This window comes from Paenibacillus sp. DS2015 (genome assembly GCF_050433705.1).
Taxonomy (GTDB): domain Bacteria; phylum Bacillota; class Bacilli; order Paenibacillales; family Paenibacillaceae; genus Paenibacillus_AQ.
Map to the genome: position 1 here is coordinate 57,672 of NZ_JBNPWS010000015.1, position 57,671 is coordinate 115,342.

54 protein-coding genes (3 of these 54 running past the window's edge) are annotated in these 57,671 nt (G+C 41.4%); 38 read left to right on the forward strand and 16 right to left on the reverse strand.

The features are described from left to right. Position 1 carries a 1-nt sliver of a HAMP domain-containing sensor histidine kinase gene (locus J2T13_RS14285; protein WP_429372347.1) on the reverse strand. It extends 1,037 nt beyond the left edge of the window, so only 1 of the gene's 1,038 nt is visible here; only part of the start codon is in view: it crosses the left edge, with 1 base visible at position 1; its stop codon lies off the left edge, out of view. Next, on the reverse strand, positions 1-675 hold the 5' portion of the coding sequence (locus J2T13_RS14290) for a response regulator transcription factor (RefSeq protein ID WP_429372349.1). The gene continues 3 nt to the left of window position 1, outside the view; 675 of the gene's 678 nt are visible here — the first part of the coding sequence; its start codon is at positions 673-675; its stop codon lies off the left edge, out of view. The genes J2T13_RS14285 and J2T13_RS14290 overlap by 4 nt, the downstream gene beginning before the upstream one ends. 186 nt (positions 676-861) lie before the next feature. Here J2T13_RS14290 and J2T13_RS14295 point away from each other — a divergent pair, with 186 nt between their 5' ends. The 13 genes from J2T13_RS14295 (at position 862) to J2T13_RS14355 (ending at position 16,470) form a co-directional block, all read left to right on the forward strand. Continuing rightward, entirely contained in the window at positions 862-3,243 is a 2,382-nt protein-coding gene (locus J2T13_RS14295; protein ID WP_429372351.1) for an ATP-binding cassette domain-containing protein, read from the forward strand. A 213-nt stretch (positions 3,244-3,456) separates the two neighbouring features. Continuing rightward, the gene (locus tag J2T13_RS14300; protein WP_429372353.1) at positions 3,457-4,131 is read left to right on the forward strand and encodes a response regulator transcription factor; all 675 of its coding nucleotides are present in this window, start codon (positions 3,457-3,459) and stop codon (positions 4,129-4,131) included. Beyond that, positions 4,119-5,324 carry an ATP-binding protein gene (locus J2T13_RS14305; protein WP_429372355.1) on the forward strand — a complete coding sequence of 402 codons (1,206 nt, stop codon included), beginning with the start codon at positions 4,119-4,121 and terminating at the stop codon, positions 5,322-5,324. Before J2T13_RS14300 ends, J2T13_RS14305 begins: the two co-directional genes overlap by 13 nt. 52 nt (positions 5,325-5,376) lie before the next feature. Beyond that, positions 5,377-6,279 (forward strand): ABC transporter ATP-binding protein, encoded by a 903-nt coding sequence (locus J2T13_RS14310; protein ID WP_429372357.1) that lies wholly within the window; start codon positions 5,377-5,379, stop codon positions 6,277-6,279. Further along, positions 6,279-7,571: a hypothetical protein gene (locus J2T13_RS14315; protein WP_429372359.1), complete on the forward strand. Its 1,293-nt coding sequence runs from the start codon at positions 6,279-6,281 to the stop codon at positions 7,569-7,571. Before J2T13_RS14310 ends, J2T13_RS14315 begins: the two co-directional genes overlap by 1 nt. Continuing rightward, positions 7,513-8,160: a hypothetical protein gene (locus tag J2T13_RS14320; RefSeq protein WP_429372361.1), complete on the forward strand. Its 648-nt coding sequence runs from the start codon at positions 7,513-7,515 to the stop codon at positions 8,158-8,160. Before J2T13_RS14315 ends, J2T13_RS14320 begins: the two co-directional genes overlap by 59 nt. Before the next feature lie 309 nt (positions 8,161-8,469). Continuing rightward, positions 8,470-8,895 carry a MerR family transcriptional regulator gene (locus tag J2T13_RS14325; RefSeq protein WP_429372363.1) on the forward strand — a complete coding sequence of 142 codons (426 nt, stop codon included), beginning with the start codon at positions 8,470-8,472 and terminating at the stop codon, positions 8,893-8,895. Positions 8,896-8,904: 9 nt separating this feature from the next. Then, positions 8,905-10,332, forward strand: coding sequence for an MDR family MFS transporter (locus J2T13_RS14330; RefSeq protein WP_429372365.1), 1,428 nt, complete (start codon positions 8,905-8,907; stop codon positions 10,330-10,332). A 227-nt stretch (positions 10,333-10,559) separates the two neighbouring features. After that, on the forward strand, positions 10,560-10,874 hold the full coding sequence (locus J2T13_RS14335; RefSeq protein ID WP_429372367.1) for a hypothetical protein: 315 nt from the start codon (positions 10,560-10,562) through the stop codon (positions 10,872-10,874). Positions 10,875-11,545: 671 nt separating this feature from the next. Beyond that, on the forward strand, positions 11,546-12,832 hold the full coding sequence (locus tag J2T13_RS14340; RefSeq protein ID WP_429372472.1) for a DEAD/DEAH box helicase: 1,287 nt from the start codon (positions 11,546-11,548) through the stop codon (positions 12,830-12,832). Positions 12,833-13,109: 277 nt separating this feature from the next. Beyond that, positions 13,110-13,634 (forward strand): DUF4241 domain-containing protein, encoded by a 525-nt coding sequence (locus tag J2T13_RS14345; RefSeq protein ID WP_429372369.1) that lies wholly within the window; start codon positions 13,110-13,112, stop codon positions 13,632-13,634. A gap of 218 nt (positions 13,635-13,852) precedes the next feature. Then, positions 13,853-15,208 carry an arsenic transporter gene (locus J2T13_RS14350; RefSeq protein ID WP_429372371.1) on the forward strand — a complete coding sequence of 452 codons (1,356 nt, stop codon included), beginning with the start codon at positions 13,853-13,855 and terminating at the stop codon, positions 15,206-15,208. A 350-nt stretch (positions 15,209-15,558) separates the two neighbouring features. Further along, positions 15,559-16,470, forward strand: a complete 912-nt coding sequence (locus J2T13_RS14355; protein ID WP_429372474.1) for a VanW family protein — start codon at positions 15,559-15,561, stop codon at positions 16,468-16,470. 20 nt (positions 16,471-16,490) lie between these two features. Here the strand turns inward: J2T13_RS14355 and J2T13_RS14360 are convergent, their stop codons facing one another. Together J2T13_RS14360 and J2T13_RS14365 are read right to left on the reverse strand one after the other, a co-directional pair. Beyond that, the gene (locus J2T13_RS14360) at positions 16,491-17,327 is read right to left on the reverse strand and encodes a patatin-like phospholipase family protein (RefSeq protein WP_429372373.1); all 837 of its coding nucleotides are present in this window, start codon (positions 17,325-17,327) and stop codon (positions 16,491-16,493) included. Between the two features lie 238 nt (positions 17,328-17,565). Continuing rightward, on the reverse strand, positions 17,566-18,303 hold the full coding sequence (locus tag J2T13_RS14365) for a spermidine synthase (protein ID WP_429372375.1): 738 nt from the start codon (positions 18,301-18,303) through the stop codon (positions 17,566-17,568). 259 nt (positions 18,304-18,562) lie between these two features. Between J2T13_RS14365 and J2T13_RS14370 the strand changes: the two genes are divergently transcribed. From J2T13_RS14370 to J2T13_RS14380, 3 genes are all read left to right on the forward strand, one after another. Further along, the gene (locus J2T13_RS14370; RefSeq protein WP_429372376.1) at positions 18,563-20,317 is read left to right on the forward strand and encodes an ABC transporter ATP-binding protein; all 1,755 of its coding nucleotides are present in this window, start codon (positions 18,563-18,565) and stop codon (positions 20,315-20,317) included. Further along, positions 20,298-22,142: an ABC transporter ATP-binding protein gene (locus tag J2T13_RS14375; protein ID WP_429372378.1), complete on the forward strand. Its 1,845-nt coding sequence runs from the start codon at positions 20,298-20,300 to the stop codon at positions 22,140-22,142. The genes J2T13_RS14370 and J2T13_RS14375 overlap by 20 nt, the downstream gene beginning before the upstream one ends. Before the next feature lie 568 nt (positions 22,143-22,710). Continuing rightward, a complete protein-coding gene (locus J2T13_RS14380; protein WP_429372380.1) occupies positions 22,711-22,968 on the forward strand; it encodes a family 43 glycosylhydrolase in 258 nt (85 codons plus the stop codon). A gap of 257 nt (positions 22,969-23,225) precedes the next feature. Here the strand turns inward: J2T13_RS14380 and J2T13_RS14385 are convergent, their stop codons facing one another. Further along, complete coding sequence (locus J2T13_RS14385) at positions 23,226-24,074, reverse strand: helix-turn-helix transcriptional regulator (RefSeq protein WP_429372382.1); 849 nt, start codon at positions 24,072-24,074, stop codon at positions 23,226-23,228. Positions 24,075-24,206: 132 nt separating this feature from the next. Here J2T13_RS14385 and fabF point away from each other — a divergent pair, with 132 nt between their 5' ends. Next, positions 24,207-25,448, forward strand: a complete 1,242-nt coding sequence (fabF, locus tag J2T13_RS14390; protein ID WP_429372384.1) for a beta-ketoacyl-ACP synthase II — start codon at positions 24,207-24,209, stop codon at positions 25,446-25,448. A 348-nt stretch (positions 25,449-25,796) separates the two neighbouring features. Beyond that, positions 25,797-26,693 carry a hypothetical protein gene (locus tag J2T13_RS14395; protein WP_429372386.1) on the forward strand — a complete coding sequence of 299 codons (897 nt, stop codon included), beginning with the start codon at positions 25,797-25,799 and terminating at the stop codon, positions 26,691-26,693. A 250-nt stretch (positions 26,694-26,943) separates the two neighbouring features. Here the strand turns inward: J2T13_RS14395 and J2T13_RS14400 are convergent, their stop codons facing one another. Beyond that, positions 26,944-28,650: a methyl-accepting chemotaxis protein gene (locus J2T13_RS14400; protein WP_429372388.1), complete on the reverse strand. Its 1,707-nt coding sequence runs from the start codon at positions 28,648-28,650 to the stop codon at positions 26,944-26,946. 259 nt (positions 28,651-28,909) lie between these two features. Then, a complete protein-coding gene (locus tag J2T13_RS14405) occupies positions 28,910-30,136 on the reverse strand; it encodes a purple acid phosphatase family protein (RefSeq protein ID WP_429372390.1) in 1,227 nt (408 codons plus the stop codon). A 235-nt stretch (positions 30,137-30,371) separates the two neighbouring features. On the opposite strand from J2T13_RS14405, the gene J2T13_RS14410 reads away from it, so the two are divergent. The 8 genes from J2T13_RS14410 (at position 30,372) to sda (ending at position 36,419) form a co-directional block, all read left to right on the forward strand. Beyond that, complete coding sequence (locus tag J2T13_RS14410; protein WP_429372392.1) at positions 30,372-31,085, forward strand: polyphosphate polymerase domain-containing protein; 714 nt, start codon at positions 30,372-30,374, stop codon at positions 31,083-31,085. Positions 31,086-31,087: 2 nt separating this feature from the next. Further along, positions 31,088-31,804: a DUF4956 domain-containing protein gene (locus J2T13_RS14415; protein ID WP_429372394.1), complete on the forward strand. Its 717-nt coding sequence runs from the start codon at positions 31,088-31,090 to the stop codon at positions 31,802-31,804. A gap of 15 nt (positions 31,805-31,819) precedes the next feature. Then, positions 31,820-33,616 (forward strand): CotH kinase family protein, encoded by a 1,797-nt coding sequence (locus J2T13_RS14420; protein WP_429372396.1) that lies wholly within the window; start codon positions 31,820-31,822, stop codon positions 33,614-33,616. A gap of 246 nt (positions 33,617-33,862) precedes the next feature. Next, positions 33,863-34,345 carry an NADAR family protein gene (locus J2T13_RS14425; RefSeq protein WP_429372397.1) on the forward strand — a complete coding sequence of 161 codons (483 nt, stop codon included), beginning with the start codon at positions 33,863-33,865 and terminating at the stop codon, positions 34,343-34,345. 93 nt (positions 34,346-34,438) lie between these two features. Next, positions 34,439-35,110, forward strand: coding sequence for a hypothetical protein (locus tag J2T13_RS14430; RefSeq protein ID WP_429372399.1), 672 nt, complete (start codon positions 34,439-34,441; stop codon positions 35,108-35,110). Then, positions 35,088-35,615: an accessory gene regulator ArgB-like protein gene (locus J2T13_RS14435; RefSeq protein WP_429372401.1), complete on the forward strand. Its 528-nt coding sequence runs from the start codon at positions 35,088-35,090 to the stop codon at positions 35,613-35,615. The genes J2T13_RS14430 and J2T13_RS14435 overlap by 23 nt, the downstream gene beginning before the upstream one ends. Positions 35,616-35,752: 137 nt before the next feature. Continuing rightward, complete coding sequence (locus J2T13_RS14440) at positions 35,753-36,088, forward strand: LytTR family DNA-binding domain-containing protein (RefSeq protein WP_429372403.1); 336 nt, start codon at positions 35,753-35,755, stop codon at positions 36,086-36,088. 163 nt (positions 36,089-36,251) lie between these two features. Then, positions 36,252-36,419, forward strand: coding sequence for a sporulation histidine kinase inhibitor Sda (sda, locus tag J2T13_RS14445; RefSeq protein WP_429372405.1), 168 nt, complete (start codon positions 36,252-36,254; stop codon positions 36,417-36,419). Here the strand turns inward: sda and J2T13_RS14450 are convergent, their stop codons facing one another. The 4 genes from J2T13_RS14450 to J2T13_RS14465 form a co-directional block, all read right to left on the reverse strand. Continuing rightward, positions 36,420-37,673 (reverse strand): L-lactate MFS transporter, encoded by a 1,254-nt coding sequence (locus tag J2T13_RS14450; RefSeq protein ID WP_429372407.1) that lies wholly within the window; start codon positions 37,671-37,673, stop codon positions 36,420-36,422. A 113-nt stretch (positions 37,674-37,786) separates the two neighbouring features. Beyond that, positions 37,787-38,524 carry a LytR/AlgR family response regulator transcription factor gene (locus J2T13_RS14455; protein WP_429372409.1) on the reverse strand — a complete coding sequence of 246 codons (738 nt, stop codon included), beginning with the start codon at positions 38,522-38,524 and terminating at the stop codon, positions 37,787-37,789. After that, a complete protein-coding gene (locus J2T13_RS14460; RefSeq protein WP_429372411.1) occupies positions 38,521-40,248 on the reverse strand; it encodes a LytS/YhcK type 5TM receptor domain-containing protein in 1,728 nt (575 codons plus the stop codon). Before J2T13_RS14460 ends, J2T13_RS14455 begins: the two co-directional genes overlap by 4 nt. A gap of 150 nt (positions 40,249-40,398) precedes the next feature. Further along, on the reverse strand, positions 40,399-41,049 hold the full coding sequence (locus J2T13_RS14465; protein WP_429372413.1) for a peptidylprolyl isomerase: 651 nt from the start codon (positions 41,047-41,049) through the stop codon (positions 40,399-40,401). 169 nt (positions 41,050-41,218) lie between these two features. Here J2T13_RS14465 and J2T13_RS14470 point away from each other — a divergent pair, with 169 nt between their 5' ends. The 3 genes from J2T13_RS14470 (at position 41,219) to J2T13_RS14480 (ending at position 43,891) form a co-directional block, all read left to right on the forward strand. After that, a complete protein-coding gene (locus tag J2T13_RS14470) occupies positions 41,219-42,148 on the forward strand; it encodes a hypothetical protein (RefSeq protein ID WP_429372415.1) in 930 nt (309 codons plus the stop codon). A 27-nt stretch (positions 42,149-42,175) separates the two neighbouring features. Next, on the forward strand, positions 42,176-42,541 hold the full coding sequence (locus J2T13_RS14475) for a zinc ribbon domain-containing protein (RefSeq protein WP_429372417.1): 366 nt from the start codon (positions 42,176-42,178) through the stop codon (positions 42,539-42,541). Positions 42,542-42,706: 165 nt separating this feature from the next. Further along, positions 42,707-43,891 (forward strand): oxalate decarboxylase family bicupin, encoded by a 1,185-nt coding sequence (locus J2T13_RS14480; RefSeq protein WP_429372419.1) that lies wholly within the window; start codon positions 42,707-42,709, stop codon positions 43,889-43,891. Positions 43,892-43,996: 105 nt separating this feature from the next. Here the strand turns inward: J2T13_RS14480 and J2T13_RS14485 are convergent, their stop codons facing one another. Continuing rightward, positions 43,997-45,277 (reverse strand): ArsB/NhaD family transporter, encoded by a 1,281-nt coding sequence (locus tag J2T13_RS14485; RefSeq protein WP_429372421.1) that lies wholly within the window; start codon positions 45,275-45,277, stop codon positions 43,997-43,999. A 117-nt stretch (positions 45,278-45,394) separates the two neighbouring features. Between J2T13_RS14485 and J2T13_RS14490 the strand changes: the two genes are divergently transcribed. After that, positions 45,395-47,164, forward strand: a complete 1,770-nt coding sequence (locus J2T13_RS14490; protein ID WP_429372423.1) for a glycoside hydrolase family 13 protein — start codon at positions 45,395-45,397, stop codon at positions 47,162-47,164. An 11-nt stretch (positions 47,165-47,175) separates the two neighbouring features. On the opposite strand, the gene J2T13_RS14495 is transcribed toward J2T13_RS14490, so the two are convergent. After that, entirely contained in the window at positions 47,176-47,433 is a 258-nt protein-coding gene (locus J2T13_RS14495) for an aspartyl-phosphate phosphatase Spo0E family protein (RefSeq protein WP_429372425.1), read from the reverse strand. Positions 47,434-47,557: 124 nt separating this feature from the next. On the opposite strand from J2T13_RS14495, the gene J2T13_RS14500 reads away from it, so the two are divergent. Further along, positions 47,558-48,193, forward strand: a complete 636-nt coding sequence (locus J2T13_RS14500) for a pentapeptide repeat-containing protein (RefSeq protein WP_429372427.1) — start codon at positions 47,558-47,560, stop codon at positions 48,191-48,193. Positions 48,194-48,296: 103 nt separating this feature from the next. Here the strand turns inward: J2T13_RS14500 and J2T13_RS14505 are convergent, their stop codons facing one another. Together J2T13_RS14505 and J2T13_RS14510 are read right to left on the reverse strand one after the other, a co-directional pair. After that, a complete protein-coding gene (locus J2T13_RS14505; RefSeq protein WP_429372429.1) occupies positions 48,297-48,425 on the reverse strand; it encodes a hypothetical protein in 129 nt (42 codons plus the stop codon). After that, positions 48,422-49,792 (reverse strand): transcriptional regulator, encoded by a 1,371-nt coding sequence (locus J2T13_RS14510; protein WP_429372431.1) that lies wholly within the window; start codon positions 49,790-49,792, stop codon positions 48,422-48,424. Before J2T13_RS14510 ends, J2T13_RS14505 begins: the two co-directional genes overlap by 4 nt. 256 nt (positions 49,793-50,048) lie before the next feature. Here J2T13_RS14510 and J2T13_RS14515 point away from each other — a divergent pair, with 256 nt between their 5' ends. The 4 genes from J2T13_RS14515 (at position 50,049) to J2T13_RS14530 (ending at position 54,786) form a co-directional block, all read left to right on the forward strand. Next, the gene (locus J2T13_RS14515; protein WP_429372433.1) at positions 50,049-50,792 is read left to right on the forward strand and encodes a GTP pyrophosphokinase; all 744 of its coding nucleotides are present in this window, start codon (positions 50,049-50,051) and stop codon (positions 50,790-50,792) included. A gap of 162 nt (positions 50,793-50,954) precedes the next feature. Then, positions 50,955-51,560, forward strand: a complete 606-nt coding sequence (locus J2T13_RS14520) for a nucleotidyltransferase family protein (protein ID WP_429372435.1) — start codon at positions 50,955-50,957, stop codon at positions 51,558-51,560. A 579-nt stretch (positions 51,561-52,139) separates the two neighbouring features. Further along, entirely contained in the window at positions 52,140-54,107 is a 1,968-nt protein-coding gene (locus tag J2T13_RS14525; protein WP_429372437.1) for an endonuclease MutS2, read from the forward strand. A gap of 253 nt (positions 54,108-54,360) precedes the next feature. Continuing rightward, positions 54,361-54,786 carry a TipAS antibiotic-recognition domain-containing protein gene (locus J2T13_RS14530; protein ID WP_429372438.1) on the forward strand — a complete coding sequence of 142 codons (426 nt, stop codon included), beginning with the start codon at positions 54,361-54,363 and terminating at the stop codon, positions 54,784-54,786. Positions 54,787-54,983: 197 nt separating this feature from the next. Here the strand turns inward: J2T13_RS14530 and J2T13_RS14535 are convergent, their stop codons facing one another. Further along, positions 54,984-55,463 (reverse strand): GAF domain-containing protein, encoded by a 480-nt coding sequence (locus tag J2T13_RS14535; RefSeq protein ID WP_429372440.1) that lies wholly within the window; start codon positions 55,461-55,463, stop codon positions 54,984-54,986. A gap of 193 nt (positions 55,464-55,656) precedes the next feature. Here J2T13_RS14535 and J2T13_RS14540 point away from each other — a divergent pair, with 193 nt between their 5' ends. The 3 genes from J2T13_RS14540 to J2T13_RS14550 form a co-directional block, all read left to right on the forward strand. Further along, entirely contained in the window at positions 55,657-55,965 is a 309-nt protein-coding gene (locus J2T13_RS14540) for a hypothetical protein (RefSeq protein WP_429372442.1), read from the forward strand. Positions 55,966-56,118: 153 nt separating this feature from the next. Continuing rightward, complete coding sequence (locus tag J2T13_RS14545) at positions 56,119-56,973, forward strand: hypothetical protein (protein WP_429372444.1); 855 nt, start codon at positions 56,119-56,121, stop codon at positions 56,971-56,973. 385 nt (positions 56,974-57,358) lie between these two features. Next, positions 57,359-57,671, forward strand: the 5' portion of a protein-coding gene (locus J2T13_RS14550; protein ID WP_429372446.1) for a VOC family protein. The gene runs 551 nt beyond the window's last position; 313 of the gene's 864 nt are visible here — the first part of the coding sequence; its start codon is at positions 57,359-57,361; the stop codon falls past the right edge of the window.

Here is a 57,671-nt window from a genome sequence, read left to right on the forward strand (position 1 = left end):
TGACAATCTCACAGCCTTATAACCAAGACCTCTGACGGTGATGATCTCGAAATCGGTACATGCCTTGAAGCGTTCCCGTAAGCGGTTGATATGCACAACGACTGTATGTTCATCGGATTCAGAATCCATCCCCCAGATCTCATCCATCAGCTGATGCTTGGTGAAGATCTTATTCGGATAAGATATGAGTTTGTATAGCAAATAGAATTCTTTCTGCGGAAGAATAATACTGTCTTCATGCTGTAAAAAAACCGTTAAGGAATCATAATCTAATAGGGTAGTCCCACATTCAATCTTGCGTTCGTTAATGATCTTAGCACGGCGAAGTAACGCTCCAACACGCAGTACCATCTCATTAACATCAATCGGCTTCACCATGTAATCGTCGATTCCAACGAGAAAGCCTCGTTGCTTGTCGGTAAAGCTTTCCTTCGCCGTAACTATTAAGATCGGAAGATTATAGTTGGTTTCTCTAAGGGTTCTAGTAAGCTCGTAGCCGTCCATATGGGGCATCATAATATCAGAGATGATCAGATCTACATATTCTTTATCTAATATAGCAAGTGCATCTTGTCCATCTTCCGCAGCGAGCGCGTGGTAACCATTTCTGGTAAGAACGGTGCAGAATAGCTGGCGCAATTTATTGTCATCCTCGACAACAAGGATATTAAGCATAACGTGACCTCCCTTTTGAACAACCTCTATAAGTATAACGCATGAATATAAAATAAATATAAACCGTGAAAATGTATCCATTCGGTGACGTTATGGTTCCGTTTATGTTGAGTTTATATAGGATTGATATACTGAGTTTAAGTTAGCAAAGATAGAATCGTGTATTGGAAGGGGAGAGTCATTCATATGTTGCAATTAAAAGATATCACCAAGAGTTATAAGACTGGGGATTTCACCCAAGTGGCATTGGACAAAGTAAGCCTTAATTTCAGGGAGAGTGAATTTGTAGCGATCCTTGGACAGAGTGGGTCGGGTAAGACGACGCTATTAAATGTGGTCGGTGGACTCGATCAGTATGATAACGGGGAGCTTATCATCAATGGGCAATCCACCAAGCATTTTCAAGATAGCGACTGGGATGCTTATCGTAATAATAGTGTAGGCTTTATATTTCAAAGTTATAATCTGATTTCGCATTTAAGCATCGTGGACAACGTAGAGATGGGTATGACACTTAGCGGAGTGCCCTCAGCTGAGAAATATAAAAAGGCCATTGAAGTGCTAGAGAAGGTCGGATTGAAAGACCATGTACACAAGAAGCCGAATCAGTTGTCAGGAGGACAAATGCAGCGTGTAGCGATTGCTCGCGCACTTGCGAATAATCCAGATATTATTCTGGCAGATGAACCGACAGGCGCTTTGGATTCCGAGACCAGTGAACAGATTATGGAGTTGATCAAGACCATTGCGGAAGACAAACTTGTCATTATGGTGACGCATAATCCCGAGTTGGCAGAGCAATATGCGGATCGCGTGATCAAGTTCTCTGACGGTAAAGCAGTATCTGACAGCAATCCTCTTGCCACTCAAAAGGCTACATCCAACTATACGTTGAAGAAGACGAGCATGAGCTTCTTAACGGCATTGAAGTTGTCGGGCAAGAACATTGCGACTAAGAAATGGAGAACGGGACTGACCGCTTTTGCATCAAGTATTGGTATTATCGGCATTGCGTTAGTCCTATCCTTATCGAATGGCTTTGACAAGCAGATCAATTCTTATGAAGCAGGAGCCATGTCGAATTTCCCGATTACGATTAACCAGACTGCCATGAACGTTGACATATCGGAGCATGCTTCTGCTGGCAAAACAGACCTGACCTCTTTTCCGACAGAGAAGAAGCTGATTCCATATGATCCTAGCGAAAATTCAGTTATGCACACCAATGTGCTGACAACCGAATATTTAGACTATGTGAAGAAGATCGATCCTACGCTACTTGATGGAATATCCTATACGCGTACGGTGAATATGAATATGTTGAAGTCAGACGGTGACAAGGCGACAACGCTGAATACGGGGAATATTAGCTTCACATCTTATCCAAGTAAATCTGGGGAAGCGTCCGGGAGTTACTTAGAGCAGTACTATGATGTGCTCGAGGGAAGTTTCCCGTCATCGAAGACGGATCTTGTATTGATTGTGGATGAATATAATCGTCTGAACAATGCTTCACTTGATGCGCTTGGTATTAACTACGATGTAGATAGCATTGACTTAAGCGATCTGGTGGGTTCCGAGTTAAAACTCATTCTGAACGATGATTATTACCACAACAACGGTGAACAGTTCACGCTGAATGGCACAGCATCTAATTTGATGGAGATGTACAATAGCGACCATGCGATAACCTTAAATATTGTCGGCGTGATTCGTGGTCAGGAAGATTCGAAGATGTCTACGCTGCCTGCTGGACTCGCGTATTCAGATGAGCTTACAACTTACTTCATTGATGATGCGAAGAATTCAGAAATTGTACTAGCACAACAGGAAGCCGATATTAACGTTCTAACCGGTCAAACATTATCTCAAGATACAGGTAACAAAGAAATTGCTGCGATGACATCGGCCATGGAAGGTGGAATGTCCGCACCAATGATGGGCGTAGGCGGCTCTGTTGCTCCGACGAAGAATGAGATGCTTGCCTCCTTAGGCGCAACCGAGATTCCAACATCGATCTCGCTGTATCCGATTGATTTCGGAACAAAGGAATCGATCAATACTTATCTAGATGCGTGGAATACAGACCTGGAAGCCAAGGATAGAGTAGAATACACGGATATGGCGGCCATCGTCACCAGTATTTCGGGAAGTATTATGGATGGTATTACCCTGGTACTGATTGCATTTGCGGCTATATCCCTCGTGGTATCGCTCATCATGATTGCGATTATCACTTACATTTCCGTCATGGAAAGAACGAAGGAGATTGGTGTTCTTCGGGCCTTAGGTGCAAGGAAGAAGGATATCACACGGGTCTTTAATGCAGAGACCTTCATTATTGGTACGATCTCAGGGTTGCTTGGCATTGCTATAACGTATCTGTTGAATATCCCAATTAATATGATTCTGTACAATTTGACGGACCTATCCAACGTTGCGCAGCTTAACCCGGTTCATGCTATATTGCTTGTTATTATTAGTCTAGTTCTTACTATGATCGGCGGATTCATTCCTGCTAAGATGGCAGCGAAGAAAGATCCAGTTACCGCTTTACGAAGCGAGTAGGTAGATTATATATACACAATCAAGACCGTCAGTTAGGGAGTAATCCTTAGCTGACGGTCTTGTTCATCTTCATTTACTTCTAAACCTCCGCTATACGATATCCTAGAATAGTCAGAGATCCTTAATTTGAGTAACTACATCATTAACTCCAATAAATGAAAGTTGATAAAAAGTTGAAATTTGTATACTATCGTCACATGTGAGGTGGTTACATTGCAGACAAAAATACTTATTGTTGACGATGAAGCGGATATTGTTAATCTGCTCCGGGATTATTTTGAGATCAATGGTTATTTGGTTCTAACCGCACAGAATGGAACGAGAGCATTAGAACAAGCAGGGAAGGACCCTGATATTATTCTACTAGACATCAATATGCCAGCCATGGACGGGCTTGAGGTCTGCAAGAGAATCAGAAGTCATGTATCCTGTCCTATTCTGTTCTTGACAGCAAAGGTTGCAGACGTAGATAAGATCAACGGATTCCGTATGGGTGGCGACGATTATATCGTGAAACCTTTTTCAATAGATGAGCTTGGCGCAAGAGTGGCTGCGCATTTACGTCGTGAGACAAGAAACCATACCAAGTCTAAAGTGAACTTTGTAGGTGATTTGGTGATTGATTACGGGGAACGTACGGTGTCTTACAATAACGAGCCGATATCATTTGCCAAAAAAGAATTTGATATGATTGAATTTCTCTCCATGAATAGCGGACAGGTATTTGATAAAGAACGTATTTATGAGTGTTTATGGGGGTTCGACAGCAAGGGAGACAGCGCGGTTGTCGCCGAACATATCCGGAGAATCCGTGCTAAGTTCGCCATGATCAACGGGTTGAGTTATATTGAGACCGTCTGGGGAGTGGGATATAAATGGATAGGATGAAGAGCATGTGGAATAACCTGTCGATTCAAAAGACACTCATTGTATACACGATAGGATTTATGTTGTTGGCGACGATGTTAAGTAGTGTTTCGCTTAATGGAATAGATGAATGGAAGAGCACAATCAATGGGAAATACGCCTCATTCGAAGAGAGTGACTTTACGGATGCTAAAGGAAGAACGGTAAAGCTCTCATTGGGGACTGGAATAGATGAAGCAGAAGTTTCTTCCAAAGATAAAATACTATTGAAAGGCATAGATTTAACTTACACCTTGACGATTCCCTTATTCTTCGGTGGTTGCATTATTCTTGCGGCTTTTTTGTTCTATCGCTATAAGTTGAAGAAGCCGATTGAACTTATCAATCAATCCGCGGCCAAGATCGCGAATAATGATCTGGATTTCTCGCTAAAGGTTGAGTCGACGGACGAAATGGGGCAGTTGTGTACTTCACTTGAAATGATGCGGAGTTCACTCGAGAACAATTACCGTGATATGTGGCGCATGATGGAGGAACGAAGACGTCTGAATGCTGTATTTACGCATGATTTAAGAACGCCGCTTACGGTTCTTCGAGGATATTCGGATTTCCTATGCAATTATGTTCCTCAAAATAAGGTGAGCGAGGAGAAGTTACTGTCCACAGTATCCGCTATATCGAAGCATACAGAACGGATTGAAAGTTATGTTGCGACGATGACGGACGTGCAGAAATTAGAAGATATTTCGATAGCCATTACCCAAGCCAATGCTCGTGATCTAGTTGCTCAGATCACATCCATAGCACAGATGTTGGGCGAACAATCCATGATTAGAGTAGATGTTGTGAACCGAATCGAAGTCGATTATATCGGTGCGGACACTAGAGTGATATTACGAGTGATAGATAATCTGTTATCCAATGCTCTTCGATATGCCAAAGATCACATAGAGATTACTTTGCAAATCGTGGGGTGTGATCTGATTGTGGAGGTATCTGATGATGGGAGTGGCTTTTCACCAGAGGATCTGCAGCAAGGGACAAAGGCATTCTACAGGAATCATACAGATGAAAGTATTCACTTCGGGTTGGGACTCTATATATGCAAGACATTGTGTGAGAAGCATTGTGGAGAATTACGAATATCCAATGAGGAACAAGGCGGAGCGAAGACACTCGCAAGATTCCACCTACAAAAGTTGATAGAAAATTGAAAAGTGGACTTTATACTTTCCTTAAGAGCCAAACGAGGAGGGTATTTTTTTTATGGATAACATGCAAATAGAGATTAAAGGCCTGAATAAGTTTTATGGAAAAAAACATGCGCTGAACAATATTAATCTAACGATGGGTCAGGGGATGTTCGGGCTTCTTGGACGGAATGGTGCAGGGAAAACGACGTTGATGAAGACGCTCGCTACCTTACTGAATAAGAAAGATGGAGATATCACCATATGTGGCGTTCCTATTGAGAATTCCAAGGAAATCCGCCGTATCACAGGTTATCTGCCGCAAGAATTCTCAATGTATCCCCATATGGGGGTGTATGAGGCAATGGATTATCTTGGGGTGTTATCGGGACTTAGCCTCCGAACACGGAAGGAGAGAATTCCGGAGCTTCTTGTGAAGGTGAATTTAGGCGATCATCATCGAACAAAGGTAAAGGCTCTATCGGGTGGGATGAAAAGAAGGCTAGGGATCGCGCAAGCTATATTACACGAGCCGAAGGTGCTGATCGTGGATGAACCAACAGCAGGTCTTGATCCAGAGGAGCGGATACGGTTTCGTAATCTGCTGTGTGAGCTTGCGGAGGAAAGAATTGTTATCCTGTCCACGCATATTGTGGGTGATATTGAAGCGACCTGTGAAAGAATAGCGGTTCTGGACAATGGGAAATTGTTATACCAAGGAACCGTCAGACAACTTACCCAAACCGCCGAAGGCAAGGTCTATAGTGCTGAAATAGCTAGAGCGGAGCTAGCGGCATTGAAAGAGAAATATATCGTGACAGGTATGTTAACGATGGGTGAGCGGGTTAATGTTCGGTTGATTGCGAATGAACAGCCCACGCTTAACGCAACCCTTTGTGAACCCAACATCGAGGACGCCTATATGCTTCATATGGTTGAAAATGGTGTGGCTACGCATCAGCTAGGAGGGATCTCCTGATGTTCTTGAAGGAATGCAAAAAAACGGTTAAGAGCATCACCTATGTAATCTTTGTCGTTATTCTAGTCTTATTTGCTTACACGCAAATGGGGACAAGTTTTGATCCAATCGAACCCCCACAGAAGGGACTCGAAAGTTATGGTGTGAAGCAGGAAGATAATCAAGAGATCATCATTCCGAATGCAGTTGATTCTTTGTATGGTGAATATATTGCCAATTCATTTACGGCTTATCCCATAGGATTCTATAAAAATGTGAAATTAAGTGATAAAGAGCAAGGTGAGATGGCTAATATTCTATCCGAATTAACTGGAATATCGTTAGATGAGTTAAGGGTGGCCCCGAGCAGGGATGAAGCAGAGATGACAATTAGTGAAAAAAGCACGGTCGTAAATGACAACGGTGAGATGACATTTATTGTTCCGTCTATAGGGGAAGAGACAGGAATCCCGAAAACGTCCATTGACCCTAAGTTAACGTATGAGCGTTTCCACGAACTGATGAAGCAAGCAGATAGTCTCATTGGTAGTGGTTCACAATACAGTGATATGTATGTGATTCAATTCGGTAAAGTGCCAATGACCTATGAAGATGCCATGGATGATTACAACGCGATTGTGGAGACAGATCAAATAACGGGGGCCTTGGCCCGGGTATTCTGCGATTATTTAGGTATTGTTCTTGCTATATTTCCGGTCTTTGTAGCCGTTTTTTTAGGTCTGAAGGATCGCCGAGCGACAATGCAGGAATTAATGTTTACGAGACAAGTATCCTCCTTTAGATTGATGTTTACTCGTTATTTTGCCATGGTGGCGGTCATGTTCTTACCAGTTCTACTGCTGGCATTGTATGCAACAGTTCGCACGGCAGATCAATATAGTGGGGTTGATATAGATCTCTTTGCTTTTATTAAATATTCCTGTGGATCACTGCTACCCTCCATTATGGTATCAACGGCAGTGGGTGTCTTCTTGACGGTGTTAACGGAAACTATGGTTGCTATAGCCGTACAGGGACTGTGGTGGTTTATTGGGCTTAACATGGGACTACAACATATCGATGGGGGTTATGGAACGGATCTTATCATTCGTCATAATAAGATCGGAAATACAGGAATCTACTTGGACAACTTTAATACACTGGTGATCAATCGCATTAGTTATACACTTCTGGCTATTGCCCTTATCGTCATATCCGTGGGGATCTATGAACTGAAAAGAAGGGGGAAGTTGGATGTTCTCGGTAGTCTTAAGAAAATATTCATTCATCGCAAAGTCGAATCTCAAGCATAACTTTCTTGTTCATGTAACAGTCGCATTACTAATTCTATGTCTAACACCCTTTATCTTCGGAATAAGCAATCTGGACGCTGCTGCATCTGCGGCTCCGCTTGAGATGTTTGTTGCACTGATCGGTATCGTTCTATTAACTCCTGTTTTTATGCCAGAACAGCAAAAGGATATACGAGAGCTTATTGAAACGAAATATACCTCCCAGACGGGAATTTATTTCGTTCGAGCGTTCACTGCAGTGGTCACCATGTTGGTCATGATTCTCTGCTTTGTTGTCTTTATGCGTTTTAATGGTAGCACCTTTCCTTTAATCAAATACCTGATAGGTACTTTTTCCGGCGCTGTGTTCCTTGGCGCTATGGGGATGTTTTTCTCTGGAATCAGTGACAATATAGCAGTTGGTTATATGATTCCACTTTTTTACTACGTTTTTAATATGTCGACAGGTAGTAAGTACGTAGGGAATTTATACCTCTTCTCGATGTCTTCCAAGGGCAGCTTCGAGGAGAAATATTGGCTTATGGGTACTGCTATATTTCTTGTCTTGATCGCTTTGTTAATCAAAAAGAGGATCAGAAAGGTAAGATGAAGGATAACGTTCAACCAAGCTCATAATGCTGATTCGTTAGGGAGGAACTGAATGGGTCCTATGGGGCATACATGGTTATCAATCATCAAAAGCTAATTAACGTTACTTGAGAACCAAGGTCCAGCATCTACAAGATGGGCTTTGGTTCTTTGTACTGAGTCAACTTAATGTGGAAATGCTAGGTTCTTCTAAGGGAGCGTTGCAACGGTCCCTTCTTTTGAAATAAACCATAAAATACCTAATGCTTAACGTTGACGTCAACTGTAGCTATGAATATAATTGAAAAGAAGAAAGTAGGGGTGCGGCGATTTGAAGATATTAAAGATTGAGGATGTAGCGAACCAGACCGGTCTGACGAAACGGGCCATTCGCTATTACGAGGATATCGGGCTTATTGAGGCTCCGGAGAGAACGGCGGGCGGCATACGCATATATTCGAATGAAAATGTGGAGAGAATTAAGAAGATACTGCTCGTAAAGGAAGCGCTTGGCTTTTCACTCGCAGAGCTACAGCAGTTTCTTGAATATCGTACGACGCTTGATCAACAGCGAAGCGAATTCCGGTCATCTGCTGATCGGGAAGAAAGAAGAGTGAAGCTTGAGGATATTCTATCAAGCCTAAGAAACGAAAAAACGATGATCGATGAGAAGATCCGGCGGATGGAGGATTTCAAAGAGGAGCTGAACAGCATAGAGAAACGTGTGCTGGACGGTTTAGAGAAACTAAAGGAGTAGGAGCACAGTATGGAGACATCAAGAGTACAAAGATCAACCTTCTGGACGATCCTAATTGCTGTGTTTTTCGGTAACTTTATGGCATCGCTCAGTACAACAACGATTAATGTGGCTTTACCTGTGTTTATGAAGGATTTTGATGCTAGCCTGAATACGGTGCAGTGGATGTTGTCCGGGTTTATGATGGCTACAGGTATTATTGCGCCGATTATAGGTTTTATGGGGGATAAATGGAGTAATAAGCGGTTGTATGTGTTTGCTTTAGCTGGCTTTACCATTGTCTCTGCACTATGTTCATTTGCGTGGAGCATTGAATCTCTAATTGCTTTTCGAATCTTGCAGGGGTTGTTCAGTGGAATTATAATGCCTACCACGATGACGATCATATATCAGACGATTTCGAAGGAGAAGCAAGCGGTTGCCATCAGCTACTGGAGTATATCGGCAATGCTGGCTCCTGCGCTTGGTCCAACCATTGGCGGATGGTTAACCGAGTTATTCGGATGGAAATCGTTGTTTCTAATGAACATCCCGATCGGGCTTATAGCGGTTATTGTCGCGATACGTTTCATTCCAAGTTATAAGCTGAGCCGCAGTAGCACACTAGATTGGATCGGCTTTGGAGCTGTGCTGATAGGGACCAGCTCATTGCTCGTTGCATTTAGCGAAGCTCATAGCTGGGGGTGGGCTGGCTGGAAGACGCTTGGACTTGTTGCTTTTGGACTGATTATGCTTGCTTACTTTGTGATGAGAACACTGCGTATAAGTAATCCGCTTCTGAATTTACGAGTATTAACCATACCCCGATTTACTTATGGGTTGATTATTAACTGTGCCGTTACCATATCTCTATATGCCGCTACGTTATTGGTACCAATCTATATGCAAAATATTCAGGGCGCATCTAGTTTTACAACGGGACTAGTTATGTTCCCAGGTACGCTGGTCATGGTGTTGGTTTCTCTAGCTGTAGGGCGGCTTTACAATAAAGTGGGTCCTGCGCGGCTCATATTTACAGGGTTAATTCTGATGGGAGTGGCCACTTGGGCACTTACCCATGTTGGCTTGACATCGAGTATATTATTCGTTACGGCCTGGCTTGTCATTCGTTATGCAGGGATAGGATTCTGCAACATGCCGGTAACCAATGCAGCCATGTCTGCCGTACCTAGAGAAAGTTCGGGTCATGCATCGGCTGTAATGAACTGGATTAGACAGGGCACCGCCGCGTTATCGATCAGTTTGTTTAGTTCGATTCTGTCATCTCAGACTTTAGCACATCTGGAAATAGACGAGGTGACGCCAAAAGTTGCGCTGTCGCTCAGTATTCAAGATGTATTCTTGATTGGAACGATTATTATCATTGTGACGATGCCACTTACGTTGTTGCTCCGTAAGCGTAAAACTAAGGAGCTAGAGACAGGTTTAGTAAGTTAATAGCACTAATGATTAGGATGCTAAATGATCAGGAAGCTGTCCCGAAAGGTCTAAGACCTTTTGGGACAGCTTTATTTTTCGTCGTGTGCAAGGGATTTATATAATTTGGTTCAGGGCGGGCACGGGTAGGGTTATAACAATATATATTTACTATGATGTAATTAAATGAGAACATAGTATGCGCATGGGCAGAGGGCTCATGTATTTCAATTAGGGGGGAATCAAGGTTGAGACAATTCATAGGTGCGTTCTTATTGTTAGTTCTCGTTGTTGTAGGGGGATGCATGCCTGCTTCGAAGATTTCAACAGATCAAGTGAAGGCATTCATAAATGATGTGAAGAACTCAAAGGCCTTTGTGAAGGAACTGGATGTTCAGTTTAGACCCACACAAATTGAAATCATTTATATAGTACATGAGAACATAGATAAGACGGATCGGATGGATCTGTTAAATAATACGAAAAAGTTAGTAAATAGTGAAAAATTTGATGAGGAGGTCATTCAAGAAGATTATTTGCAGAAATATAAGTCCGAAGGATAGCCTGATATTGCGATCCTCTTTGATGCAAATGATGATGGGGAATACGATTATCAATATACCTCTATTTATGATGAAGGCGAGTTGAATAAGGTGGACGGATCATCCTATGCTGAGTGGTATTATCACAAGGATATGGGTGCAAAGGGTGAAATTGTGGATAACTAAAAATAATATGAGCCGTTTTTCACTTTTGTGGATAATTAATACGATGTTATACGAATTTTCATACACTTGTACACCGGTTATCCCCTGTATCAACAGTAGGGGGCAAATATTCGGGGTAGGGTAGTAACGCGAACAGCCTCCCAATCAATTTCATAATCGCCGATGCATCTAAATCGATTTGCGTAATTATGAAATTGATTCTTGATACTCTATTCCTTATATTTCCGCTGAAACGGGTGCCGTCTTTGAAAAAGGACGGCATTGCCGTTTCTACTTGCGTAAATATAAGATCGGTGATAAGTGGGTATGTTGTATAATAGAACATTTCGAATATCAATCCATGAAGCAGGTCAAATCTCACTACTTTTTTTTATTCAATGGTGTTATAATAATGTGTTATGACGTAAAGGAACGGATTGTGGAGACGTTACAAGAAGCGTTACAAAGATATTTTAAAGTTTGTAATTAACAATATATGTATTGAGAATGAAGGAGATACAATGACATTGACATTTAATGACTTGAATATTATACCTGAGATACTAAAGGCTTTGAGCAAAGAGAACTATACTACACCAACACCTATACAAGAACAGGCGATCCCAGCTGTGTTAGCGGGCAAAGATTTTCTTGGGTGCGCTCAGACAGGAACAGGGAAGACAGCCGCTTTTGCTGTACCGATGATCCAATTGTTAAGCGAAGAGAAAAGTAAACCGAACGCGGGGCGCCGGATTCGTTCATTGATTCTAACACCAACAAGAGAACTGGCTCTTCAGATCGCTGAGAACATTAAATCATATAGTCAATTTACCGATGTGAGTTGTACAGCCATCGTGGGTGGCGTATCGCAAAAGGTTCAGGAACGGGCGCTAAATAATGGTACGGATATTATTATTGCGACTCCAGGCAGACTCATCGATCTAATAAACCAGAAGCGTATTGATTTACAACACGTCAAAATATTAGTTCTCGATGAAGCCGACAGAATGTTGGATATGGGCTTTATTCATGATGTGAAGAGAATTATTGCAAAAATGCCAAGCAAAAAACAAACGCTGTTCTTCTCGGCAACGATGCCACCTGAAATTTCCAAAATGGTTAAATCGTTACTGGTTAATCCTGTGAAAGTAGAAATTACGCCTGTGTCCTCTACGGTGGATAGAATTAAGCAATCGGTTTATTTGCTAGCTACGGGAAACAAGCAGGATCAATTGAACCATCTTTTAGAAGATAAAGCAATTGTTACGGCACTGGTGTTCACCCGTACCAAACGTGGCGCTGATCGTGTTGTGCGTGATCTGACCAAAGTGAACGTCTCAGCTCAGGCTATTCATGGTAACAAGTCTCAAACAGACCGTCAGAAGGCATTGAGCAATTTCAAGAGTGGGGTAACACGCGTGTTAGTTGCGACGGATATCGCAGCAAGAGGAATTGATATTGAGGAACTTTCTCATGTGATCAACTTCAACCTTCCGAATATTCCAGAAACCTACGTTCATCGAATTGGCCGTACGGGTAGAGCAGGACTAAGTGGGACCGCTATTTCCTTCTGCGAAGTAGATGAACTACCGTTCCTTAAGGATATTGAGAAATTGATCGGAAAGAGCATTCCTGAAGTGAAAGACCATTCCTATCCGATGCCGCGAGGTTCACATGCTGTAAAGGTGGAACGCTCCTCGAAACCATCAAATTTTGCGAAACCTAAGCCTGCGAATAAATCTAAAGTAAACCCAGCGCGCAAGCCTAAGGCTGAGTGGTTTAAAAAGGAAAAGGGAAGTAGAACAAGTAGATAACCGGATAGCGGAACAGACGGATAATGATGAATGTCTTGTTCTGCACTGTCTGACTATTATTATATAGAAGAAACGGCTGCGCCGTCCTTAATCAGGATGACGCAGCCGTTTCTTCTTTTTATACGAATCATTCGTTAATTCGTAAGCAGTTTATGAACATCAGCTTCGACAGCTAATAATCTATCGTTCAACACGCTAATCTGATGCTCATGGCGATCAGTGCGCTCTGTGATCCGACAATGTGAAGTCATTTAAAACTGTTATCGGAGGAATGATTATGATGATTCAATTAGGAAATTTTGAAGTGGCTTCTGGAAGTTTGCTTATATCTGATCCTTGTTATGAGCTTAATAGGGAAAGCATGAATATGGGCGTGTTAGATAAAGTGTTTAATGGAATATGGGTCAGTCAAGTAGAGAAGACGGAAGTTAGGGATTGGGGCGAAGTGTGTTCTAAATTAATGGCTTACCATAGTTCCGTTGCTGAGCAAGAGGAATATTTAGAATGGGTGAAATGTCCATTTTTTATTGGAGTGAATAGTGAACAAGCAGGAATCTTTGACCTCAATAAATATAGAATTCCTGATTCTGAACCCAAGGAGCGGGACTCGGAGAGAGACAGTGATTGGTATTTATCTTGTTGTGACATGACCGAGGTGGGTCATGAAGCTGGAGTGATAGATGGGGGTGTAGTTTCGCGTACCGGTATGGGAAAAGGGACCTATGGCGCATATATGGCCACCAATCATCAAAAGCAAATTATCGGGGTAAAGATTGTATTTATTAAGACTGCAGAATTCTAAGAGATTCGAAGTAGTTAACGTTACTTGAGAACCAAGGTCCATCATCTACAAGATGGGCTTTGGTTCTTTTTTTATTCTCTATTAAGTTTTAATAGATTTTACTATATAACCAGTTCCTACCTTCATAGAGCTGAATATATATATATAGATTGAACTAAAGTTTTCGCAAGAGGGGAGCTGTTCTATTTAAAATAAATGGGCTTGAGGGGGAGAACAATATGAGCTTTGGAATTGGAATGACTATCTTTGTTTTTGTTATGACCATGCTAGCGATTTTTTGGAGACCAGGTGGTATAAATGAAGCTTGGCCAGCATCCATCGGGGCAGGGGTAATATTGCTGACAGGCATGGTATCACTTGGAGACCTTGAGGATATCATCAGTAAGATTGGTGGATCCTCTGTTACAATAATGGCAACCCTTGTGATGGCTGTTATATTAGAAAGTTTCGGTTTTTTTAACTGGGCAGCTGCCCGACTTGCTATATTATCTAAAGGTTCAGGTTACCGTCTATATTGGTATATTCAATTACTATGTTTCTTCATGACTATTCTCTTTAATAACGATGGTAGCATATTAATTACGACGCCCATATTAATATTACTTCTATCAAGTCTTCGTCTCAAACAAGAAGAAATGATTCCCTATCTATTAAGTGGCGCCTTGATCGCAACGGCTTCTAGTGCACCTATCGGCGTAAGTAATATTGTAAATTTAATCGCCTTGGAAATTGTCCATATGACGCTCTATATGTATACCGTCATGATGTTCGTACCCGCAATCATAGGTTTGTTATTCATGTCTTGGTTAATGTTTATGATAGTGAAGAAGAAACTGCCCCGAAGATTGCCAGATTTAACAGAGGATATAGAGGAGAGCTTCTTCAACAAACATGTCCGCGCATTTCATGGAAAAATTTCTATCGAGACAAATAGTAAACGTACTAAGTCGATGTTGAGATTATTATTGTTTGTCTTTGTTATGCGGAGTCTCCTCTTTGTAGCTTCCTATTTCGCAATTCCAATGGAATGGGTTGCCGTATTTGGCTCATTAGTGTTGCTTTTCTGGAGATGGTACCATTTGGGCGCGACACCTTTGGATATTATTAAAAAGGTGCCTTGGCATATCTTCATATTTGCCTTCTCGATGTATGTCATTATTTACGGATTACACAATGCCGGACTAACGGCGATGTTAGTAGAAATATGTGAACCCATAGTAACCCAAGGATTGTTGCAAGCGAGTTTTATGATGGGGTTACTGGTCTCCATTCTATCTAACCTCTTTAATAATCATCCTGCTTTAATGATCGGAACCATTACTTTAACAGAAATGGGATTAGATTCGATGACATTAAAGATGATCTATCTTTCCAATATTATTGGTAGTGATATCGGATCCTTGCTATTACCTATTGGAACGCTGGCCTCTCTTCTGTGGATAAATATCTTACGACAACATGAGATTGAGGTTAAATGGAAGGACTATTTAAGAGTTACAATGATTGTAATCCCAATCACAACTATAGTGACCTTGATTCTATTATATTATTGGGTGCAAATGTTCTTCACTTAACTTTGTGTATCAACAGAATCGATTGGGTCGATCGCGATCCCATCGATTTTCTGTCGAATTACTGTATTCATCATTCGAATTTGTTGTTCTACACTGGATTCGTCAGGTGCTTTCACAATAAGGCGTGGTTATCCTTGACCTGCTATTTCTTATTCTGTTCCAAAAGGGAATATCTTTATGTATCAGCTCGTCAGATTTGATTCATACTATGACCGATGCTGACACATAGAATGAGCGAAAGACGAACCCTCATATTCTTGGTTTTTACTTGAACCTATAGAGTTTGGGGAGTGTAATCTTTAGTTTAATCTATATACATAAGGGGGAGTAGTACGTTGAAGTTTCATTTGATGATGTGTGTATTATTAATATTTCAACAATTCCACCCCATGGAGCCTTTGGTTATTGAGGATCAAGGAGAAGTAATAACTGAAATAGAGCATTCGGATTATACGATACCCATTCCCGGGGTACCCCTCGTTAAGGATGATCAATTAGATGTACTAATGGACAAGCTGGACCAGCAAGTATATCGGGCGCCTAGGAATGCGTTCATTGATGGAGGAGGTAGAATTATACCTGGACAAGTAGGGAGCAAGCTAAACCGAATCCAATTTAAGGAGCAGGTCTATCGTTATATTTTCGAGGGTAACTTCTCTAGATTGGACGTGCCTTTGCGGAATGTTCATCCAAGGGTGGATAGCGAGCTATTGGAAGCTATTATGGCTAAGAAGATTGGTAACTATTTTACATATTACAATTCAAATAACAAAAACCGTTCACACAATATCGGGTTGGCAGCCAAAGCTATCAATAATACGGTTGTTTTTCCTGAAGAGACATTTTCGTTCAATGCGATTGTTGGGAAGCGGACAAAGGAGAAGGGCTATTTACGTGCTCCAATTATTGTAAGGGGAGAAGCATCAGAAGACATTGGCGGAGGGATTTGTCAGATCTCATCCACACTGTACAATGCTGTCGATCGTGCTGGGTTGCAGATTATCGAGCGCTATTCCCATAGTAAGAATGTTCCTTATGTACCCCCAGGCCGCGATGCAACCGTAAGCTGGTATGGACCTGATTTTTCTTTTAAAAATAAATATAATCAACCGGTTCTTATACGAGCTTTCGCGCATGGGGGTCAGGTAAGTATTACGATATGTTCCTCAGATATGATCGATAATCAACCACGTGAAGTGCCTAGTGCATCTAAAAAAATACCAGAGGAAATCGTAAGCGACCTGAATGCCAATTCGATGTGAAAATAGTTAAAGTCTGAAAATTAATGAAATAACTTATGAATGTTATGCATACGGTTCATGGCCATGTCATAGCCTTGTTGGCAGCTATCTCGGAGTATATTGACATCCTTCTCCATGCTGTTGAGAGACTGCTCAGGACGAAGGATGATCGCCTTCCCCTCTTTCTCTAATTGTTCACAGAATGCCACAGTTTCATTATATTTATCGTGTCTTGTTAACAAGACTTCCTCGAGCTTCGGATATTTACGCTTCAATAGTTTACCGATCATCATATTCTGTTTACTGAATGCCTTCGTATAACCTTTCGGCTGGGTCAGAACGATGAGATGTTTGTCGTTACCGTCTGCAATGGCTTTACGAATGGGGATTGGATCGCTCAAACCTCCATCATAATATTTGGATCCATTCATTTCGATTGCAGGGAAGAATAGGGGGAGAGCACATGTCGCACGAAGCATAGTCCAATGTTCATCAATATCCATGCCATTAATGTATTCGGTTGTTCCTGAATGAGCGTTAGTGACACCCACGACCAGCTGGCCAGTATAGCTGTTGAAAGTTTCTGTATGAAAGGGAATTAGCGTCCTCGGGATTTCTCCAAATACAAAATCTAACCCAAAAAAGCTACGACAGCGCAGATAATTACGCAAACCAACATAACGGTTATCATGGCGGTATTTTTCCAAAATATCTAGATTTCTTCGCTTTTGTTTAGAGATATAAGAAAATCCATTGCTGATTCCTGCAGATACTCCAATGCAATAGGGGAACATCACTTCCTCATCTAGCAGTGCATCCATCACACCTGCGCTGAATATAGGACGAAGGGTTCCTCCCTCCAGAATAAGACTTGGCATGTATGATCCCCTCCAAAAATATAATTACATAATTTATCATTCTATTATGTTAATATGAACATATCACAACCTTTATTTTATCGAGTTTATTGCCTGAAATCAATAAGTTGTGAGATTTTTGTTGAATATCAATCCCCTAAGATTATAGGAATCGCTTTATATTAGTTCCCTGTATGAAGTAATAATATGTAAAAAATGTAACATTGATCTTATAGGGTGATGGCGTGGATTACGACTCTCAATCCACGATCATATGCCCTTCGGTGAGTTCGAACTCAATGAAGCCTACCATATGACGTGCTTGGTAATGGATTGGCTTATGGCTGGACATGATAATGATATTTAGGATGTCGTTGCCACCGTCTGAAGGTAAGAGAAATAATTTAGTATAAGTGTATTCTTTACTAACGGTTGTATAGATGGCCTTAATGAGCTTATCATGCTGACCTCTTCCCATCAGATTCATGAGAATGGCTCCATCAGAGTTGAGTTTTTCGCAGGTCATCTTAAAGAATTCTTTGGATATGAACTGCCGCGGAGTTCCCTTAGCGGTAAAGGCGTCTAGAATAATATAATCGTAGGTATGTGGTTCTTCGTTCGAGAGAATGTGGCGTCCATCCCCAATAATCACATTATCTTTACTGTAGCCAAAATACTGCTTGCTCAACTCCACTACTCTGTTATCGAGCTCCGCGATCTTAAATCGCTTATCTGCAAAATGACCAGCAATCGTCCCAATGCCATGTCCGATAATAAATGCATCTTCGAATAATGGGTCGTTAAACGCCATTAAGTGAATAATGGCCCGCGGATATTCAAACACGATGCGTTCCGGAAGATTCAAATCCAGCGCACCTTGGATCGCCGCATGCGAAAACTGTAGGACGCGAAAATTTCCCTTCTCGCCATATAATTCATCAGTGTCATAAACGGTTATTTCATGATTATTACTGAACTCTTTAAACAATAAATGCACATCAACGATCTCCTTTGAAGGTTAAGTTGTTAGTCTACAACTGAAATTATATACTAATATAACAATGATTGATGAGGTTCCACGATGAGGGGGAATCGGTTTACACTTTATTGTAGTATATCACTAGGTATAGTAGGTTATAGGAATTGGATCTAAGGATTGCGTTATAATAGGACCTATAGATTCAGAGTTAGTCTTCGTCTTTTGCTTAAACATTAATCATTAATCACTAATCATCTTGTCTACTAGGAGGAATGTTATGGGCATCATCTTTTCATTTTTGAAAAAGTATAGGGTTGCTTCAATTGTAGCTTTAAGCATGATGCTCATTGAACTGACTGTGGAATTACTCCAACCTTTTCTCATCTCCAAAATTATTGATGATGGAATCGTTAAACAGGATTTATCTGTCGTATGGTTGTGGGGTGGCGTGTTGGTGGGAAGCGCAATCTTCGCATTTATTGCTGGAATCTTAAGTTCATTCTTTGCTTCCCATGCGAGTCAGGGGTTGGGTTATGATCTTCGAGATCAATTATACAAGAAGGTACAGTCGTTCTCTTATTCTGTATTTAATCGATTCTCGACTTCTTCCTTAATCACTCGTCTGACAGGTGATATTTCACAGCTTCAGGATACCGTGTTTATGAGTCTACGGTTCATGACACGCGTACCTCTCGTGGTAATCGGAAGTGTGATTATGGCATTAATCGTGAATGTGAAGCTGGGATTGTTATTGACAATTACCGTTCCTATATTGCTGTTATTTGTTTTCTGGATGATGAAGAAGGCATCCGTGTTATTTCGGACGGTTCAGAATCGGCTTGATCATGTCAATGGCGTTATTCAGGAGAATTTAACGGGCATAAGATTAATCCGTGTCTTCGTACGTATGAGTCATGAAACGAGTAGATTTGCCAAATCTAGTGGAGAATTGATGAAAGGTACGATATCGGCGTTGCGACTAACGGAGAGTACCATGCCGTTTATTCTCTTCATGATGAATGCGGGGATCATTGCTATATTATGGTTTGGACGTAAGGATATCGCTACCGGAGGCGCAACAGTGGGCGAAGTCGTTGCGGTCGTCAATTATTCGTTACGAACGATTGGAGCTATGTCCGCGTTGTCATGGCTTGTCGTTACCTTCTCTAGAGCTTCTGCATCAGCTCAGCGGATCAAGGAGGTATTATCTACGGAGAATGCTACATATGAATTTATGTCTGATCCTAATGACAACAATAAAGTGAACCAGGCAGATCTGGAAGGCCGGGTGGAATTTGATGGCATTAGCTTTCAATATCCGGGTAGTGGAATTTCTGTATTGCAGGATATCTCATTTGAAGTAGGTGCAGGCGAGACCATTGCGATTATGGGAGCAACAGGAGCGGGTAAAACTTCGCTTGTTCAATTGATACCGAGTCTTTATGAGCAGGATAAGGGGGTTGTTCGGATCGATGGCGTCGATACACGGAAGCTTGATGTCTCGTGGTTACGTGGAGCTATTGGCTATGTACCACAGGAAGTGGTGCTCTTTACGGGCTCGGTCCGTGACAACATCGCTTGGGGTCTTGAAGATGCTAGTCTAGAGCAGATCAAGCAAGCTGCGAAGCGGGCTCAAATTCACGACACGATTGCACAGTTGCCGAATGGGTACGATACCATGCTTGGACAACGAGGGGTCAATTTATCTGGGGGCCAGAAGCAACGACTATCCATTGCAAGGGCTCTTGTCAGAAGCCCTAAGATTCTAATCTTAGATGACAGCACGAGTGCACTCGATGTGAGAACAGAAGCTGCATTACTTGAAGCACTAAAAAGCTTGTCCTGTACTACATTTCTAATAACGCAGAAAATCAGCTCTACGACTTCGGCTGATTTAATTCTATTACTTGATGAAGGTAGGCTGATTGAGCGAGGGAAACATGAGGACTTAATGGTAAGTTCTTCTCTATATCGCCGCATCTATGAATCTCAGTATGGGGAGGAGGCACAGCATGTTCAAAGCATTCATTGAGCCATTTCAGCATCCCGCACCGAAGCTTGATCAGGAGATGGATAACGGAGGGACTTCTGGGCGTAAGCCAAAGGCCAAAGCTAAAAATTGGTCAGGCACATTGCAAAGGATCTGGAGCTATCTTGCTCGTCGTAAAATAAAACTTAGCCTTGTTCTATTCATGGTTGTGCTTAGCTCTGCTCTTTCGCTTATGGGTCCATATCTGATAGGTATGGCTGTTGATGATTATCTGGGGGGAGCTGGGGGACAGACTTGGGTTCATTTCCTCATTGGATTGAGCACCGTATACGCGCTTTATTCACTTACCTCTTGGCTCCACAATGTTTGGATGATCGAGATCGCACAGGAGACCATCTATCGCATGCGGTTCGACTTATTCGCACATCTGCACAGACTCCCGATTCCATTCTTCGGTAAACGGCAACAGGGTGAGATTATGAGCCGATTGACGAATGATATTGAGAATGTCAGTTCAACGTTGAATAGCTCAGCCATTCAAATATTCTCTAGTGTATTGACACTTATAGGTACGGTTGCCGTGATGTTATGGCTTAGCCCTTTGTTAACATTGCTTACCTTTATCATTGTACCTCTAATGGTGGTGGGAATGCGCTGGATTACAAAGCGTACAGGTCCGCTCTATAAAGAGAGACAACGTAACTTAGGAGAATTGAACGGATATATTGAAGAGACATTGTCAGGTCAACGGATTATCAAGGCATTTTCCCAAGAGGAACGTGTCATTCGTGAATTAGCGGAGCGTAACGAGCGAATTAGACAATCTGGCTTCTGGGCGCAGACGATCTCTGGGTTCATTCCGAAGCTCATGAACGGACTGAACAATCTGAGTTTTGCAATTGTAGCGGGTGTGGGCGGGATTCTAGCCATTAAAGGCTCCATCACTGTCGGGGTTATTATTGTATTCGTTGAATATGCAAGACAATTCACGAGACCTCTTAATGACCTAGCTAACCAGTGGAATACTCTATTGTCTGCCATTGCAGGGGCGGAGCGTGTATTTGAGGTGTTGGACGAGGAGGTCGAGTCCAAGGATGAGGGGGCAGCGATAACCTTAGATACTCTAGAGGGCGCTGTTCGCTTCTCGGATGTTTCCTTCTCATATGATGAAGATGGGGTGGGAGAAACACTGTCCGGAATGAATTTCGAGGCCAAGCCTGGTGAAATGATCGCATTGGTGGGTCCAACGGGTGCAGGCAAAACGACATTGATTCAATTATTATCCCGATTTTACGATCCTAGTAGTGGGACTATTACCGTTGATGGGCGTGACATTACGACGATTCGACGGGAAAGTCTACGTTCACAAATGGCATTCGTTCTGCAGGACTCCTTCTTGTTCCAAGGAACCATCCGTGAGAATATTCGCTTCGGTAGGCTTGATGCAACAGACGAAGAGGTAGAAGAGGCCGCGAAGCATGCGAATGCCCATACATTCATTACGCGAATGACAGATGGATATGATAAAGTGCTTCGTGTGGATGGGAGTGGGATTAGTCAAGGGCAGAAGCAACTACTTGCTATTGCACGAGCCATTCTCGCTGATCCCTCGATACTTGTGCTTGATGAGGCAACGAGCAGTATTGATACCGTAACCGAGATTAAGATACAGGAAGGATTACAGCGACTCATGGAAGGTCGGACCAGCTTCGTGATCGCTCATCGGTTGAATACGATTCGGCAAGCAGATCGAATATTGGTGCTGAAAGAGGGACAATTACTCGAACAAGGATCACACGAAGAGCTGTTGGCACAAGGCGGATTTTATAGTGATCTATTTCATGGGGAATGGAAGCAAGAAGCTTAGCTTAGCGGCTGAAAACCAAAACCAGCGCTTGAGGAGTTAAGCAATTACTTAAGAAGATGGGGCCAGTCAAACGTCATCCTTATTTCCTGAAGTCTACATGCTTAAATGTTGATTTCATTTAACGGGAAATTCTCCTGTTAATGAAGGTGTGGACCTAGCAATTCTCTATCTAGCTGGAATTTCTCATGTTAATTCTACCGATTCTCCTTCGCTATAGCCTCATAGCGCCGAACTAGATGGAGGTATTCCAGTTAAATCATCTCTCAGCTAGTGTACTCGTCACATTAGCAGGAGAATTTCCTGTAATTTCACTTTCTGAAAACTCAAGCACTGATTTCAAGGTTGAGCCAGTCTTTCATTTGGAAATTTAAAACGGCTACTCTGGTATACATCGGAGTAGCCGTTTTTTTATTAAGAAAGGAGAAACGTCATTCTTATTTCCTAAATCATAGAATGCTGCCCTTTTCAGAAAGAAGTCGTTTATTCCTGATTAGTCTAGGAATTCACTACATCAAATAACACTCTAGCCACAAGATCATGATCGCAATTACCGAAGTTACGGCCATAAATGGTAAGACCGCCAGAATTGCCGGTATTTCAGAGTAATGCGACAATTGGGCAATATGGTCCAGGACATACCAGCTTTACGCGTTCTCTCGACGATAGTGAGGACATCATAGTGTATCATGCTAGAAATTATACCGAAATCGAAGGTGATCTTCTCTATGATCCGAATCGGCATACTCGGGCCCAAGTATTCACTTGGAACTTGAACGGAATGCCGAATTTCGGCTTTCCGGTACCGGATGACAGCCGAGAAGGTTAGAAGAGTGGAGTAGAAGTAGCAGTAGCAGTAGGAGCAGTAGCAGTAAAAGTAGACGTAGAAATAGAAGTAGCAGTAGCAGTAGCTGTACAAAGAGGTATGACTACTTAAGAAGACCGTGCATGGCTTATAGCCGATACGGTCTTCTTGAGTTTTCCTTCATCATGAATCATGAATTATGAATTATGAATTGTGATTGGAAATCGGCTCAGATGAAGCATGTCAATCTAAGTGAGTCCATTAATATATAGCTTTGTGTATTATCCGCCACTAGATTCCAATAGTTGTCTTAACTTAGATTCCGTTGTGGAATCTGGGGCAGGGGTATAAATGCTACAGCGTAAATCATCACTCCCATGAACCTGCAATGATGTTAAATGAAATAGCATTTTCCCAGCCTTGGCATGTCGGAATTCTAGCAGAACATCCGGTGCAGAACTCACATCGCTTTGTTCCCATAGATCATCGAACTGGGGATGTATCCCTCTCATCTCTTCGAGAAAGTTATTGTACCAGGGGTCCTCGACATACTGTCCATAATAAGCGCGGAATATAGCGAGATAACCCTTAACAAACTGTTCCCAATTGACGGCTAATCTCTGGAACTCTTTCCGAACAAATAATAAGCGAATCATATTGCGTTGCTCATATGGAATCTGTTCAAAGTCCATAAAGACATGAGATGCGGCTTGGTTCCAACCGACAATATGACACCGCCGATCAGAAATAAGGGTTGGACAGTGCTTAAGTTCTAAGAGGATCCTATTCAGTGAAGGACTGACCTGAGGTACGGCTTGTTCTTCGATCAGGGTAGTCCCAGGTCCTGTCTCTAATGCTAATGCATAGAGATATTTACGTTCATCCACGCTTAATTGTAGTGCTGTAGATATACAATCGAGAACGGAGGTAGATACTTTAATATTTCGACCTTGCTCTAGCCAAGTGTACCAAGTGGAGCTGACACCAGCTAACTGTGCGACCTCTTCTCTCCGAAGGCCTGGTGTTCTTCTACGTGTACCTACGGGTAGACCGACAGATTGAGGTTGGATTTTAGCTCGGTGTGTTTTCAGAAATGCAGATAATGCTTGAAGTCTCGTCTGATGATTCATTGTATCCCAACCTTTAATGTAGATAGGTTATGTTATTGTAGTACTAATTATACTATGATAAACAACAACTTGTAATAGGATAAATTTCATGGCAAGATACGTTCATAAGCCATTGTGAATGGAGGAAATAACATGGAGCAGGTAGTGATTACAGGTATGGGTGTGATCTCGCCCCTAGGTAATAATGTAGATACGTTATGGAAGCGTCTGGTTCAAGGAGAGTCAGGAATTTCTATTATTGATACATTTGATACATCTAACCACAAGACGAAAATTGCGGGAATCATTCGGGACTTCGATGCTGAGGCAAGATTTGGCCGTAAAGAAGCCAGACGTATGGATCGTTTCAGCCAGTTTGCTGTGGCTGCTGCGGAGCAAGCGGTAGAAGACTCAGGACTGATTCTTGAAGATATGGATAGAGAACGTTTAGGTGTCTATGTCGGCTCTGGTATTGGAGGTATACAAGTTCTACTTGAGCAGGCTAAGCTATTGCAAGAGCGAGGTCCTGCTCGTGTCAGTCCCACTTTAGTACCGATGATGATATCTAATATGGCGGCGGCATTGATTAGCATAAAGTTCGGGGCGTTAGGTCCAACAATGTCTCCAGTCACAGCTTGTTCAATCGGGAATACAGCGATAGGGGAAGCTGCACGTCTTATCCGCTATGGGGGAGCCGACGTGATTATTGCTGGAGGTACGGAAGCCGCTATCACGGAAGTATCTTTGGCTAGTTTTGGGAATGCAACGGCTTTATCTACTCGAAATGACGAACCAACGCGAGCAAGTAGACCCTTTGATGCGGGACGGGATGGCTTCGTTATGGGCGAAGGGGCAGGGATTCTTGTTCTTGAGTCATTGTCACATGCGCTACGTAGAAATGCCAGAATATATGCTGAAGTTATTGGGTATGGGGCAACTTCAGATGCCTATCATATGGTAGCTACACATCCAGAAGGAGAAGGTGCTTACCGAGCTATGCGATTGGCACTACAAGAAGCGAACATCCAACCAGAAGAAGTGGATGTTATTAGTGCACATGCGACAAGTACGGAGATTGGTGACCAGTCGGAAACACGGGCAATCAAAAAAATGTTCAAAGAGGCAGCATATCGTATTCCTATTACAGCCAATAAATCAATGATCGGTCATATGTTAGGAGCATCGGGTGGGGTAGAAGCTATCGCTCTGGTTAAAAGCTTGGGGACGGGGATCATTCCACCTACCATCAATTTAGAGCAGCCTGATCCAAAGTGCGATCTGGACTACGTACCGAATACAGAACGCCAAGCTAAATTGAATATAGGAATGTCTAATTCTTTCGGTTTTGGTGGACATAATGCTGTGATTGTTCTGAAAAATTATATACATGAATGACTTCATTATAGGTGCTGGAGGCAATCCACGAGGGTTGTATCGATATGAACCGCTATGTTTCCCATCGTTGCGGCTTTGAAATCGGAAGCTGAATATTAATAACAATGTTGAAATAGAACGTGCTGTCTCCAGGGGATATAGCACGTTCTATTTGTCTAGAGCTCAACCATCTTGTCTTTGGGAAACCCTAGGTTGAATGGATAAAACAACATTATTAATACATGTAATATAAACGTGATTTAAAGCGATTACAAAATCGTTTATATATAATGTACAATGAGGTTGGGGATTAATTGTTTTCTACTATATTTTAACTATGATGAGCATCAGGAGGGGAGAAGCATAAATTTGAATGAGAAGCTGAAGCAAGCATACGAACTTTTGGATTTGCCTGAAAATATTACACGTGAGGATTTAGAAAAGAGGTTCGATCTGCTCCTGAAACGGCAACGTTCCAGTTCTGCTGTAGGCAAAGTAACTTCTAATGAGGAGGAATTCCGGGCCTTTAAATTTATTCTTGATACATGGGATCAACAAGAAATTAAGGAAGAAGAGGATCGGAGGCTCGCGAAATGGGGCAGACTAGCAAGCCCGGCGCGTACCATAGAGAACTTTTTTCGATTATACAAAATGCATACGATAATATCCATCATTGTGCTGATTGTGCTTGTTTTTGGAGGGAATTCTCTGTATAAATATATGCAAGAACGGGAATATCAAGCCTCCTTGCCGCCGATAGATGCAAAGATCGTGTTTCTGGGCAATTATGAATCACAGGACCCCGAAGGGGAAAATGACGAGCTTAACAAAGCGATTCTGACACAGTATCCTGCTTGGAAACGGGTGGAGACTAGTATTATATATCTTCCGACTACAGGAAGCGGTACAACTACATTGGATATGACTTATCTGCAACGAGCCGTAGCGGTGCTGGCTTCTGAAACTCCGGATATTCTCATTATGGATGAAGCTGCTCTCCTCTGGGTCGGACAGCAAGAAGGACTTCAAGATCTGGATTTGGTTGTGTCAGCAAGGAAAATCCCTCAAGATGATACACGCCTGAAAAGGGTTGAGGAGGGGCATAGCCAACATGAAGTCGTTGGTATAGACATTACGGATACGCAGTTCGCCGCAAGCTTACCAATCAATTTTCTTGGCATGATCGCTGGTGTCCTGGCGGGCGAGGACACGAAGGAGAAGGCGCTGGATTTTATCGAACACATTATGGAATCAGATCAGCCGTAACCGCTTGGGCATCACTGCCAGCATAGTAGGATGGTATGCAATTTGGGACATTTCCTTATTGCCCTTTCTCCATGAAGAAGAAGAGATCTCCGTGATGCGGAGATCTCTTAGATGTTGAGCTGTATGAAGTTGGCATGGAGAAAGGGTCCATGCGAGGAGAGTTACCCCAAAATAAAGAGGCGTCCCGTGCCATTTGGATGACTTTTGGGACGCCTCTCTTAACAATGATCATACTGTGTTCAATGAATGATTAAATAGTTTTGTCTGTCTTGAAGGTATTCACAACCATATATAAGTCTTGTGAAATATCGAGTAGACCCTTAGCAGAAGCGGCAATTTCCTCTGTAGATGCCAATTGTTCTTCGGCCGCCGCAGCAACGGTCTGGGCAGTAGCCGAAGTCTGTTGAGCTACCGAACCCACATTATTAACTGTTGCGGCAACCTCTTCGGAACTTGCTGCCATTTGTTCAGCAGCGGCAGCCGTCTCCTGAACTTTAAGGGCCACCTTCTCAGAAGAGCTAAAGATCTGACCAAATGCTTTCTCAGCTTCACTGACTTCCAGCAAGCCTTCATTCACTTCAAGTAGGCCCTCATTCATGACCTGAACCGCTTTAGCGGAATCTTGTTGGATATTATTAATTAATTCGGTAATATCTTTAACGGATTGATCTGTCTGAGAGGCTAGTTGACGAACTTCGTTCGCAACAACGGCAAAACCTCTACCACTCTCACCAGCACGGGCGGCTTCTATGGCTGCATTCAGTGCCAACAGATTCGTTTGTCTTGAAATATTACCTATGAAAGTTGAAACCTGACCAATATTATGTGAATGGACTTCTAAGTCCTTTAGAACGCCATTTGCATGATCAACCGCTGTACTGACGGCCTGCATTTTATGTAGGACACGCTGCATTGAGTCTGTTCCCATTCTTGCATTATCCGTTGCAGATATAGAGAGCTCTGACACTTCGGATGCGGTTTCGGCTATTCTCTGAATGCCTACAGACATCTCATCCATGGCTCTGCTGCACTCAATTGAGTTTTGAGCTTGAATTTCAGCACCTGTAGCGACTTCTTGTACAGATATCGTAACGTGGTTCGAGGCATCGGCATTGTTCTTAGAGTTGGCAAGTAGTTGCTCAGAAGATGAAGCCACTTTATTAGAAGCATCTAGCATCTGATTAACGGATGCACGTAAATGCAATACCATACGATTGACAGAATCAACCATAGTTCCGAGCTCGTCCTTGTTTTTAACAACTATCGTTTCTACTGTGAGATCACCATCTGCAATACGATTAAGGGCTATAGATACTTTTTGGACGGGAATGGACACACTTCGAATGATTAACATGGCAATAGCGACAATAAGAAGGATCATGGCACTAATACTCCAGATGATTACTTTCTTAATAGAGTCAGATAAAGCTTTATTTTCCTTTTGAGCGGCTTCGGCGCCCTCTTGATTGAATAACACGATAGGTTCAACGAGCTGTTTTACATTATTAAGCGCGCTCTCAATGTTAGTCGTTGCTTCTTTCATTTCAACGGAGTAGAGCTTAGCATTTTCAAATACAGTATAAGCTTTCTTATAAGCGTTCCATTCTTGTTCTAATTGCGTAAAGTTAGCGGTGTCTACTTCATCAGCCAATGATTTTGTATAATCCAACAAGTTTTGATCAACTTCACTCATCGTACTACTTATATCCTTGAATAGTTCAGTACGCTCCTTAACGACTTGGTTGTCTAAGATTTGGTACTTCACGAAGTCTATATGTTCTACGCTATAGTGAATATTGTCTATCGTCGAGATCCCTTTCATCCATTCTTGTACAATTTTATTCGTATTCTTTTGGAGATGTTGCATCGTCAGGATATTCATCCCACCGAATAGACCCACCAGAACCACAACACTGACAAATACCGCCACAAATTTAGTCTTTACTGTTATTCGCATGTAAAGTACTCCCCTCACAGTCCAATTTTCTATCTCTCTCTTTAGGTTATATCGTCATTTTATAGGTGAAAAAGTGAAAAATAAACCCCTCTTGGGTAATTATGAAAAATAAATTCAGTGATTCAGAAAATTACTGTAAATTACTGTAATGATACATTAATAATTTCAATTATTCATACTAAGAATAAGGGAATAAGGATAAAAAAAGGCAGCATAAGCTACCTTTTAAGTGATTACTATGGGTATATTCAACTTACATTTAGTGTTTCAAAATAAACTCATCCAGCATCTTTCCATCCACATCGTAGGCCTGATAAGTAAGTGTTGCACCATGGATATGAACACCTGCGTACATCTGCTTGTTATATTGGAAATGAACTTGCTGGTAGAATTGATCTTCTTTTTTATCATTGAACTTTTGTCCCGAAGCTAGGGGTGTAACATAGACTGTTCCTTCTCCATCTTCCACGATCTTGTTATCTTTCAAAGGGTATGATCTTGAATATTCATGATTGTGACCCTGCAATACGAGATCGACCCCGAATTCGTCGAATAGGGGAACCCAGCGTTTAACGACTTTTTCATCCTGATTACCTCCGTAAGCGGGACGGTGCATCGCTACGATAACCCAAGCTTTATCCGTTGCGGTAAGATCTTGTCTGAGCCACTCCGTTTGATCTTTGACGCTTGATTCTGTATTCATAAAGACGAAATGAGCTGTTCCATAATCGAATGAATAGCTTGTACCGGAGATCGTGTCTTCAGATCCATTACTAGGAACGTTGAAGTGTGAAACAAAGCGATCAGCGACCTTATCCACTTCGTCATGATTACCCGTGACGGGCATCAAAGGATAACGTGTTATCCATGGACTTGCTTTGCCGAAGAAATTCTCCCAAGCGGATTCATCCTCAGGGTATTCGGTTAAGTCCCCTCCATGTACAATGAACTGTGCAGTTGGAAAGGTCTTGAAAGCTTGATCCAGTGTGTTTCCCCATAACTTGAAATCTTGCTCAGTAATGCCTTGTGAGTCCGTCACATTAATGAAGCTGAAGTCGGTAACATCCTCAGCCTCTGTCGTAAATAATGCGGGTTCGCTCCAACCTTCAGCATCTCCATCACCTACTTTATAGGCATAGGTTGTACCGGGCTTAAGACCCGTTATATTGACCTTATGAACGCCCTCCATGATCCCATTTCCAATGTCTAGCGTCGTTGTTGTACCTTTAGTCGTCGTAACCCCTTGTTCTTGTAGGGACTCCGTATTAGATCCCTTAATCCACTGAATGACGGTATCAGCATCAGCACGTTTCGTATACCAAGTAAAGGCACGGCTAGTCATGGGATCATCCTTAAAAGTGGTCACTAGTGAAGTGGGCGTAGTGGGTGAATTTGTTGGGGTCTGCTTCATTTCTATATAAGCAAATACAATAACTAGCAGAACTAACAATGCGCCTAGTATCCAGTATCCTTTTTGTCCGCTCAAATGTAATTCCTCCTAAACATTTAACGTACATAACTTAATTTTTAAAGCTTAACGGTCAGGATTAACGAAGTCAAATAAGGCATGAGGAGGCTAATCTCAAGTTAGCTAATCGTAGTAAGCTGCCCGTAGAAACATTCAGCGAACACTCAGTTGCTTTTAAGCTAGCAATAATCTTCGTCATGTAAAGTAATTGTAAAGCGAGTGTAAAGGATGTAGTGAAAAGGGGTGAAACATAATGAATCCAAAACTGAAATATCGCCATGAGTTAAAATACAACATTAACCAACATCAATATCTGATCATACGACAACAATTGAAGAATTTGTTGAAGCAAGATACCAATGCTAATTCAACAGGAGAATATCATATTCGGAGTTTGTATTTTGATGATATCGACAACACGGCGCTCCATGAGAAGTTAGGCGGAGTTCGGGATCGGGAGAAATATCGGATTCGAATTTATAACTTGTCTGATCAGGTTATTCATTTAGAGAAGAAGATTAAATTCAATGAATATATTACGAAGATCAAAGAATCTATCACGAGAGAAATGGCAGACGATATTATAAGTGGGAATTACGAGGTGCTGAATATTCCAGAGAAGCCATTGCTATATGAGATGTATGGAGCCATGAAGCACAAGCTCCTTCGTCCGAGGGTCATCGTGGATTATGTGCGTGAAGCCTACATAGCACATACGGGTAATGTTCGGATTACATTTGATAAACATCTGAAGACAGGATTGAATTCTATAGATTTGTTCAATCCGGATGTGCCTACCATTCATGCGCTGGATCATCAGACCCTTGTATTTGAAATCAAGTATGACGAATATCTTCCTGAATATATTAGGGCAGCCGTTCAGAGCAATGGCTTACTCCAGCAATCCAACTCGAAGTACGTTATATGTAGGAAACACCTTAAACTTAACAATTGGGAGGATCAATAATTATGGATCAGACAACAACACAGGCAGCAACCGACGCAACAACTAATTTTAGTGATGTTATTAAAAACTCGGTGCTGACGAACTTCAGCTCAGATATCAGTATTGTAAAAATGTTACTTACCATGGCTATTGCGTTCTTAATCGGGTTATTTATCTTTATTTTGTACAAGCGTGTATTTAGTGGAGTTCTATACTCTAAGAGCTTTAACGTAGCTTTGATCGGGATGACCTTAATTACTTCATTGGTTATTATCGCAATCAATTCCAGCTTAGTATTGTCGCTTGGTATGGTTGGTGCACTGAGTATCGTACGTTTCAGAACGCCTATCAAAGATCCAATAGATCTGATCTTCTTATTCTGGGCAGCTGTTGCAGGTATTGTCACAGGTGCGGGATTCTATACACTAGCTATCATTGGTTCGGTTATCATCGGGCTTGTATTATTTATCTTTATCAAAAAGGCTTCGTTCGAAACGCCATACCTGCTTGTTATTAGCTGCCAGGGGAATGAAAGCGAGAAGTCTGTGCTTGAGAAGTTAAACACTTCGGTTAAACGCTTCAACGTGAAACAAAAAACAGTAACTGCTGGAAATATCGAAATGACGCTTGAAGTAAGATTAAGCAATGATGAATCGAGTTTCGTAAATCAGATCACGGAGCTTGATGGGGTAAGAAATGCCGTTCTAATTAGCTACAGCGGCGATTATGTCTCACAATAAAGGGGGGATGAAGAGATGAAGTTCAGACCCGTTGCTACAATCGTCGTATGTGTCTGCGTTGCTCTCGTGGTTATTGGAGTCACCACCTATATCTCTAGCCATTCTGAGAGTGAGACAGTCAGTGGTAAAGCAAGTTCTTCGGTAGTTGAGAATACGAAGAATATTACAGCAAACGTATTTCCAAAAGATAAAGTCATCGATGTGAAAATTACGATTGATGAAGATGATTTCCAGAGTATGATGGACAATGCTTCAGCAGAAGAAGTAAAGTTGGCTTCCGTAGATTACAATGGGATGCATTTTGACAACATTGGTGTTCGTACTAAAGGTAATCTTAGTTTACGAAGTGTAGTCAGTATGGACGATTCGGATCGATATAGTCTGAAATTGTCATTCGATGAATATCTATCTCAAACGTTGTATGGTGTCAGCAAAATTAATCTGAATAACGGCTATAGTGATGCCAGCTATATGCGCGAGTATTTAACCTATGAATTAGCGGAACAAATGGGCTTACCAACACCGGGATATTCTTTTGTTAATGTCTATGTGAATGATGAGCTCTATGGATTCTATCTAGCGGTACAGCAAGTGGATCAGCAGTATCTTGAAACCAACTTCGGTAATTCTTATGGAGCGTTGTATAAAGGAGAAATGACTGGATCGGGTAGTGATCTTCTATGGATTGACGATAAGACCTCATCTTATTCAGGACTCGCTATGAAATCTGAATCTTCCAATGACGATATTCTAATCGATATGATTGACGAGTTGAATAACGGTACGGATATTGAGAAATATTTGGATGTTGAGGAGGCGCTGGGGTACATTGCACTCCAAGTGGTTACCAACAACACGGATAGTTATATAGGCGGTAATAAACAAAATTACTATCTGTATGAGGATGACGGGATATTCAAAGTTCTGCCATGGGATTATAATATGGCCTTTGGCGGCTTAGGCGGTATGATGGGTGGCGGTGGTTCGGAACAATCATCGAGTCTCTTGATTGATGAACCTACGCAAGGGACATTAGCTGAGCGCCCTCTCGTTGCTAGACTGCTTGAAGTAGACGAATATAAGGAGAAATATCATGAAATTATTCAAAATGCGACGGAAGGTTATCTTGCTTCCGCTACATTTAAAGAACGTGTGACGCAAGTATCGGATATGATCGCTTCTCACGTGAAGACAGATCCATCCGCTTTCTATACTTATGCAGAGTATGAAGCTGGAGTGGAAAAGCTGATCAGTATCAACGATAGTCAAGTGAGCAATATTAATCAGCAGCTTGATGGCACGATTGCTTCTTCCGGTGACGGAAGTGGTAGTGGTGGCGGTATGGGGGGCGGTGGCATGGGCGGTGGCCGGACGCGAACAGCCAATCGAGCTGATGCTACCGATGCTACCGCGGCGATGGCTGTGCCTGATGGCCAAGCGGGAGCAGGAGGCGTAGCACCGATCGGCGAAGCAGGCCAAGCGGGAGCAGGAGGCGAAGCACCGACTGGCGAAGCAGGACAAGCGGGAGCAGGAGGCGAAGCACCGACTGGCGAAGCAGGCCAAGCGGGAGCAGGAGGCGAAGCACCGACTGGCGAAGCGGGCGGCTTCGATCGGGGGCAAGGAGGATTTCCAGGTGGAGGCCAAGGTGGGGGACAAGGAGGATTTCCAGGCGGCGACTTCGGCGGCTTTGGTAATCAAGCTAATAGCACACCACAAGGAACGATGAAGGACGTCTTCATTACGCTTGGTGCATTAGTAGTGTTAGGATTGTCCTGTGTATTCGTTATCTTCTATAAGAGAAAACGACTTTAAAACGATGTAGACAAAACTAGACAGTAGGCAAGGGTTACATCCTTGGCTACTGTCTTAGTTTTTTTTGTCTATCCTATAGGAACCCTAAATAGGGTTGACGAGTCAGTTTCTACAACGATATGATGAATGAACGTCTCTCGATGCTGAAGTCTGATAACTATAGGAATTCACCTTTTGAGTCGTTTCAACTTATTATAGAAGAAAGTCTGAAATAGATATTTTTGCGAGAAGAGAGGATTGATAGTCATGGAAAAATTCACTTTTTTTTGGAGTGCGAAATCACCCTTGTCACAGGGGTATCCATCCACCTTTGTCATAGATGGGAACACCTTTAATTGTGCGGAGCAATATATGATGTATGAGAAAGCGTGGTTGTTTGGTGATGAGGATATAGCGCATCAGATTCTAGCAGCACCTTCTCCGGAAGTGCAGAAGCAGCTTGGACGGAAGGTAGCGCCATTTAATCAACAAATGTGGACCAAACATTGTAAACAGATTGTACATGATGGAAATTACGAGAAGTTCACGCAGAACGAAGAATTGCTGTCGAAACTTTTGGATACAAAAGGTACAACATTGGTAGAAGCGAGTCCGTTAGATCAGATCTGGAGTGTAGGACTAGCTGAAGACGACCCTCGAATTCATAACCGTGAAACGTGGCAGGGCACGAATTGGTTAGGTGAAATATTGACTGATTTAAGAGAAGAATTTCTTCAAAGTAAGAAATAGTATTGTGAAATATTTCGATTGTATAATCATACCTTTAAAGGTATGATATATGTAAGTAATTGTCGAAATATGTAAATTCGGGAGTGGTGGATTTTGTTGAATTTATGGCCATATCTCATCTTATCTGTGTTTGAGACTAGCGCTATGTTCTTTCTATCATTCAAGATATTCAAGATTGACTTGTTTCTTAAGGAGATTATATTTGCTAGTTTAATGATGGGTTTTATTTCCTACATATTAAGAAATGACTATCAACTGGATCAAGTAGACATCGTCTTACAATACGTGCTCATGATTTGTTTTCTATGGCTTTTGTTCAGAATCCATATATTCTATGCTGCTATCATGACGGGGATGGGTTATCAAGCCTATTTACTAATTCAGACTTCCTTGTATTCCATCATGGATCGTATCGGTATTTCATTCGATAATTTCCAAGCGAAATTAAGTGTATATACGTTAGTTCTTCAAGCATTATCCGCATTGACGGCAATATTAATTGGAATTTACATAGGTAAGAAACGTAAGGGTTTCGACTTCGTTCCAGATAAACCGAACGGTAAAATTTATATTAGCTCTAGAGATAAGATTTTGTTTGCTTTAAATATTCCATCTGTTCTCATTCTCATCTCGGCCATCTACCTTGCCAACTATTTTCCAAAATGGTTTTTTTTAGAATCGTTTGCGTATGCTCTAGTATTGTACGGTTATCTATATATATCTTATAAGAAGGATAGAAGTAATGATGAAAACTTTGGCTTATAAAATCGCATCCTTAATTAAGCGAACTGATCCTGAAGGAACGCATTCTATTGAAGTCATGCAGTATTCACTTGGTATTATCCTTAATACAGTATTCATTTTCGTTACTTCGATACTTTTGGGATGGGTCACTGGAAGAATGGGAGAAACCGTACTCGTATTTCTTGGCATAGGTATATTACGCATGTGTTCAGGTGGGACGCATTTAAAGTCTGCATGGGCTTGTAACATCGTTTCTATTGTCATTTGTGTAGCCATTCCGCATTTGTCGCTATTCTTTGGTAGCATGTTGATATATATGAATGTTGCGAGTCTTGTGATCATGCTATGGTTTGCACCAAGACCTGATGCTAATGTTCATATTTCTAGGAAAGCATATCCTTGGCTAAAGATTGTATCTGTCCTGTTGGTAGCCCTTAATTTTATTATAGGCTCATCTGTTGTAGGACTAGCATTTCTAGTGCAGTCCTTGACAATTATCCCTTTGCGAAGGAGGAAAAGTCCATGAAAAAAGTGACTGCTCAATATGCTTCTAAAGCTCTGGCATCATCTGCTAAACTTTTCAATGCTGTACTAAAACCGTTTTTCCACAGCCCAGAAGCGCCACAAGAGCTCCGCAAGTAATTTGATGAGGGTGGGGAAATTATGCGTGTTCTGAATAAAGACGGGTCTTCCTACGAAATTCAGGAAGATGAGATATTGTATTTCTCCAATCATAAGAATACAATATTCGTTCATAGCAAAGAAGGCGAATTCTTACTCCCCACCACACTGTCCGATCTATATGCCGCCTATCAATGTAAGGGGTTCGAACGTCTTGATCGATCTAATGTTGCTAATATAGACAATATTACCGATTACGATCAAGATCGAAAGGTTGTATTCTTCGGTTCCAAGCAAGTTTTCACAACGGTATCAGAATCCAATGAACCAAGAATTAAGAAATATCTGGCTGGGACTAAAAAGAGCGTAACCCCTTAGGGTTATGCTCTTTTTAAGTAGATTTATTATTGTTCCATATTATCCATCATTTGTAAAGAAAAATTCAGAGGGTGAAAATAAGGAGACAGATGAAGGGTAGAATGGTACTCTTTTACAAGAATTAGATGTAAAAATAAATTTTTATGGCTTGTGGAGGAATAAGATGAAAAGTAAATTTCTACCGTCTCCTCGTCCTTCAGCGCTCGAGTCGCTGAACGATCAGCAACTGCTAAATATTTATGAGTTAGCGGTTCATGCAGAGACTTCAATCGATTTTATTGAAATACTGGAAGAAACTTTGGAGAAAAGGCACATTAACTATAAAAAGTAGTTATACAAGTTTGGATTGTGGTTTGAGGTGCAACGTTTCTTTTCTATCCTGATTGCCGACAGGTGGATGAAGTGTCATGATTAGAATTAGTGAGATCATGCATAAAGCACCGATGACGATAAATGTGGGTTTGAATCCACCTAGATAAGAGGCAATAAAGGAGCCAGAGAGTGCGCCTAGTCCAAAACCTTGGTAGATGATCCCATAGTTTTTGCTGTGGTTCTTCATGCCGAAGAAGTCTCCGACAATGGCTGGGAACACCGTAATATTACCCCCGAAACAGAATGCAATTCCAGCTACACAGGCAAAGAAGATGCCGAAATTCAATTGAGCGAAGCTCAGGACTAGAACGGCAACGGTAGTTAGAGCAAGAGAACCTGCAACGACACGCAAACGTCCCACTTTGTCAGATAAAGCCCCAAGAATAATACGACCAGCCGTATTAAAGATCGCAATCATAGCAACAGCGTTCGCAGCGGTACTAATACTAAGTCCAGCCATCTGTACACCTATATCTTTGACGATCCCGATGAGATAGAGTCCACTCATACATGCGGTGAAAAAGGTAATAAATAATATATAGGCTTCTTTGGTCTTCAGCATTTCTTTGACACTGAAATTGACTTCAGAGCCTTTTAGATGTGGCGAATTGTTCACGTTCACATTTGTGTGATTTTCCTGTATAGGGATAGGGGCTTCCTTAACCAGTTGGGCGCCAACAACAACCATGATCATTACGATGACTCCCCATAGTAAGAAAGCTTGTGATACCCCCATAGAACTGATAAAGCCTGAGTTAATGTATTTAAAAATGAGACTGCCCATTCCAAATGCACCGACAGACACCCCAGAAATCAAACCCTTCCGTTCAGGAAACCATTTAATGAGGTTGGAAAGAGAAGTAATATAAGCAATACCATCCGCGAATCCTACAACTACACCAGCCAGCAAATAGATGAGCGCTAGTGAATGAACTTGAGAGCTGGCCATTAAACCGAGTCCGAGTACAACCCCCGCTATGGATATCAGTTTGCGAATGCCCCATTTATCTTGTAGTTTACCTGCAAATAGCGTAGCAATGGCTAGAGAAAAGCTAGTTATGGAGAAGGTTGTGGCTACAGAACTGAGTTCCCAGCCGAATTTAGATACTAGAGGTTGATTGAATAGGCTCCATGTATAAATCGTGCCTAGTCCCATTTGAACGATGATTGTTCCAAGTACAATAAGCCAGCGATTCATAGTTGTATTTTTCATTGTGACTGCCTTCTTTCTCATGATGTTAACCCTTACATTCCGTATTATAATACAGGGATCGAGGTACAAACGGTTTTGGGAATGAGATGCATAGAGGACAGTATTAAATGCATTTAAATGTTCATGATTTGCCTGAATTCTTTGATCTTACTGCGGCTTACAGGTACTTCATAGTCTAAATCCTTCATTTTTAAGATGTAAGTGTTGTTAAACCATGGAATAATCTCTCTTATTTTTGAAATATTTATGCTATATGAGCGATGACAGCGGAAGAACACATCGAGGGGAAGGCTGTTGTGGAAATCAGATATACTCATATTCAGGGTGTACTCTTCATCTTTGGTATAGACGAAGGTCACTTTCTCCTGAGCTGAGGCATAATAAATATCGTCGATATCGACAACAATAATTTTCTCATTTTTCCACAAATTGATTCGATTCTTCACGGATGTTCGTTCAACTGGACTGAGCTTATTGGGTCCTCGTTCCCGCGCATAGGTAGCTTGTAGTTTATGAAGCATGGATGTAATTCGGGATTCATGATATGGCTTCAAAATGTAGTCAAAGGCTTCAATCTCAAAAGCTTCGATCGCATGTTCCTTGTAGGCTGTAATGAACACGATATAAGGCTTCTCAGAGAATTTACTGATACTCTTGCCAAGCAGAATACCGTCCAATGATGGGATGCTAATATCCAGAAATATAACATCCACATCGTTATCTTGTACAAATTTAAGTGCATCTATTCCGTCCTCAAATTGTCCGACGATCTCGATATCACTGTGTGTTTTAATTAAATATTCTAATTCCTCTCTTGCTAAATATTCATCTTCTACTAGGATTGCTTTCATCGGATCTCCTTCTGAACATAGAAATGGATTTTTGTTCCCTTTGTGAGCCTAGTGATGATCAGGCCTCTGCCATAAGTTAGCTTAACTCGTTGGTGTACGTTGTATAGCCCAATTTTGTGGTCCGGGACTTGGTCATGATAAATGTTATAAATCATATCTTCTTCGATCCCTGCACCGCTATCCTCAATGGAAATTAATACATGTTGTCCTTCATCCTTGACCCGTATGATGACTGTTCCTGGCCCTTTGGACTTGAGAATACCATGCACAATGGCATTCTCCACTAAGGGTTGGATGATAAGACTCGGAATTTGTACACTAATATCATCAATATCGTACGAGACTTGGAGACGACTTCCGAATCTAGCGGTTTCAATCTCAACATAGTCACGGACTTGCTGTAACTCTTTATTGATATCAATGAACTGGTCATTTAATTCTAGGTTATACCGCAGATAACCCGATAAATTAACAATTAGCTCCCGTGCTTTGTCGGGGTTAATACGAATCGAGGATATAATCGCGTTCAGTGCATTGAATAGAAAATGTGGGTTGATCTGGCTTTGCAACGCTTTTAACTCTGCCTTGTTAGCCATTTCTTTGACTTGCTCAATTCGGGATACTTCCATCAGTGTGGAGATGATTTGAGACAGACCGATCGCCATGGTTTGCAAGGGGTAGGTTATTTTGTGGGCCTTATGATAATAAATTTTTAAGGATCCAGTAACCTCACCTTTCTCTTTAAGCGGAATAATAATGAGTGATTTAACTAAGGGGTTTTTATCATTTTCATCATTGTTTCTAATGGTAATTTCACCGCTTCGGATCGTTTCTTTCGTCGCATCACTAATAATTTCATTACCTAGATTGTATAATTGTGAACCCAATCCTACATAAGCCAGAATATTGCGCTTGTCAGTTATGGCAACGGCATCCGCTTGAATGTCATCTCTGATGATTTCACATATCTTACTGAGCGATTGCTCGTTAATAGAACGGAAATAAGGAAGTGTCTTATTGGCGATATCAAGCGCTAGCTTAGCTTGCTTAGCAGCAAGGGTATCTTTCTCATTCTCAACACCTTGTATAAGCAAGACAATCAGCCCGACACTAATCTCTCCAAGAATAAGTGGAGTAGCAATCTGAGATACAATATTTACACCTAGAGTATGAGGATCTGCAATAATCAGAATGAGGATCATCGTTAAGGCTTCACACAACATCCCCGCAATGATACCAGCTATCCATTGTTTCTTTTTACTTATTTTGATATGAATATATCCAGCCACGACGCCAGCCACGATACTAGCGATCAGACAAGGCAGAGAGGTAATTCCATGGATATCGATGACATATCGGTGGATACCTGATAGAACCCCTGTACTGATCCCGACAATAGGTCCGAATAGAATGCCACCTGACATGACGGCAATGATCCGGACATTGACTAATGAACCTTCCACATTGATTCCTGAGTATGTACCGAGAATGGCGAATAGACTGAAGATGGCAGATAATATGATTAGATGTTGGCGATTGTGGATTTCTTTCTGGAAAATTTCCTTGAATTGCGGAATGAGAGTCAGAAAGAATAAACAAGATAGGAGTAAAGACGCACGTTCGAATTGTTGTAGAAGAATTATATAGTTAGCATGCAATTGAGGTTCCTCCGGGTGATGGAAGTTAGGATTGGCTCGTACGTAGGGTGATGTCCTAAGCTCCATATATTTGATCTGGTTAGTGTTCTCTATTATCTGCTATTCATTGCATAAATCAAACATCCTTATATGGAGCACAAAAGGACCTCGACGGGTTTCTTTCTTCCGTAAGGTCCTTTAGATTAGCAAATCTACAATAGATAGTTCATTGGAATGTTATTTCTCAGTGATCTTGATGTCATTGATCGTAACTTTCTCTAGAGGAACCTCGCCTGACTCAACAGGTGTGGCAGCAATGTTCATGACTACATCCATGCCTGTACTTATTTTACCGAATACATTGTAGTTAGGCTGTAGTCCAGTACTATCTGCGCCAGTACATATGAAGAATTGACTACCATTCGTATTGGCACCAGCATTTGCCATAGCTACAATACCAGGCTCATATTCGTGTTTGGGCTTCTCATCTTCGAATGAATATCCAGGACCACCTGATCCGTTACCATTAGGATCACCTGTCTGGATCATGAAGGATTCCATAATGCGATGAAATAGTATACCTTCATAGAAACCTTGCTTCGCTAGAAATACGAAATTGTTTACTGTGAGGGGTGCATCCTTAGCATATAAATCGATCGTAAAGGTACCCTTTGATGTTGTAACTTCAGCTTGATAGGTCTTGTTAATATCAATCTCCATTGCAGGTGGCTTGTCCCAGCTCATGGGTGCAGGGGTGGTCTGACCTGTCTGTTCGGTTGGTTCTGTTACTTGCTCTTCTGCTGCTGTCTCATTCTTTCCACAAGCAGCTAACAAGAGGACTACTGACATCACCATAATTAGTGATAAGAATATACGTTTCTTTTTCATGAAATTTTATTCACTCCTTCATAACAAATCTTGTCTTATCATATCTATTTTTTGCAACAAAATCTAGTTTTCCTTTGGTAATGCCCCAAAATGTACCTTAATTGAAACTTCTATACAATAGAAACGTTTAAGATGGAGAGAAGTAAGAATACAGAATGGGGGTAAGAGCATGTTTGAAGACCTGAATCTTAGGCTCGCTGTAGTGAAGGAAAAAGGCCGTAACTACGAGAAATGGGAGCAACGACTTGAGTTATTAGAGGCTGAGCGCGCTGAACAAGAGGAGCAAGCACGTAGATGGAAAGAGAAGCTTAGCGAGGAAGAGAATGATGTTGAAAAACTGACAGGTATGACCTTATCTAACCTTATCTACAGTATAATCGGTAAGAAAGAAGAAAAGTTGGAGCGTGAACAAATCGAGGTACTTGAAGTGAAATTGAAATATGATGAGAGCGCTCGTACATTGGAAGATATAGAGAACCAAATGGAGAATATTCGGAACAATATGGAGCGAATATACGACTGGAAAGTCGAGTATGAGCAGATTATGCGTGAGAAGGAACAATATATTATCCACCATAATCGTGAACTTATGGAGGCTGCTGAAGCGCAAACAGATCTAACTCTTAAGCTAAAGGAATTGAAAGAAGCTATTAATGCTGGGACTTCTGTTATGGAAAGACTTAATTATGCAATAGAAGGACTTGAATCTGCCAGCAATTGGGGGACTTATGATATGCTGGGTGGAGGAATGTTATCTACGCATATTAAGCATAATCGTATCGATGAGGCCATGGATTATCTCCATAATGCTAGAAGGGCAATGGGCCAATTCGAGAAGGAACTCCATGATGTTCAGATGTCCTTGTCTGTTGATATTGATATTGGGACGATTCTTAAATTCTCAGATTACTTCTTTGATGGATTTATTTCGGATTGGATGGTACAGGGACGAATTAACGATACATTGTCTAAAGTCGAGGATAAAGCAACGGCAATTAGCCAGCTACTTCGGCAACTGGACGAAGAGTACGTTAGTCTAGAACTTGATCTAGCCAGTAAGAAACGGCAATATATATCGATTATCGAGCAGGCACACTAATAAAGTTATATGGGAGGCAAAATAAACATGAGTTTTTTTGACAAGCTGAAATCAGGTGTATCTGAAGCAGGGAATAAAGCCAAGGTAGCTGTGGAAGTGAACCGCCTCAAAATGCAGAATAGCTCCAAACATAGGGAAATTGAAAGGCAGTATCAAGAAATTGGACGTTCTGTTTTTGTTGCGCTAACGACTGAGGATGAGACGATTAACCTAGAAGAGCTACATCCTTATATTCAGCAAATCCTAACGTTGCAAGATGAGATTCAACGGAATCAAGCTCAGATGGGGTCAGCTGGGGATGAGAAGCAGTGCGTATGTGGAGAAAGGATGGCCCTTGAGACACGTTTCTGCTCAGCATGTGGTCATCAGTTCGATGTCATTGATATAAGCTAGGTTTTATTGTTGGAACTTGGATAAACAGCGCGTGGCCGATACACAATCGGTTACGCGCTGTTTACGTTTCTTTAAAGCCGAATTAGAAAGACATAACCATGCTAACAACATCATATATTCCAGAGGGTATGTCTGTGATGAATTGGTGTGTTAGGAGTGTGATATATGGCTAAGCCTATTAACTTCAAGGTGACCTTTGATGAGGTACCAGAACCCATAAGACAAGATGGTGCAGGTGCCACGGACCCTGGACCACGAGATATCCTGCGGGCTTTGGAGAACCCTGATATGCTTGTTCCTCCAATAACCGATGCGGGTACGGTGCCGAACTTACGCTTCTCGTTCTCTGACACAAATATGATTCTTAAACATGGGGGTTGGTCGAGGCAGATTACGTCAAGGGAGCTCCCGATCGCCACCACACTCGCAGGTGTTAACATGCGTTTGACACCCGGAGGGGTAAGGGAGCTACACTGGCATAAACAGGTGGAATGGTCCTTTATGACCGTAGGAAGAGCCAGAATTACGGCAGTGGATCAGAATGGGCTTAATTTCATTGCAGATGTAGGTGTGGGTGATTTGTGGTATTTCCCTCCAGGGATTCCACACTCCATTCAAGGGCTGGAAGAAGGATGCGAATTTCTACTCGTATTTGATGCGGGTGACTTCTCCGATTTAGATACCTTTACGATCACTGACTGGTTTGCACATACACCGAAAGAGGTACTGTCCGCCAATTTTGGTGTGCCTATAAGTGCATTTGAAGATATACCAACACAGCAAAAGTATATTTTTCAAGCCGAAGTACCCGGTCCACTAGAAAGTGTTGCCATTCCAGATCCATTCGGTACAAGAAACTTTACGCATAACCTACTTGGTCAGACCCCCATTACATCACCAGGGGGTTCAGTCAGAATCGTGGATTCTACCAACTTTCCAGTATCAGAACAAATTGCAGCTGCTTTGGTAGAGATTGTGCCGGGTGGTATGAGAGAATTGCACTGGCATCCTAATAACGATGAGTGGCAGTATGTTCTGACTGGAACTGGAAGGATGACAGCCTTCGCTGCTGACGGAACAGCACGTACATTTGATATCAGAGCGGGAGATGTAGGGTATATGCCGTTTTGTTACGGACACTATATTCAGAACACGGGTACGGAAACATTATGGTATTTAGAAGTATTCAAAAGTAACCGCTATGCAGATATATCATTAACGCAATGGATGGCATTAGTGCCTGATCAGTTAGTGCGAGATAATCTGAATGTGGGATCTGAGTTGATGAACGCTTTACGTAAGGAGAAGTGGCCTGTCGTGCGATTTCCTGGGTATACCTACGGTACCTAATGAGTAGCTTCCAGATTGTGCTAGCGATCAACAAGAATAGAGGTCATCCCCAAACACAGTCTTGATTAGAGGCTGTGTTTAGGCTTGTTTGATGGTCAAGGTATATTACATCAAATAACGAAGGTAGATGTATACCGTTGATATCATAATAGACAGAATCATGAGCGGGAATCCGTATTTTAAGAATTGCATAAATGTAATGGGGTGGCCTTCTTTGGCAGACATGCCTGCAACAATAAGGTTGGCGCTTGCCCCAATCAACGTTCCATTCCCTCCTAGGCAAGCTCCTAGAGCTAAACTCCACCATACAGGTTCAAGATTCGATATGCCCATCGTGCCCATATCCTGAATCAGTGGAATCATGGTCGCTACGAAGGGGATATTGTCCACGAAGGCTGAAGCGATCGCACTAAGCCATAGAACGAGCAGAGATGTTGCAGCTATATTACCGCCTGTTAGAGCAATCGCTTGTTCAGCTAAGGCGCTTATGACACCTGTCTCGATGAGCCCTCCGACGAGTACGAATAGCCCTACGAAGAAAAAGATCGTGGTCCACTCTATTTTGGCAAAAGCTGCCTCTAAGAAATGTTCTCCTGTCAGAAGAAGGAGTAGAAAAGCTCCCGATAAAGCAACGGTGGCCGATTCTAAATGTACTAGTTGATGCACGAAGAATCCGATGATCGTCAGACCTAGCACAGCTAAACATTTGATAAGAAGAGTGCGGTTCGTGATCACACTCTTCTCATCGATGTTCATGATATTCTGTCTTAATTCAGATGTTGTCTTCAATTGTTTACGGAACATAAGAACAAGAATAGGAATAATAATAAGCATAATGATGATGATGACAGGAGTTAAATTTTCAATGAAGGCCATAAAGGTTAGTTCCTTAACAGCACTCCCAATCATAATGTTGGGTGGATCTCCAATCATAGTAGCTGTCCCACCGATGTTAGAGGCTAGGATCTGCGCAAATAAATAGGGGAAAGGATTAACTCTTAATTGACGGGTTATGCTGAAGGTAACAGGAACCATCAATAACACGGTAGTTACATTGTCTAAGAATGCCGAGCTAAGTGCTGTAATCAGCGTAAGCGAAATAAGAATACGGACAGGTTGTCCTTTCGCTTTCTTAGCAGCCAAGATGGCAATGTATTTGAACAGACCTGTCTCGGCTGTAATATTGACGATGATCATCATGCCGATGAGTAGGCCAAGTGTGTTGAAATCAATATGATGTAGTGCCGTTTCTTGGTCAACAATGCCGAGTACAACCATAAGTATTCCGCCGATCATAGCTAGAATTGTACGGTGAACTTTCTCGGCAATGATAAACCCATATACAACCAGGAAAATACCAATGGCTAGAATCGTCTGGTGTTCCATAAAAGCCTCCTATAGTTACGTGATTGCCAAGGCGCGAATAAGCCTACACAGGGGTAGGATGTTAATCAATAGAGTTCATTATAGAGGATAATGAAATACACAACAAGGAGTTATGGCATGAATAAGAAATGGTGGAAAGAGTGTGTCGTGTATCAAATATACCCGGTAAGCTTCATGGATAGTAATGGAGATGGAATCGGGGATATTCCGGGGATTATATCGAAGTTAGATTACTTTCAAGATCTTGGTGTAGAAGTGCTATGGATCTGTCCTGTATATAAATCACCTAATCATGATAATGGGTATGACATCAGTGATTATTGTGACATCATGACAGAGTTTGGTTCGATGGAAGACTTCGATAGTCTACTTACGCAAGCCCATGAGCGGGGTCTGAAGATTATGATGGATCTTGTCCTGAATCATACTTCAGATGAGCATCCATGGTTCATTGAATCTAGGTCATCGAAAGACAATCCGAAGCGAGATTTCTATATTTGGAGAAAAGGGAAGGATGGCGGGCCGCCTAACAATTGGGAGTCCTATTTCAGTGGATCTGTATGGGAATATGATACGGAGAGTGACGAATATTACCTTCATTTGTATTCTAAGCATCAACCTGACTTAAACTGGGAGAATCAAGCTGTAGTCGATTGTATTCATGAAATGATTCACTGGTGGCTCAAAAAAGGGATCGATGGTTTTCGTTTTGATGCAATCGCGCATATAGTGAAAACGGAAGGATTGCCTGATGCAGATAATCCGAATAACCTTCCCACAGTGCAAGCTTATGAATTGTTCTCAAATCTAGAGAATGTTCATACAGCATTAAATCAACTATATAATGAAGTATTATTTCATTACGACATTATGACGGTTGGTGAGACTTCGGGGATTGGACCAGAGCAAGCGCTAGATTATGTAGGAGATATGCGTAGTGAACTCAATATGGTATTTCAATTTGAGCATATGAAGTTAGATGCGGCAACCTTAGGTACAGGGAGGTGGGATAAGAAACCTTGGACACTACTCGAGCTTAAGAAGATTATTAGCCATTGGCAGGTTACGCTACATAACAAAGGCTGGAACGCTAACTATCTGTGCAACCATGATCAACCTAGATCGGTGTCTCGCTTCGGTAATGACGGAAAGTATCGGGTAGAGTCAGCTAAGATGCTAGCTACTTTTATTCATATGCTCGAGGGAACGCCCTATATTTATCAAGGGGAAGAGATTGGGATGACCAATATACGCATGCAAAGCATAGATGACTATCGGGATGTAGAGACGTTAAATTATGTTGAACAGTCCCTAAGGCAAGGGATGTCTGAAGAGAAAATTATGCAAGTTCTAGGGGATAGAAGTAGAGATAATGCGCGCACACCAATGCAATGGAATAAGTCTGAACATGCTGGATTTACAAAAGGAACGCCGTGGATCAATGTCAATGCTAACTTTTTAGACATTAATGTAGATGCAGCACTACAAGACCCTAACTCGATCTATCATTATTATCGTAAGCTGATCAAGCTAAGAAGAGAGCATGAGGTCATTGTGTATGGTGAGTATCGTCTAATATTACCTTTGCACCCTGATATTTATGCGTATACAAGGACACTTGGGAACGAGCAACTTCTTATCATTTTGAACTTTTTTGAAAAAGAATCCGTATTTGAGCTACCGGAACATCTCAATGTGAGTAACATAGGCAAGTTACTGATCTCTAACTATCCGGCACGGAGTGGGGATCATGTAGAGACTTTGTTGCTTCGTCCGTATGAAGCAAGGGTGTATACGATGACTACCCAGCAGTCTGTCCAATCTCCAACAACGCAGAACAAAAAAAAAAAATATAACAAGACAAAACAAGACAAAACAAAAAGATGACTAAACCATTTTTACCCACCCACGAAGATGTTATAATAAGGGTGCGAATGATCTGGCAAAAGTTCTTCACTTACGAGTTGGTTACCGCCTCTAGGTAATCGGCTTTTTGTTTGTGCATAATAAGCACGATTATATTGATTAATGAGCTCGTCCAACATCATGGATTGATTGAGAACTTTGAAATGCGCTAATCCGTATAGTTGTTCCAGATCGCAGAGTTGTTGTCGTGCCGTTTCTATTAGGTGTACCAGAGATTCTTCTTTTCTCATCCATATCCCTCCCTATTTATCATTAGTTTAGGCGTTTATGTCTAAATTTGGATAAAAATTATTTTGTAAAAGATATGAAATGAAATGAAAATAAAATGAAATTAAGAAAACGTGGGAGGCATACATGAATACTAAAATCGACTCACCAAAGATTCCTGAAGACTTACCTGTGCTATCACAGATACACGAATTACGATCCAAAGATGAATTCAGTCTAGGTTCCATCAGTGATGCCATCATAGAATATCAGGATGCTAGTAAGGTTTCATTTGAGAAGGTAGTCTTCAAAAATGTAACCATAATAGAGTCATCACTAACAGGTATTGAACTTACAGATGTGGTGTTTGAAAGATGCGATCTATCCAACATTGACTTTAGCGATGCATTTATTCATCGAACAGAATTTAGAGGTTGTAAAATGATGGGGACAAATTTCGCGAGAGCTAGATTTAAGAATGTGCTTGTCTTGGATAGTGTATGTGATTTTGCCACATTTCGCTTTTGTGATTTCAAGCAGGTAGCGTTCGAGGATACTTCATTAGTGAGTGCTGATTACTTTCAATCCATGCTACATAAAACGATGTTTACCCATTGTCAGATGGATCAGGCTATTCTGTCAGGGTCAAAATTAGAGGGTATTGATCTGAGCAACTGTGAATTCAGTGGATTGAACGTGGAGATCGAGGATCTAAAGGGGTGTATCATTTCAGCGCAGCAGGCTTCTTCGTTTACACCTCTGTTAGGCTTAGTAATCAAGTAGAATTGAACTAGAGCTCATATATTAGTTGATATTATTCTAGCATACGTTATGAGATAGAAAAGACCAGCGCAAGGCGCTGGTCTTAGGTAGATATATTTACATTTTAGAAGTTATTTACTCCTCCATGAATGAGCGGCTTAATAATAGGATCATTGAATTGGCCCTGAGTTGGAATAGCGAGTAGAAATAAAAAGCTAGTAACCGTTATTAGTAATACCAATTTTCTTTTCATTTGTTTTCCTCCTCTATTAATAGATTTTGATATTCTGATTCTGTTTCATGAGATGCGAATTCTCGAAATCTTTCAAATAGTCTCACAGATTTGAGAATATGGGTCTCATCACTAATAATAACAGACTTTTCCATAGAATCCAATAAATATTTGAATCCATCTAGATATAATTCTTTACTTAAATAATAATGAGCGATTTCGTAAAAAAAACTGGCAATCTGTTCAGATATCACTTGTTGCGTGTATATAGCTGTAGCTTGTTGCTGTTGTTTCACATAAGAGATGATCTGGGGTTCAAAATGTCTGAGTATATTATCAATATCGATATCAAATCGGTTAGCGGCCTTTGTGATGTTTAAGAGACCCGTAAGTATTTCGTCTGTATTCTGTTCAATGTAGGATACGTAATCTGAAAGCACGCTAACATCTCCAGATAGGAGCTTAGCTACGTAAATATTGGCCTGTGCCCATCCTATAAATAGATTGACCCAATGCAGAGTTTCTTCATCTTTTTCTTTCACCCAGCTTAAATCTACATAAGTATACGTATATTGTAATGCCAGCTCATAATCGCCCCGTGCATCACACACGCTTCCACGAAGCAGATTAGAGAAGGTCAGATATACAAACAGCGGTCTGATTGGCTTCTTCTGAGGTTCCTTTCCTTTTCTAATCAGCTTATCAGGCATGAAGAGTTGAATAGTGGCCTTGTGCTCCATTTCTTGAGCTACTTCATCAACCTTATCCCACTTAAGCAATGATCGATATGTATTGGCTAAATCTTTCAGGGCATCAAGCTGGTCGATGATATCAAGTCGGTCCACGAAAGGCTCAAACTGGAGAGCAGCCCGAAGATTAAGCTCCTGATTGTCTCCTAACCGCAGGGTAAACAACCGGTACTGGCAGAAGGCCAACCGTTCTGAATGCTGGCGTCGCTCACTTGTGGCTACACTTTCATAGAGTATCGCTGCGGCCGCGTGTTTGTCCGTTTGGAAGAAATCTTCCGCGACTTCAAATAACAAAGGCGAATAGGTTAAATTGTCCAATAATAGTTGCACGATCTGGCGAATACAGTCTAGCTTGTCCAGCTCTGCGCAGTTGTACAATAAGGGTCTGATTCTACGCCAATTTGGCACAGCTTCAATCATGCATTCTTGGATATATTGCTCATAGAAATGGCCTGAGGGCAGTTCCAGCACCGAAGTCATTCGATCTAATTGATCGACAGCCATGACCCGATTTCCGGTAAGAATTGAACTCACCGTACCCGCATTTAACCCGGCATTTTTTCCTAATTGGCTATAGGTTAATCCATTCCGTTGAATGAAGTCTTCTAGCTCCGTGCGTATCGTGGTTGTATCGTTCACTTACACCACTCCTTATTCACATGTATATAAAATGTGATTTTTTCTATTATATTACAAATATAACCATAATTTGAACGTAGGTCAATTGGTTTCATATATTTTCTTTGTATATGTTTGGTAACACGATATATAATTTATCCTTTTATTTGTTGGGAAGAGTTTCACTGAAATTGAAATTGCGCTGAATGATGATTATACTGAAGCAAAGGGCGGCTACAACTATTATCAATCGTTAACCATGGAAGGAAGATTAGGAATGAATGCTCAACATCAGATAGAACAACTCAAGAAATTTAAGTATGACATTACTCGATTTATGATGATCTATAAATTCGCTTTGGATGAAATAGAGACGAAAGTTGAAATATTGAAAGAAGAGTTCCAATCTTTACATGACTATAGTCCAATCGAAAACACTACATCGCGGTTGAAATCGCCTGAGAGCATTGTGAACAAGATGCTTCGTAAGAATTATGAATTATCCTTTGATGGGATAAAGAGTAATATTAAGGATATTGCGGGTCTGCGGATTACCTGTTCTTTTATTTCAGACATCTATCAGGTTAGTGAAATGCTACAGAATCAGGCTGATCTCAAAATTCTAGAGGTAAAGGATTATATTAAGAATCCTAAACCTAACGGATATAAGAGCCTTCATTTGCTGGTTGAAGTTCCTGTGTTTCTATCAGACAGCGAAGAGCATGTATGTGTAGAAGTTCAGATTCGGACGATCGCGATGGATTTCTGGGCAAGTCTTGAGCATAAAATTTTCTATAAATATAATGAATCCGTACCTGATCGTCTAATTCAGGAGTTGAAGAATGCTGCGGACTCTGCGAATGCATTGGATTTACAGATGGAACGACTCCATCATGAAATCCAAGAGATCAAAGATGCGCAGTCCGATGCTTCGGATGAAGAATTAAGACGTATTATGATCAACAATCAGCAATTTACCGTACCCATGGAGTTTCTTAAGCTCCTTAAGGATGGACAATAGTTGGTAAGAGATGCCTGTTGGTGGGGAAATTAGATTTAAATGAGCCTTAGAAGCGATTCTAAAGGCTCGTTTTTTTTGCTGTTTTTAGGTTAGATTATAAGGTTAGATTATAATGATGAAAAGGTACAACAATGACATCATCAGTTGTAAAGGAGAATACATATGCTGAAAAATAATGTGTGGATTCTCATCTTGGCTGCGGGGAGCTCGAATCGTATGGGAAGCCCAAAGTTGTTACTTCCTATTGCCGGAGAGAGTATGATTCGTCGTGTTACGACTGCCGCAATCACGGCTATTGAAGGACACGTAGCCATTGTATCGGGTAAGGATAGTGTATTTAAGCATGAACACGTTCAAGATTTAGGTGTGGAATGGATTGAGAATAATGAATCCCAATTAGGACTCAGCTCATCGATCCGGGCTGGTGTGGCACATCTTATTCAACATCAACGGCCACAGGCTATATTGATCATTCTGGGAGATCAGCCAGATATGGATAGTCGAACGATCGTTCAGGTGGTGGAACATTATCAAGCTAAGGGTGGTTCTATCGTTCAAGTGAAGTATACGGATCGTCCAGGCCATCCCGTATTATTCGACGAGGCACTTTTTCCTGAATTACTGCAATTAGAAGGAGACTATGGAGCAAAGAACGTGTTGCGAGCTTATCAGGAGAGTATTCAATGGGTAGCAGTGCAATCGGATATGCCTGAGGATATTGATACACCAGAGGAATATGAAGCTTATGTGAGCAGGAACCCTAAATGATAAGGAACCCTAAATGATAAGCGTGAAGAACGTAGTATAGATGATTGACTTTTAGTCTTTGAATTGGTAAATTAGTGTCATCCAAACCAAAGGGGAGAAATTTTGATGACGGGGAATGTTCTTAACTAACCTAACTCCATATGGACTGTATTTACGACAAGAAATTTTCGCTTGTGAGAGCGAGTTTATTTTCTTATGTCTGTGGATCGGTCTTGGAATAGTTAAGAACACGCGAAGCATCAAACGGCGCCTTTGGCTGTTTATTTCTTTGTAACCATACAGGTGTGAAGTTTAGATAGGCTCAATGTAGCGCTATCACTTCATTCACACTGTAAGACGTGCTCTTGTGAGCACGTCTTTTTGTATTTTGTTAGAGTGTAATAGCTTCATTATGTACGCTCTACTCATTCATCGGTACAGGTAACATGCAGCACCTATCTTAGGTGATGGTCTGCGTATCTTTGGGTTTACAGAAGAAATAACAGTAGGATTTTAAGGGCAAAGAATGACACTCGTCAATTCTTTGCCCTTTTTTGTTATTCATCATTTAAGAAAGAACAAAGGAGGTTCATGTACACCATGGACAATGTAACATTAGCAATGTTGGAATATGACAAGATGAAGGAAAAATTACTGGAATACGCTGTTTCTTATGAAGGTAGACGGCTAATTGAGGAACTTAAGCCAACGGATCAGCTTAGATCGATACAACGAGCTTTGGAAGAAACAGAAGAGGCAAGAGCGCTGCTAGAGAAGGGAGCAAGTATCCCGTTGCCATCATTGGATGGAATAGAGTATGTAGTATCCCTCCTGCATACAGGATACATGTTCACCGAACAGGATCTTGTCGCTATTCAGACTTTCTTGAATAGCTGTAGTCAGTTAAAGCGGTATATGGCATCAAAGGGGCATATTGCTCCAGTAATCAGTACTTATGCGTCTTCATTAAGTGAGTTGACGAAGCTGAGAACTGAAATCGATCGCTGTATTCAGCACGGGAAAGTGACCGACCAAGCTAGTAAGGATTTAGAGCGTGTCCGTAAGAAAATGCTTGTGGTCAAAGATCGCATCCAGAAAAAGCTGAGCTCGATATTAAGTCGACATCAAGCTATTCTACAAGAGCACTTAGTAAGTGTTAGAAATGGACGGTATGTCATTCCGGTGAGGAAAGAGTATCACAAACAGATCAAGGGATCGATACTTGACCAATCTACAAGTGGGCAGACGGTATATATAGAACCTGAGGAAATCGCATATCTGCATGTAGAGCTTAGTATGATTCAAGCTGACGAATCTCGTGAGGAGGGGATTGTACTCTATGAACTAACCAGTCTGGTCGAATCGGCAGCTACCGATATCCAATTGAATATCGAAATTACGGGGACGTATGATTTCATTATAGCTAAAGGGAAATATGGGAGGTCGATCGGAGGGGTTCCCGTTCTGCTGAATGCGAATGGGAACATGGCGATATACGGGGCGAAACATCCATTACTGCTCAGGACTATGATTCCGCTTGATATGGCTCTGGGAGAAGGTTATCGGTCACTTATTATTACTGGACCTAATACGGGCGGTAAGACAGTTGCGTTGAAAACACTTGGGATACTTACATTGATGGTGCAATCAGGATTGCTGGTACCCGTTGATCAGGGTAGTACATTCGCTGTGTTCTCTAAAGTGATGACGGTGATTGGAGACGGACAAAGTATCGAGCAGTCTCTCAGTACCTTTTCTGCTCAAATTCAGCGATTAATTCATATGGTGGAATCAGCGGATCATTCGACTCTACTTCTCATTGATGAACTTGCTGCTGGAACAGATCCTGGTGAGGGAATGGCATTATCGATTGCTATCCTAGAAGAGTTGAATCGTAGAGGAGCATGCATCATGGTGACGACTCATTTCAATGAACTGAAGACTTTTGCTTCACACACCGAAGGGTTTCAGAATGCACGTATGGAGTTCGATGTGGAAACATTAGAGCCTTTATATCGTCTGACCATTGGTGAAGCTGGGCGTAGCTATGCTATTGAAATAGCCAAAAAACTAGGGATGAGTCAAGGTATTGTCGAACGTTCGCAACATATTGTGACTAGACAGAAGGAGAGCCTTAGTAGCGAAGGGCAACAACATGGATATGCCAAGGGAAATTCGAGTGTCGATTCGCAATCCAAGTCAGTCCAAATTCAGCCCCAAGGCAACCCTAAATACCATAAGAAACATAACCTTAAAGAACATCCGCAGAGTGCGGTTCACTTACGAAGGTTCGAAGTAGGAGATAGTGTGTATGTGAGCACTTATGGGAAGACTGGAATCGTCTATCAACTAGAGGATTCTATGGGGATGGTCGGTGTCATGATTCAGACACATAAGGTAAAGGTCAATAAGAAGCGGTTGAAGTTATTTATTGAGAAAAGTGAGCTATACCCTGAAGATTACGACATGAACATTATATTTGAGACTACAGAAAATCGAAAGAAGTTGAGAGTAATGGAACGTAAACACGTAGATGGACTTACCGTTATTCAAGAACCTGATCAATAATATGAACAATGACTGTATTGTTACCAAATTAAAAGGTTCATTTATCGTGAGAAGGGTATAAGTGACTGAAGGCAACTTGAGCCAATAAATTTCTCCCTGAGTCGATATGGAGTTGCGCCAGAAGCATTATGAGAGGGGTGACTCTATATTCATCAGGGAGGTAAACAATAAACGATCATCCATCATCAATCATGACCTAGATATATCACTGGATGTTTCGTAGTGAATATGTAAGGGAAAAGGAGAGTGACATATGAAATTTGAAGGAATGAATCAAGCGTATGATCCACAGAACCAAGAGGAGTATGAACAAGATATTCTGACTAGGTATGTAGATAATTCAGAGGTTACGATGGATGAGAGTAAACAGAAGATGCAACAATGGACGAAAGAGGACTATTTAGAGACACAAGCACAGGTCGAGGGAATTAATTTAGAATTAAAAGGCGTTATTGAGGCAGGTCTTACACCGAATAGCCCACAAGCACAGCAGGTTATTGCCCATCATTTTGAATCAATTAAGCGATTCTATACGCCTTCAGCAGAAGTATATAGCAGTTTAGGAGACCTATATGTTGAACAAGCGGATTTCAAAAAGCTCTATGACGCTTACCACCCTCAACTTGCTGAATTTCTTCGTGATGGAATGAAGAAATACGCTGAGCGGAATTTGAAATAAGACTATTATTGCGCAGGGTAGAAAGTCCGCATTTAGCGGTAAATATGGAGAGAGCTTTCTATGTCGAATTTTTCTTTGAAATAGACCTCTAAATCTCACAATAAGTGGGATTTGGAGGTCTATTTTTGGCTCTAGTTCATAATCCGTGCCTGCTGAAAATAGCCAATGTATGTTAATCGTAGCTTTAATAATGAAACTTATAAATGAGCTGAAAGAATATCTACGAATTGCTCTAGAAATTGGCGTTCTTCATCATCAAATCGATTATTAAGCGGGCTATCAATATCTAGTACCCCATACAGTTCACTATTTTTAATGATCGGCACCACAACCTCACTATTGGAAGCCGCATCGCAAGCAATATGACCAGGAAAGGCATGAACATCATCGATAACGAGTGTCCGGCGCTCGGCAGCAGCTGTTCCGCAAACACCGCGACCTAAGGGAATACGGATGCAGGCAGGAAGCCCTTGGAAAGGTCCGAGTACGAGCTCCTTGCCATCAAATAAATAGAAGCCAACCCAGTTCGTGTCCTTCATAAACAAGTTAAGTAAAGACGAGGCATTAGCTAAATTAGCGATAGAGCTAGGTTCATCATGAATAAGAGATTTTAATTGATCTAATACGGCTAAGAATTGATAGCCACGGTCGCCCTCGTAGGGAATCGCTTGAAACATTAGACACGCCACCTTCCTTATAAACCACTGGTTAATTATAAAAGAGTAGTACAGCACAGCCCCTGTCGTCAAGTGGAATATACGTTAGGAGAGCGCTAAGGTGAGAAAAAAGTGTTTCCAGCTGAGCATAGTAGGGTAATTAATTTTGGGAATACAAGGTTAATTTCAAGGTGAAAGGGAGGGGGAATAGTACATGCATGCAGAAGTTCAAAATTTATTTATCAGAATTCATTTGCTTTCTCAAGCTCAGGAAAACAATCTAAAGATTTACGATATGTTGCCAGAACTCGAACGTCAAGGTTATAAAATTGGAGAGCGTGAAGTGAAGTTGGAGATGGAAAAATTGAATCAGTTGAATTTTCTCACTTCCCATGGAGATGAATATAGCATGACTGGACTGGGTATTGCCGAATTCAAGGATATTAAGAAGATGTTGAAGGAACTTTGTGATGAAGTATTAGATATATCTGATCAGGATAAGACCACAAGTACGAAGGCATAATGATTTACATATCTGTGTAAAGATATGGATCGACCGATCTTCTCCAATATGATCGGTCGGTTTTATTTTTCTGAGGACAAAAGAAGAGTTTATATGCCTATATGTTATATACTGGTATTGAAAGTTTGAGTATAGATTGGAGCGTGAATAAAATTGAAGAAAAGTATTGTGTTGTTGATGATGTTAAGTAGTTTATTTATGGCTAATGGTGTTTTTGCGGATACAGAATCCATTACAGCGAGTCAAGTGTCGTCATTGTCTTCTTCTGCGAATGAATTAGTATCCAATAATATGTCTGCATCACATACGCAGCCGAAACCTAATGAAGACAATTCTCCCAACCGAATTCCTACCTCTGGAGCTGTTCTTATAGGTCTGGGAAGTTTGATTGTTTTTGTCGTGTTAGGAATCATAGTCGTTATCCTTGGATTGGGTAATTCGAGGCGTAAACAAATAAGTCAAGTTCGTTCGGACCTTGCTGAATTGATGGTACAAGTCAATCGAACACTGGATTCTATTCAAACTTTTAATGGAATATCCCAAGGGACTACGGGTGAGATGGTTGAAGGGATCGTTGAAAGGCTGTCTAATATCATGATTGAACTTTCACGAATTCAATCTGAAATGTCCACGGTGCAAATCCCAGCAACCCATCTATCTGCTCTCAAAGCTTCGTATGAGCATTTTGTTACGGAGCGAAATAGATTGCAGACTTGTGTGAAGGTCGAAGAGACGCAAGTTGACGTTGTGGTGAAGGCTGATCGCACGGTGACACAGAGAATGGATGCCATTAAGAAACAAGTCAGTAGCTTAAATGAAGACATAAAGGCATCTGTTGAGAATAGGGATTCTACATCGGCTGCAATTCAAGCCCAATTAGATCAGATGGACGTTAATATAAAGACAGTAGAACAACTACAAATATTTGATCCACTAGCTGCATTGACACAATTGGAGACAATAGAGCGCAAGGTGGAGCAAGTCCGGAAAGATGTATTTCAAAAGTAAGCAGTAAGATAGAATAAAAGCACCAGTCTGCTCGATGGCGTGGATTCAAACCCATTAGTCTCAAAAAAAGCAAGGGTCCCTAACAGACCGTTGCTTTTTTCGGCTTTATTCTTGTTGGTGGCAATCTATCTGCACTGCTCGGTGAGTGAAGCGTATACAAGTGCATAAAAGTGGCATTGAATCATGGCCATCGTAGGTTGTCCCCTCTCATTCGTGCGTTCATGAAAAACAATTGTCCTGTCCATTATAAAATAAGTAGTAGAGTTATTGAAGGGGGTAATGCAGTTACTTTTTTTATATGAAATAACTTTATAGCTAAACGTTATTAATATATACTTACTTACATAAAGTAATTAATTAATGCTGGTTTACGAAAGGAGATTATATGAGCTATCCACTAAATCAAGCGACATCCATCGGTTATGTCCAATTAAAAGTAAAAGATTTAAATCGATCCATAACTTTCTATAAGGAGGTTATTGGTTTGAGCATATTAGTACAAGAGGCGGAGACAGTATCGTTGACAGTAGATGGGGTTCATCCTTTGCTCGTTCTAGAGCAACATCAAGAAGCAGTAGCGAAACCTAGGCATACAACAGGACTCTATCATTTTGCTATTCTTGTTCCAGATCGTAGAAGTCTTGGACAGTCTCTTCTTCATCTTATCGAATCCAAATATCCACTTAGTGGAGCTTCGG

What these genes read in the sequence shown, in the direction of transcription:
- J2T13_RS14305 (WP_429372355.1), top strand. Translation starts at nt 4,119, where the DNA reads ATGGATAGGATGAAGAGCATGTGGAATAACCTGTCGATTCAAAAGACA.
- J2T13_RS14380 (WP_429372380.1), top strand. Translation starts at nt 22,711, where the DNA reads ATGGTAAGACCGCCAGAATTGCCGGTATTTCAGAGTAATGCGACAATT.
- J2T13_RS14465 (WP_429372413.1), bottom strand. Translation starts at nt 41,049, where the DNA reads ATGAAAAAGAAACGTATATTCTTATCACTAATTATGGTGATGTCAGTA.
- J2T13_RS14415 (WP_429372394.1), top strand. Translation starts at nt 31,088, where the DNA reads ATGGATCAGACAACAACACAGGCAGCAACCGACGCAACAACTAATTTT.
- J2T13_RS14385 (WP_429372382.1), bottom strand. Translation starts at nt 24,074, where the DNA reads ATGAATCATCAGACGAGACTTCAAGCATTATCTGCATTTCTGAAAACA.
- J2T13_RS14475 (WP_429372417.1), top strand. Translation starts at nt 42,176, where the DNA reads ATGAGTTTTTTTGACAAGCTGAAATCAGGTGTATCTGAAGCAGGGAAT.
- J2T13_RS14455 (WP_429372409.1), bottom strand. Translation starts at nt 38,524, where the DNA reads ATGAAAGCAATCCTAGTAGAAGATGAATATTTAGCAAGAGAGGAATTA.
- J2T13_RS14435 (WP_429372401.1), top strand. Translation starts at nt 35,088, where the DNA reads ATGATGAAAACTTTGGCTTATAAAATCGCATCCTTAATTAAGCGAACT.
- J2T13_RS14515 (WP_429372433.1), top strand. Translation starts at nt 50,049, where the DNA reads ATGAATGCTCAACATCAGATAGAACAACTCAAGAAATTTAAGTATGAC.
- J2T13_RS14460 (WP_429372411.1), bottom strand. Translation starts at nt 40,248, where the DNA reads ATGGAGCTTAGGACATCACCCTACGTACGAGCCAATCCTAACTTCCAT.
- J2T13_RS14490 (WP_429372423.1), top strand. Translation starts at nt 45,395, where the DNA reads ATGAATAAGAAATGGTGGAAAGAGTGTGTCGTGTATCAAATATACCCG.
- fabF (WP_429372384.1), top strand. Translation starts at nt 24,207, where the DNA reads ATGGAGCAGGTAGTGATTACAGGTATGGGTGTGATCTCGCCCCTAGGT.
- J2T13_RS14485 (WP_429372421.1), bottom strand. Translation starts at nt 45,277, where the DNA reads ATGGAACACCAGACGATTCTAGCCATTGGTATTTTCCTGGTTGTATAT.
- J2T13_RS14495 (WP_429372425.1), bottom strand. Translation starts at nt 47,433, where the DNA reads ATGAGAAAAGAAGAATCTCTGGTACACCTAATAGAAACGGCACGACAA.
- J2T13_RS14425 (WP_429372397.1), top strand. Translation starts at nt 33,863, where the DNA reads ATGGAAAAATTCACTTTTTTTTGGAGTGCGAAATCACCCTTGTCACAG.
- J2T13_RS14480 (WP_429372419.1), top strand. Translation starts at nt 42,707, where the DNA reads ATGGCTAAGCCTATTAACTTCAAGGTGACCTTTGATGAGGTACCAGAA.
- J2T13_RS14315 (WP_429372359.1), top strand. Translation starts at nt 6,279, where the DNA reads ATGTTCTTGAAGGAATGCAAAAAAACGGTTAAGAGCATCACCTATGTA.
- J2T13_RS14525 (WP_429372437.1), top strand. Translation starts at nt 52,140, where the DNA reads ATGGACAATGTAACATTAGCAATGTTGGAATATGACAAGATGAAGGAA.
- J2T13_RS14535 (WP_429372440.1), bottom strand. Translation starts at nt 55,463, where the DNA reads ATGTTTCAAGCGATTCCCTACGAGGGCGACCGTGGCTATCAATTCTTA.
- J2T13_RS14330 (WP_429372365.1), top strand. Translation starts at nt 8,905, where the DNA reads ATGGAGACATCAAGAGTACAAAGATCAACCTTCTGGACGATCCTAATT.
- J2T13_RS14540 (WP_429372442.1), top strand. Translation starts at nt 55,657, where the DNA reads ATGCATGCAGAAGTTCAAAATTTATTTATCAGAATTCATTTGCTTTCT.
- J2T13_RS14410 (WP_429372392.1), top strand. Translation starts at nt 30,372, where the DNA reads ATGAATCCAAAACTGAAATATCGCCATGAGTTAAAATACAACATTAAC.
- J2T13_RS14440 (WP_429372403.1), top strand. Translation starts at nt 35,753, where the DNA reads ATGCGTGTTCTGAATAAAGACGGGTCTTCCTACGAAATTCAGGAAGAT.
- J2T13_RS14355 (WP_429372474.1), top strand. Translation starts at nt 15,559, where the DNA reads ATGATGTGTGTATTATTAATATTTCAACAATTCCACCCCATGGAGCCT.
- J2T13_RS14295 (WP_429372351.1), top strand. Translation starts at nt 862, where the DNA reads ATGTTGCAATTAAAAGATATCACCAAGAGTTATAAGACTGGGGATTTC.
- J2T13_RS14450 (WP_429372407.1), bottom strand. Translation starts at nt 37,673, where the DNA reads ATGAAAAATACAACTATGAATCGCTGGCTTATTGTACTTGGAACAATC.
- J2T13_RS14470 (WP_429372415.1), top strand. Translation starts at nt 41,219, where the DNA reads ATGTTTGAAGACCTGAATCTTAGGCTCGCTGTAGTGAAGGAAAAAGGC.
- J2T13_RS14505 (WP_429372429.1), bottom strand. Translation starts at nt 48,425, where the DNA reads ATGAAAAGAAAATTGGTATTACTAATAACGGTTACTAGCTTTTTATTT.
- J2T13_RS14520 (WP_429372435.1), top strand. Translation starts at nt 50,955, where the DNA reads ATGCTGAAAAATAATGTGTGGATTCTCATCTTGGCTGCGGGGAGCTCG.
- J2T13_RS14375 (WP_429372378.1), top strand. Translation starts at nt 20,298, where the DNA reads ATGTTCAAAGCATTCATTGAGCCATTTCAGCATCCCGCACCGAAGCTT.
- J2T13_RS14350 (WP_429372371.1), top strand. Translation starts at nt 13,853, where the DNA reads ATGAGCTTTGGAATTGGAATGACTATCTTTGTTTTTGTTATGACCATG.
- J2T13_RS14420 (WP_429372396.1), top strand. Translation starts at nt 31,820, where the DNA reads ATGAAGTTCAGACCCGTTGCTACAATCGTCGTATGTGTCTGCGTTGCT.
- J2T13_RS14310 (WP_429372357.1), top strand. Translation starts at nt 5,377, where the DNA reads ATGGATAACATGCAAATAGAGATTAAAGGCCTGAATAAGTTTTATGGA.
- J2T13_RS14400 (WP_429372388.1), bottom strand. Translation starts at nt 28,650, where the DNA reads ATGCGAATAACAGTAAAGACTAAATTTGTGGCGGTATTTGTCAGTGTT.
- J2T13_RS14345 (WP_429372369.1), top strand. Translation starts at nt 13,110, where the DNA reads ATGATGATTCAATTAGGAAATTTTGAAGTGGCTTCTGGAAGTTTGCTT.
- J2T13_RS14500 (WP_429372427.1), top strand. Translation starts at nt 47,558, where the DNA reads ATGAATACTAAAATCGACTCACCAAAGATTCCTGAAGACTTACCTGTG.
- J2T13_RS14530 (WP_429372438.1), top strand. Translation starts at nt 54,361, where the DNA reads ATGAAATTTGAAGGAATGAATCAAGCGTATGATCCACAGAACCAAGAG.
- J2T13_RS14320 (WP_429372361.1), top strand. Translation starts at nt 7,513, where the DNA reads ATGTTCTCGGTAGTCTTAAGAAAATATTCATTCATCGCAAAGTCGAAT.
- J2T13_RS14370 (WP_429372376.1), top strand. Translation starts at nt 18,563, where the DNA reads ATGGGCATCATCTTTTCATTTTTGAAAAAGTATAGGGTTGCTTCAATT.
- J2T13_RS14360 (WP_429372373.1), bottom strand. Translation starts at nt 17,327, where the DNA reads ATGCCAAGTCTTATTCTGGAGGGAGGAACCCTTCGTCCTATATTCAGC.
- sda (WP_429372405.1), top strand. Translation starts at nt 36,252, where the DNA reads ATGAAAAGTAAATTTCTACCGTCTCCTCGTCCTTCAGCGCTCGAGTCG.